We start from the raw sequence: 55150 nt of genomic DNA, 5'->3' as shown, positions 1-55150 counted from the left end.
CTAATTCCGGGGGCCTGAACGGATCCTGAACGGCAGGAAGGGTCTTCGGGAGGGATGGCTCTCACGAACGAACGACTGCCAAAACGCGGGTTTTCCGGGACCGCGGGAACAAAACGGTCCATCACCCGTTACTGCGGCAGTTCGAACAGGAGCCCCGGACAATGATCGATAAGAAATTCGCCACCGTTTCCAGCACTGAAGCCGAAGTTGAAGCCAGCGTTGCAAAGAGCGATCTCGACAGCCAGATCTCCGATCTGCGCGCCGAAATTGCCCGCCTGACCGACTCGGTCTCGGCGATCGGCAGCGGCGCGAAGGCCGTCGTCCAGTCCGAAGCCGAGGTGCTGACGGAGCGCCTGCGCGACCGCGTTCGCGAGGAGCCTGTCACGACGCTTCTGACGATTGCAGGCGTATCCTTCGTGCTGGGCCTTCTCGCCCGCCGTTAAGGCATACGAACCGTCGTCAAGACGTTGAGTCAGTCAGCCGCAATGTCCTTCTTGGATGTTGCGGCTGTCGGCGAATGGAGCGCAGATCGCTCCGGTAGGCAACGCCGGTATTTGCATGCGATTCGTGGGTATCAACGGGCTGACGGCAGGTTTTCGTGATGTTTTCCATCGCTAGGTTTGGGGTTTCCAAAGTTAAGAGCTTGTTTACTAAGCTGTGGCCCAATCATCATGCGGGCCGGCACGCTCAGAACGAACCACCGGCATCGCAGTATGAGCCTAAATACATCCGGGATCATCCGGAAGAAGGAGCAACGAGAACGGCGCTCATGGCTGGCCTTGCGGGGTCGGTGAAGCGTCAGCCCGACGAGGGCAGGATGAAATCTGTTTCAAGTTCATCCGTCTCATCCAGTTCATTGGAGACGAGAATGGCAGATGTAATCAAACTTCAGGACCGCCAGCACCGCGGCGGCCGCAAAATGAACCCCGACGGGGCGCGGCAGGACGCAACGATCCTGCTTTTCACCGGCATTCGCTACGAGCGGATGGACGGCGTGACCCTCCCTAAGGTTTCCCCCGGGGTTTCCACAATCAAGCCGCTGAACGGCTCGACAAACAAGCACTGACATTTCCGAAGTTTAAAGCTGCATGGCAGGTGTGAAATGCATCTGCGCGCAATACTTTATCGAGATACGGGGCTTTATCGGGACATGGGCTCACAACCAGCATCGCTGAGGAACTTGGCTGCGGCCGCCTCGTAGCTGCCGAGGGGAGCAAGCGCTCTCAGAACGGCATAGCCTTCGTCCTCCGGCATCTCGACCGTGATGGTCTGTCCGATGGTTTCCGCCGGCTGCTTGCGAAGCTCCACCAGTTGCAGCGGCGTCGCCGCGACGACATCGACCCGCTCGTTGACCGCGGTCGCATCGCTCATGCTGAAGATTTCGTTCGAGCCGGAATCATAGATCGCAAGCGACCAGAAGGGTACATCGCCCGACGCCGTGAACCGGACAGGGCCCCCGAGCACCGAGAAGCCGCAGACCGCGACACGCAGATAGGGGTCGTCATTGGAAAGCCCCGTCGGCCCCGGCACTGTCGTCAGCGGGAAGAAGCTGTCCATCTCGTAAAGCCCGAGCACCCGGCTGTAGGCATCCTCCGCCGTGAAGCGCGGCAGAGCGAGGATGATGACGATGTGCAGCAGGGCCGCGCCGATGAGCCCGACAAGAACGGCATAGAGAAGGCTACGCATCGCCGCATCCCCGCGCCGTGATCTTCGGCATGACCAGCTCGATGGCGCCGGAGGAATTTGCCGTTGGCGCATCGAGAAGTGTCAGGACCAGACGAAATCTCTCAGGCTGCGTGATCGCCAGCCAGTTGTCCGGCTGGGCGTCCGGCGCCACGTGGATGACGAAGGACGTATCCGCCTCGCGCAGGACGCTCCAGGCATTGAGCGCGACCGGCAGCGTCTCGGATGCGGTCAGAGGCCGGTCCGCCGCGTCCGTGGCAAAAAGGGTCCAGAAGCGGGCAGGCGGGGTGTTGCCGACGATATCGTAGCGGCAGGCGCCCGAAAGGGGGCGACCTGTGTCGTCGGTTTCCGCCGTAAAGCGCATGCCCTCGGCGCGACCGTAGAGCAGCCGCCCGGCGCGCGCCCGGTGCGCCTTGGCGTAGGGGTCGGTATCGGCAGTCTGGGCGTTGGGATAGGCGACCCAGGGCCCAAGGCGAATGGAGCCGAAGCCGGTGGAGGCCTTGAGCGCGGAAATACTGACGGCAATGCCGCCGCCGAAGGCGACGCACAACGCGATTGCGACGAGGAAGGGCACGCGGAACATCAGGGCTGGCTGCTTTCCACCGTCATCGGACGTGCTCATTTCCGGGATTCCGAATGGCGTTCCATAGGGTCTCCGGCGTAAAATCATAGCCAAGGCGCATCCATTGCATCACATCGAACGGATGCGCGACGATGAGATCCGCACCGCCGATCTCGTACCGGAGAGCCTGCAGGGTTCGCTGGCCCGACGCCGTGGTGTTCACCACTTGCGTGTCGATCACAGAAGCATCCTTGGTTGCAAAATCCCGCAAATTGTCCGTCACGAGAATGTCGGCTCCGGTGCCGATGGCCGTCGCCAACACGCCGGCATCCTCGACATCCGGCGTGGCAAAGCGCTCTTCTCCGCCCAAAATGAAATAAGGATCAAGCGCTTCGGGACCATACTTCATGATGTCGACGATGGAGCCGGAATATGCCTTAATTCTGTCTTCCGCGAAATGCATCCGGCGGAGCACCGTTTCAAGAGTGTCGATCATATCGAACGAGATGATCAGCTGCGCTCTGTTATCCATGCCCCATGCCTGGCTGCTGACCATCGACAACAGGGTCTGCGTTGCCGTGCCTTTGCGACCACGGTCGTGCGCCATGATGTTGCCCACGAAAATGTTGACATCCAGCAGCACGCGGACGGGACGGTTCATGACTACGTCCGGCGCGCCACAGCGCGGCTGAAAGCCGTCGCTTCTTCCATCATGTCGATCTCGCTGGACGCGTTGTCCGATCCTCCGAAGCGGTGCTCGGATGCCAGGTCCATGGTCGCCTTCTCAAGCCGAACCCGCGCCGCAGCGGCCATCATCTCGCGGCCAAGCCTGACGATCGTGTCCTGATCGTTCTGAGCGTTCAGCTCGAGCAGGAAGTCTCGAACCCCCTTGGGAAGTCCGACGAAGACCGTAATCGCGCTGGAAACCGCGTTCGAGACAGATCTGTTCTCCATCGACGCCACCGTCTTTAATTTCGCGGCCGTTCTGCCATCGACATTTGCCGAAATCGTGGAGGACATCGCACGCTCCTATAGAAACACATCATTTCTATATACCCTGTTGGCCCGAAACAGCAATGTCCTGATGGCGGAACACGTCACCATCGCGTCAGTTGCTGGCGGCATCGCGCGCCGGGTCCGGGGTGGCGCTGGCGACTTTGCCGGGAACGGACGGAGTGCTTTCGAGGGACGGGGTGGTCTCGAAGCGGGTGCCGAGGGCTTTGAGGAGACGGGTGACGTCGCCGGACAGCATACGCGGGCGCACGAGAGGGGGGAGCGTATTTTCATCGGTCTTTGCGACGGAGGGTGGCTTGTCCTTCTTCGACGGGGCAGGCGGGGGAGCGATGCCGGGGATGGGGCGGTGGTCGATGCCGGTCTCGGCGTAATCCATCAGGCGCTTGAACGCGATGGCGGGCAGGGAGCCGCCGGTCATGTTGTTGGTCGAGGTATAGTCGTCATTTCCGAACCAGACGGCGGCCGTGTAATCTCCGGTAAAGCCAACGAACCAGGCATCGCGATAGGATTGCGTCGTGCCGGTCTTGCCGCCGGCGACGACCCCGTTATCGAGCGCGGCCTTGCGGGCCGTGCCGATGATCGGGATCTGCGTCAGCATGTAGTTCATCGAGGCCGTGGCCTTCTCGCTGAGCACGCGCTGGGCCGGTGGGGCATCGCGGTTGAAATCGTAAAGGACATCGCCGTCGTAATTGAGGATCTGGCTGAGACCGTGGCGGCGCGCCTGCATGCCGCCCGCCGGGAAGACGGCGTAACCCGTCGCCTGATCCATGACGGTCAGTTCTGACGTGCCGAGCGGAATGGTCTTGTCCGGACGAATCGGCGTTTCCACGCCGAAGGCCTTGGCAAGCTCCACGATGCGGGGAATGCCGAGCGTATCCTTGGCAAGCCGCACCGGAACCGTGTTGATGGAGCGGGCGATGGCGCTGAGAAGCGTGACCTTGCCGGAGTAGCTGCGACCGTAGTTCTGCGGCGACCAGCGGCCCCAGGTGATCGGCGCGTCACTGATCGTCGTCTCCGGCGTCATGCCCTTTTCCATGGCGGCGGCGTAGGTATAGGCCTTGAAGGAAGAGCCCGGCTGGCGGAGCGCCTTGGTGGCGCGGTTGAACTGGCTCTCGCCGTAATCGCGCCCGCCGACCATGGCGCGCACGGCGCCGCCGTTCTCGATCATGACCAGCGCGCCCTGCTTGACGCGGTAACTCTCGCCATACTGGCGCAGGCTGGATTCGATGGCGTCTTCGGCTGCCTGCTGCAGGCCCATGTCGATGGTGGTGCGCACGACGAGGGAGTGCTGGGCGAAGGGGGCGGCGATGCGCTGGACCTCGTCAAAGGCCCAGTCGAGGAAGAAGTCGGGCGCGGTCACCTCGGCGCGATCGACCACGGATGCCGGATGGAGCCGGGCGGCAACCACCTGTCCCTCGGTCATCAATCCGCCCTGAACGAGGTTGGTCAGCACCTCGTTGGCGCGGGCGCGGGCGGCGGGCAGGTTGACGTGCGGGGCGTAGCGGGCCGGCGCCTTGAACAGGCCGGCGAGCATGGCGCTTTCCGCCAGGTTGATATCGGTGATGGCCTTGCCGAAGTAGAACTGCGACGCCGCCGCCGCGCCGAAGGTGCCGCCGCCCATATAGGCGCGGTCGAGGTAGAGACGCAGGATCTCCTTCTTGGAGAGGTTGCATTCCAGCCAGACGGACAGGAAGGCTTCCTTGATCTTGCGCTCGAAGGTGCGCTCGTTGGAGAGGAACAGGTTCTTGGCGAGCTGCTGCGTCAGGGTGGAGCCGCCCTGCACGACACCGCCGGCGCGCGCATTGACGGTCATGGCGCGGGTGAGGCCGAGGAAGTCGATGCCCCAATGGTCGAAGAAGCGGCGATCTTCGGTGGCAAGCACCGCCTTGACCAGCGTATCCGGCAGCTCGTCCACGGGAACGCTGTCCTCGTGGATGATGCCGCGATGTCCAATCTCGTTGCCGTAGCGATCAAGGAACGTCACGGCGAAATCGCTCTGCGCCAGCCAGTTGCCCTTCGTTTCCTGGAAAGCGGGCAGCGCCAGCGCGAGCAGGAGCACGGCCCCGACGGTGCCCCAGGTCATGCCCTCGCCGAGCAATTCGAACACGACGCGCTTCCAGCCGCGAACGCGAAAACGGCGGAAGAAGATGGTGATGTCTTCCCACCATTCGGCAAGGCGGAAACCTGTATGCCAGACGGTCGAATCGATGAAGGCATCGATGCGCAGGAGGATGTGGCGCTTCTTCGGAAGCTCTGCCTGCCGGCTCACGGAGACCATGCCGTCCGGTGTCGCCGGGCGCGGTGCGGTATCGGGAATATCGTCGCTCGGGCTTGTCAACGTTTCGGACCGTCCTCAATCTCGCGCGGTGTTTCGATGTCGCACAGGCTGCTGGCGAAAGCAGGCTTTTTTCGCGCGTGATCATGCTATTGTGCCATGCGTCGGCATTCCCTTCCACGAGGATATGTCGAAACAGCCTTAAAATTCTGGAAACGCAGACTTACCTAGCGCGAGAACGCGGCCCGGTATAGACGGGGGCTGACGATGACGGCGGGGATCCATGGGCGACCTACCTTTCTGGAAGACCAAGACACTGGAGACGATGGACGGCGCGGAGTGGGAAAGCCTCTGCGACGGCTGCGGCCTGTGCTGCCTCAACAAGCTGGAAGACTGGGACTCGGGCGAGATCGCCTGGACGTCGATCCGCTGCACGCTGCTCGACGGCGAGAGCTGTCGCTGTCGCGACTATCCGAACCGGCAGGCGACGGTGCCCGACTGCATCCAGCTGACGCCTCAGGAAGTACGCGAACTGCCCTGGCTGCCGCCGACCTGCGGCTATCGCCTCGTGCGTGACGGCGAGGACCTCTACTGGTGGCATCCGCTGGTGTCCGGCGACCCGGAGACGGTGCATGCGGCCGGGATTTCCGCGCGCGGACGCACGGTCAGCGAGGACGATGTCGATATAGACGACTTCGAATACTACATCGTCGACTGGCCGACGGAAAAACCGCCGGAGTCGGAATACTGATTATTTTCCCGAGTTAGGAAAATAGTCCTTGACAGCGTGACGGTCCTCAGGTAGGTTTATTGCATGGTCGGAGATGTGCGGATGCGACGGGGTCGCGGGCGCACAGCCGGCCTTTTTCATTTCCAACCTTCCTTTTCCACGACAGGACGATGCGATGACCGACGGGCACAGCGATCCGGCGCTGTTCGGCACGTGGCCGAACCGGCGCGACTATGGCGTGGCGCCGCCCCGGGATGAGGCACTCTGCCCGGCCGAACTTTCGGCCGAACTGTCCGATGACGAGATCCGGCTGATCCTCGACCGCAAGTCGGCAGGCATGCCCGCCGGCGAAGAGCTTCTGGACATGCTGAACGGCATGACGCGGGAACTGCGCGAGCAGATGCAGATGTTTCAGCTACTGCGCCAGCAGACCGACCGCAGGCAGACGGATGCCGGCGAGGAGATCGACCGCAAGGCCGCCCAGGCCGATGCGAAGGCCTCGCTCGAGGCGATGTCGCTGATCGTGCGGACGCTGGAAAAGATCGACAGCCTGCAGCGGACGCTGGCGCAGGACCGGGAACGGCGGGACGCGGAGGCGCTGGACGATGCGGGATACCAAAATCTTCTCGACAAGCTGGAGGCTCTGGTCGAGCAGCGCGCTGTCGAACGGTGCCTGGAGCGGGAACTGGCGCCGGCCGGCGCGGGAAGGGCCACGGGAGGGAATGCGGAGGGACGAGACGGTGGCGGCGGATGTGCCGCGGGCGCTCTGCCTCTTGCTGCCGACGCTCCCGTGCCCGCCGTCTGCCGAACCGGAAATCCTCTTGCCCCCTACGGATGAGCCCCGAGCAGCGGAGGTTGCGCGGCATCGGCTGATCGATGCGGCGCTTTGGGCGCGGTTTGCGGTGATCGTTTCGGATTTCGAGGATGGCGTGGCGCGAATCGATGAACATATCTCACGCTCGGTGGCGCGATTGGATATTATGCGGCGGGAGATCGCGGCGGCTGGCGCTGCCGGAGGTCATGCCAGCGTTTCCGCCAAAGCCGCAGTGGCTGCAATGATTGCCGGCGGTGCCGTTGCCAGTCCTTCAGCGTCAGCGGCGATTTCCAAGGCTGGTGCTTCCGGACATCCGCTGAATGACAGGCCCGCAGGCTTTGCGGACTGGTTGGCGCAGGCGGCGGGAGATCTTTCTCCGGTGCTTCTCTCCCGGCTTGCCACGGACTGGCGGCTGACGGGGCGGCCCGAGCAGCGGCCGCCGCCCGGCGACTGGCGGGTGTGGCTGCTGATGGGCGGTCGCGGCTCCGGCAAGACGCGGGCGGGATCGCACTGGGTGCACGATCTGGCGACTGCCCCCGGTGCCCGGCCGGGCCTGCGCATCGCGCTGGTGGCGGAAACGCTGGGCGATGCGCGTGAGGTGATGATCGACGGCGTCTCCGGCATCTGCCGGGTGGCGACGCGGCATCGGCCGGAATTCGAGGTCTCGCGCCGCCGGCTGGTCTGGCCGAACGGAACGATCGCCCAGATCTTTTCCTCGGAGGATCCCGAAAGTCTGCGCGGGCCGCAATTCGACTATGCCTGGTGCGACGAGCTGGGGAAGTGGAAACATGCGCAGGCGACGTTCGACATGCTCCAGTTCGCGCTGCGGCTGGGCGCCGACCCGCGCATTCTGGTGACGACGACGCCCCGGCCGATCCCGATCCTGAAGGCGCTGGCAGCGGACCCGGCGACGGTGCTGCGCCGGATCCGCACCATGGACAATGCGGGCAATCTTGCGCCGGGTTTCCTGACGGCGATGGACGGCCGATACGGCGGCACCCGGCTCGGACGGCAGGAACTCGATGGCGAGATGATCGCCGATAGGGAGGACGCGCTCTGGAACCGGGACGCCATCGAGGCGCTGAAGCTTCGCGATACCGGTCCGCTCGGCCGCATCGTCGTGGCGGTCGATCCGCCGTCGGGCTCGGGCGCCGAAAGTTGCTGCGGCATCGTGGTGGCGGGCATCGACGGGCGGGGCCGCGCCGTGGTGCTGGCGGATTGCTCGGTGGAAGGCGCAAGCCCCGCCGGATGGGCCGCCGCCGTGGTGCGGGCGTTCAAGCGTTTCGACGCCGACCGGGTCGTCGTGGAGATCAACCAGGGTGGCGACATGGTGGCGGCGGTCCTGCGCGGTATCGACGAGCGCCTGCCGATCACCAATGTGCGGGCCAGCCGGGGCAAGTGGCTCCGCGCCGAACCGGTCGCCGCTTTGTACGAGCAGGGCCGGGTGGTGCACGCGGGAGCATTTCCGGCGCTGGAGGACCAGATGTGCGATTTCGGCGCGGACGGACTTTCGTCGGGACGCTCGCCGGACCGGCTGGATGCGCTGGTCTGGGCGCTGACGGCGCTGATGCTGGAGGGTGGGGCCGAGCCTCGCTTGCGGATGGTGTGAGGGGATGGGCGTTTATGGGTGCGGGTGCCCCTCATCCGGCTGCCGCCACCTTCTCCCCGCGTGCGGGGAGAAGGAAGTTGGGGCAAGCGCTCGCTTCTTTTTCCCAGGTGAGTGGCGAAGGTGAAACATCAACCACATGTCCCTTCGCCCCGCTGGCGGGGAGAAGGCGCCGGCAGGCGGATGAGGGGCTTATGTGCCACCGCCCACAAACGAAAAGAGGCGCAACCAGGTGCGCCTCTCGTCATTCTCGGATCGACCTCTGTCGCCTACTTCGCGCTGGCCTGAGCAGGCTTGGCGGGGGCTGTGGTGGAGGTGCGGATCTGGCGCCATTCGTTTTCGAAGCGTTCGAAAAGGCTCTGGGAAATCGTCTTGACGGTCATGGTCTCTCCTTAACGCGACGGTTGAGTGCGACAAAAACGCACATTGGGCAGAAAGGTTCCGCGGAAAGTTCCACGGAACGAATGATCAGTCACGCCCGGTTTTGGCGGGACGGACGTCCTCGCGTGCTTCAAGGCGCGGGGTGGCGACGGCAACGGTGCGCATCTGCTGCCACTCGTTTTCGATACGGCTGAAGAGATGCGGCGGAATGGTTTCGCGGGCAGTGGTCTGCGTCTTCTCCGTCGAGGTCATGCTGGCTCTCCCTGATGTTTTTTTAAATTCGACCTGAAGTGGCCGGTCCCGCCTGATGGATTCACGCTGGCAGAGCCTAAACAAAAAGTAAATCAGTGCCTTAAGAGGTTTAAACGATTTAGTTTTCTTAAATCGATTGTATTGCGCGTTTTTTGTGACAACCGGGCGTCTGCGGACGCCGGCGGACAGGAGATCATCGGATGGACAGGGCTGTATTCTTCGGCAACGTCCGCCGGACGCTTTTCGGCGGACGGCTGACGAGCGGGCAGGTGGCGGGGATGAGCGCCATACTCGACCGGGCAAGGGCGGAGCCGGGCGGCGCGAACAACGGTTATGAGGGGCGATGGCTCGCCTATATCCTTGCGACGGCCCATCACGAGACGGCACGAAAAATGCAGCCTGTGCGGGAGACGATGGCTTCGAGCGACGCGCTGGCGATCACGCGGCTGGACAAGGCCTTTGCGGCCGGACAGCTGCCGACGGTGCGCACGCCGTACTGGCGGCGCGACGCCGAGGGCAAGTCCTGGCTCGGCCGCGGCCTGGTGCAGCTGACGCACCGCCGCAATTACGAGGTTCTCTCAGGCCTTGTCGGCACCGACCTCGTCGCCGACCCCGCCCGAGCGATGGATACCGCCACGGCGGTCGAGATCCTTTTCATCGGCATGGAGACGGGCGCCTTTACCGGCGTGTCGCTGGCCGATGTCTTCAACGCCGACCGGACCGACTGGGTCGGCGCGCGGCGCATCATCAACGGGCGGGACCGCGCCGTCGATATCGCGGGATATGCCCGGGCCTATCATGCGGCGCTGAGCGCTGCGGGGCTGCCCTCCATCAGAAGGATCGTCCTGTCATGAAGATGCCGTTTCGTTTGAAGATGCCGGGATCCGGCGGGGAGCGCAAGATTGCCGGGAAGACGCCCGACGCCGCAGCCGCGCCGGGGCGCGAAAGCAAATCGGCGGGCTTCGTGGCCATCGCGCAGGAGGGGCGCGCCCGCTGGACGGGGCGATCCTATGCGGCGCTGGCGCGGGAGGGATTTTTGCGAAACCCTGTCGCCTATCGCACGGTGCGGATGATCGCGGAGGCCTCCGCGGCGGTGCCGCTGCTGGTCTATCGCGGCGAGACCGAGGTGACCGACCATCTTGTATTACGGCTGATGGCGCGCCCGAACGGACAGATGGCGGCGGCGGATTTTCTGGAAACGCTCTACGGCCATCTGCTGCTTTCGGGCAATGCCTTCGTGGAGGCGGTGACGATCGGCACGGAGACGCGGGAGATGCATCTGTTGCGGCCGGACCGGGTGCGGGTTCTGGAAGGGCGGGACGGATGGCCGGAGGGCTACGAATATCGTGCCGGCAGCGCCGTGCGGCGCTATGCGGCGGGAACGGCGCTGCTGCACCTGAAGCTGTTCCATCCGCTCGACGATCATCTGGGCTTTCCGCCGCTGGCGGCGGCCCAGACGGCGCTCGACCTCTCCAACGCCGCGGCGACCTGGAACAAGGCGCTGCTGGACAATTCCGCCCGGCCCTCGGGCGCGCTGGTCTACCAGCCGAAGGAGGGCGGTAATCTTTCGCCCGACCAGTACGACCGGCTGAAGAGCGAGCTGGACGAGGGCTATAGCGGGCCGATGCGCGCCGGACGTCCGCTGCTGCTGGAAGGCGGGCTCGACTGGAAGGCGATGGGCCTCTCGCCGAAGGACATGGATTTCGTGGAGGCGAAGAACGGCGCGGCGCGCGACATCGCGCTCGCCTTCGGCGTGCCGCCGATGCTGCTCGGCATTCCCGGCGACAACACCTTCGCGAACTATCAGGAGGCCCACCGGGCCTTCTACCGGCTGACCGTGCTGCCGCTGATCAACCGGACGGCAACGGCGCTTTCCGCCTGGCTCTCCGACCGGTTCGACGAGCCGCTGCAGCTCAAGGCGGACCTCGATCAGGTGAGCGGGCTTGCGGGCGAGCGGAGCGAACTCTGGGCACGCGTCGGTGCGGCGGGCTTCCTGACCGACGCGGAGAAGCGGGCGGCGGTGGGGTATTGAGGCTGGATCAGCGTCACTTCTCGGACCGCTCCTCCGGCATTTCGTCGCCCGCCTCGGGTCCGTGATCCGGCAGGGATTCAAGGAGAGCAAGTGCGCGCGCGGGATCGCCCTTTGCAGCCCGCGCCTGCAACGAGCGCAGGGCGCGGCGCTGGCCCATGCCGTCCGAGATGAAGGCGAGAAAGAGCTGATTGATCGACACATTCTCTTCCCTGGCCGCTTCGCGGGCCTGGTCGAGCAGATAGTCGGGAACGCGCAGAGGGTACTGGCTCATGAGGGTGACCTTTCCGATCCGTGGCGAATGATATCACAGGCAATGTCGGATGTTGCGTCTTGACGGCCGCATCCTCTCTTCCATCCATAAAGGACGAAACAAATGGCCGAACTTCAGCCGGACCCGGTGCTATGGGCAGCGCGCGGAATTGGTGCGGTGGCGGGGGCTGCCGTGTCGCTCATCTATCTCCTGCCGAAAAGCCGGCATGAGGCGGCGTCGCGGTTTTTGACGGGGACGGTCTGCGGGCTGGTGTTCGGTGGGCCGACCGGCGTGTGGGCCGTCGAGCGGCTGGGCATTGCCGGTCGCGTGTCCAGCGCGGAGGTGCTGCTGACCGGATCGGCGGCGGCGAGCCTCATGGCGTGGTGGGCGCTGGGCGCCGCGCTGCGGATTTCACGGCGGTACGGGCAGAAATAGGCAGCCGCCCCAGCCGCACTATAGCATTTCCAGCCGAAGCGGGATCGCTTCGGCGTCGGACAATGCGGAGAAAACAAGAGGATAGAGCCGGGCAGAGCGGCTTTCTCAACAGATCACATCACTGGAGATTTCCATGGCGACAGACCGATATGCGGTCCGGCGGACGACGGCGGTTGCCGGGCTGACGCTGGCGGGGGTGACGGGCGAGGGGCGTTTTTCGGGCTATGCCAGCGTGTTCGGCGAGATCGATCTCGGCAAGGACACGATCGAGCGCGGCGCCTTCCTGCACTCGCTGGCCAAGCGCGGCGCGGGCGGCGTGCGGATGCTGTTCCAGCACGATCCGAACGAGCCGATCGGGACCTGGACGACGATCCGGGAGGACGGACGGGGGCTGTTCGTCGAGGGGCGGCTTTCCCAAGGCGTGGCGCGGGCCCGCGAGGTGCATCAGCTCATGAAGGGCGGCGCGCTCGACGGGCTCTCCATCGGCTTTCAGACCGTGAAGGCGCGCACCGACGCCAAGAGCGGCATCCGCCGCGTGCTGGAAGCGGACCTTTGGGAAATTTCGGTCGTGACCTTTCCGATGCTGCCATCGGCGCGGGTCTCGAACGTCAAGCATGCGCGGTTCTTCCGCGACAGGGAAACGGAACTCGTTCGCACGATGCGGCGGGCGGCCCGGATGATGGTGGAACGAAAGGATTTCTGCAGATGACGAATGCACAGACAGCCGGAACATCGAAGACGGCTCCGGAGATCAAGACGATACCGGACACGATGGCCTCGGCCTTCGAGGACTTCATGGGCGCCTTCGAGGTGTTCAAGGAGGCGAACGATCAGCGGCTGGGCGAGATCGAGAGCAAGCTCTCCGCCGACGTGGTGACGCGCGACAAGGTGGACCGGATCTCGCGCGGGATGGACGAGCAGAAGCGGGCGCTGGACCAGATGCTCCTGAAGAAGGCGCGTCCGGCGCTGGGCGGCAAGGCCGACGCGATGAGCTTCGAGGCGGCCGAGCACAAGGCGGCCTTCGACAGTTACATCCGCCGTGGCGACGAAGGAGCGTTGCGGGCGCTGGAGGAAAAGGCGTTCTCCATCGGCTCGGCGAGCGACGGCGGCTATCTGGTGCCGGCGCAGACCGACACGGAGATCGGTCGCCGTTTGCAGGTGATCTCGCCGATCCGCGCGCTTTCGACCGTGCGGCAGGTTTCCGGCAGCGTGCTGAAGAAGCCGTTCGCGGTGTCGGGTCTCGCCTCCGGCTGGGTCTCGGAAACCGCGGCGCGACCGCAGACGGCGACGCCGCAGCTTTCCGAGCTGACCTTCCCGACGATGGAGCTCTATGCCATGCCGGCGGCGACGGCGGCGCTGCTGGACGATGCCGCCGTCGATGTGGAGAGCTGGATCGCCGACGAGGTGGACATCGCCTTCAGCGAGCAGGAGGGCACGGCGTTCGTCACCGGCGACGGCATCAACAAGCCGAAGGGGTTTCTGAGCTACGGTGCTGTCGCCGACGCCAGCTGGGCCTGGGGCAGTCTCGGCTACATCGCCACGGGTGCTGCCAACGGCTTTCGCCCGAGCGGGCCGTCCGACGTGCTGATCGACACGATCTATGCGCTGAAGGCGGGCCACCGGCAGAAGGCGAGCTTCGTGATGAACCGCAAGACGCAGGCCGACATCCGCAAGTTCAAGGATGCCGACGGCAACTACCTGTGGCAGCCGCCATCCACTGTCGGCCAGGCGGCTTCGCTGCTGGGCTTTCCGGTCGTGGAAGCCGAGGACATGCCGGATGTTGCCACCGGCGGCATGGCGATCGCCTTCGGCGACTTCCAGTCGGGCTATCTCGTGGTGGACCGGACGGGCGTGCGCATCCTGCGCGATCCCTACTCCGCCAAGCCCTACGTGCTGTTTTACACGACCAAGCGCGTTGGCGGCGGGGTGCAGAACTTCGAGGCGATCAAGACGGTGAAGTTCGCGCTCAACTGACCTTCCCGGCGTTTCGGGCCGGCGGGCGTTGCCTGCCGGTCATGCTTCCTCTGACCTTCCAGACCGGAGACATCCATGACCATTGCCGAACTGGCGCCGCCGGTGGGCGAGCCGTTGACGCTTGCCGAAGCGCGGGCGCATCTGCGCGTCGACGACACGGCCGACGATGCCGTGATCGCCGACCTCATCACCACGGTGCGCGAACATCTGGAACGGACGACCGGCCTCGTGCTGATCACCCGCGCCTTCCGCCTCTACCTCGACGCCTGGCCGGAGGGGCGCGTGCTGGAGATCGGGCGGGGGCCCATCGTCAGCATCGAGACGATCACCGGATACGATGCGCTGGGCGCGCCGTTCGAGGCCGATATGACGGGGTTCGTGCTGGATGGCGCGGCGCTTCCGGCCCGGCTCAGCTTGCCGGCGGGGCTGGAGACGGCGCGGGCGGTGAACGGCGTCGAGATCGACTTTACGGCCGGCTTCGGAACGACCGGGGCCGAGGTTCCGGCGTCGCTGAAGCGGGCGCTGCTCACGCATCTGACGCTGCTCTACGCCTATCGCGGTGCCGTCGCCCCCGGCGACCAGCCGGCGGACGTGCCGGCCGGTTACGACCGGCTGGTCGCACCCTTTCGGCGGATGAGGCTCTGACCATGCGCACCGACACGATAGACCCCGGCCGCATGACGGCGCGGATGGAGCTGGAAATGCCGGTGGACACGCCGGACGGGCAGGGCGGCATTTCGCGGATATTCGACAGCGCCGGCGCGCTCTGGACGCTGATCGAGCCGCGTGTGGCACTGACGGGCGAGCGGGGCAACGAGGCGTTTGGCGATGTCGAGCATGACGTCTGGATACGGCATCGCGCCGACGTGTCCGCCGGCATGCGGTTTCGCAAGGGAGCGCGGCTGTTTGTGATCCTGTCGGCGTTCGATCCGGACGAAACGCGGCGCTACCTCGTGTGCCGCTGCCGGGAGACGCTGACATGAGTGCGGGAAACGCGCTTCAGGCCGCGGTCTTTGCGAGGCTTTCGGGCGATGCGGCCCTTGTGGCGGCCCTCGGGGATGGCGGCATCCACGACCGGCTGCTGGAGGGCGCAAAGCACCCGTATCTGCGCCTTGCCGGCATCGAGAGCCGCGACTGGTCGACGGCGAGCGAGCCGGGCGAAGAGCATGCGATGACGATCGAGGCGCGTGGGCCCGAGGGCGGCAACCTTGCGGTGCAGGAGATTGCGGGCCGCGTGCGGGCGCTGCTGCACGATGCGGGCCTCCCGCTTGCCGGCCATCATCTGGTGAACCTGCGGCATGAGGCCACGCGAACGGCGCGTGACGGGGACGTGCGGGGGCATGTGGCGGTGATGCGGTTTCGGGCGGTGACGGAGCCGATGGGCTGAACCGGCGAACCGTGCCGGACCGGATGCAACCAACAGAACGAAGACAGGAAGGAAAAGCCGATGGTGGCGCAGAAGGGCAAGGACATTCTGCTGAAGATCGAGAACGGCAGCGGGTTTACGACCGTGGCCGGGCTTCGGTCCAAGCGACTGGCATTCAATGCGGAAACGGTCGATGTGACCGACGCGGAATCCGGTGGACGCTGGCGCGAGCTTCTGGGCGGGGCAGGCGTGCAGCGCGCATCGATTGCCGGCGCGGGACTGTTCAAGGATCAGGCCTCCGATGCGCTGGTGCGCTCGACCTTCTTCTCGGGCGCGATCCTCACCTGGCAGGTGATCATTCCGGATTTCGGCACGGTGAGCGGCCTCTTCCAGCTGACGACGCTGGACTATACCGGGCAGTACAACGGCGAAGTGCAGTTCGAGGCGGCGCTGGAATCGGCCGGCCCTCTCAGCTTCGTGGTGGCCTGATGCGACCGCGCGACAAAAGCGTGACCGGGCGCGCGAACCGGCACCGTGGCGAGGTGGAGGCCGTGATCGACGGCGAGCGACGCATCCTCTGCCTGACGCTCGGCAGTCTTGCCGAACTGGAAACCGCCTTTGCGGCAGATAGTCTTGCTGCCCTCGCACGACGGTTTCTGGCGGGCGGGCTGAAGGCGGAGGATCTGATCGCGATCCTCGCCGCGGGGCTGCGCGGCGGCGGCAACATCGTGTCCGACGAGGATGTCGCCGGCATGTGCGTCGAGGACGGACTGGCGGGCCTGGCGCGGCTGGTGGGCGAACTGCTGACGGCAGCCTTCGGCGGTGAACCGGGCGACGGGCAGACCGCGCCGGACCCCTGACGGCCGCAGACGGCGAGGATTGGGCGGCTCCGGCGCCCTTTCCCTGGGAGGCGGCCATGGAAGCCGGCCTCTCCCGTCTGCGGCTGCCGGCACGCGATTTCTGGCGGATGACCCCGCGCGAGTTGGCGGCGGCGCTGGGGCTCGTGACGAAACACGGTGCTGCGCCTGACAGGGCAGGGCTCTCCCGAATGATGATGCAATTTCCGGACGATGAGGGCGATGGAGGCTGATATGGCGGATGAGGCGGACACGGGCGGCACCTTCCCGGCGATGATCGCGGAGGGGAAGGCGCTGGATGCGGTGCTTTCCGATCTGGAGCGCAGCGCCGGGCGGTTCGGTTCGGCACTCACGGGCGCGCTTTCGAGCGCGGTGCGCGGAGGCCGGGGGCTTGACGATATTCTGAAGAGCACGGGGCTCCGGCTGGTCGATATCGCGCTGTCTGCCGGGCTGAAGCCGTTGCAGGATGTGGTTTCCACGGGGATCGGCACGGTGTTCGACGGACTGGCGCAAGGGCTGCCCAAGGACATGGGCGGCGCGTCCGGCGGACGTGCCGTGGCGCCGTTTTCAGAGGGGGGAAGCCTTGGCACCCCGCGCTTTCTTCAGGGGCTTTCCGGTGGAGGTGCAGCGGCCGGCGGGGGCTCGTCGGTCGCGGGGCAGGCGAGCGGCGGGACGGGGGTAAGTGCGGGCGGCTTGATGGGCGGCGCGCCGAACGTCGTGTTCAACGTGACCGCGAGCGATGCCGACAGCTTTCGACGCTCGGAAGGGCAGATTGCCGCCATGCTGACCCGCACCGTCGGGCGCGGGCGGCGCGGCGTTTGAAAGGGAAAGTCCATGGATCAGGGATTTCACGAGGTGCGGTTTCCGATGCGGCTGGCGCTGGGCACCAGCGGCGGGCCGGTGCGCCGCACCGATATCGTCAGCCTGTCGAACGGGCGGGAGAACCGCAACAACCGCTGGCGGGACGCGCGGCGGCACTATGATGCCGGGTCCGGCATCCGCGAGATCGACGACCTCTACGCGGTTCTCGCTTTCTTCGAGGCGCGATCCGGGCAGCTGCACGGGTTTCGCTTCCGCGATCCGGTGGATTTTCGTTCGGGCACGCCCGGTCGGGCGGTCACGGCGAGCGATCAGGTGATCGGCGCCGGCGATGGGGCGACGGCGCGCTTCCAGCTGACCAAGACCTATGCGGATGCCGGTGGCGGCACGGTGCGCGATATCGTGAAGCCGGCGGCGGGAACACTGCTGATCTCGGTGAATGGCGCTGAGGTGGCGGGAGAGCATGTGACGCTGGACGTGACCACGGGCATCGTGACGTTTGCGCCCGGCCATGTGCCGCCTGCGGGGGCTTTGGTGCGGGCGGGTTTCGAGTTCGATGTGCCCGTGCGGTTCGACACCGACCGGATCGACGTGGACCTCGCGCAGTTTCAGGCGGGTCGCATCCCGACCATTCCGCTGGTGGAGATCCGGCCATGAGGGAAATTCCGGACGCGCTGGCGGCACATCTGGCCGGCGATGCGACGACGGTATGCCATGGCTGGCGGGTGACGCGGCAAGATGGCGTTGTTATCGGCTTTACCGAGCATGACCGCGATCTCCGTTTTGCGGGGACCGATTTTCTGGCGGCGAGCGGATTTCGGGCAAGCGAGACGGAAGCGGCGGCAGGGCTGGCGGCGGATGCCGGCGAGGTGGCCGGCGGATTTTCGAACGCCGCCATCAGCGAGGTCGATGTAGCGGCGGGGCGTTACGACGGCGCGCGGGTGGAGCAGTTTCTGGTCAACTGGCAGGCGCCCGAGCAGCATGTGCTGTTGACCGTGCAGGATATCGGCGAGGTCACGCGGGCTGGCGGCGCCTTTCGCGCCGAGCTTCGCAGCCTGACGCACCGGCTGGGCGCGGTGCAGGGCCGCAGCTACGGGCGGCGGTGCGATGCGGCCTTCGGAGATGCACGATGCGGCGCGAGCCTTGCCGGGCGGACCGGGACGGGCGTGATCATGGAGGTTGCCGGGGATGTCGGGCTGCTCGTGTCCGGTCTTTCGGCGGCGGCTGGTGCCTATCGCTACGGGCTCGTCCGCATGACAAGCGGGGCGAACGCGGGATGGACCTGCGATGTCGAGGATCACACGGTTGAGAATGGCGTGAGCACCGCGCGGCTGGTGTTGTGGCTGCCGCCGCCGGTGCCGCTGTCTGCGGGGGACACGTTCATCGTGACCATGGGGTGCGACAAGAGCTTTGCCACCTGCCGCGACCGTTTCGACAACGCGCTCAACTTTCGCGGCTTCCCGCACATGCCGGGCAGCGACTTTTCCTATGGCTATGCGGATGGGGAGACAGTGCATGACGGACGGCCGTTGTTTCCATGAACGTTCCATGCGCGATCAGGTGTTGACTGCTGCGCGGGACTGGCTCGGCACGCCCTACCGGCATCAGGCGAGCCTGAAGGGTGTGGGCTGCGACTGCCTGGGGCTGGTGCGCGGCATCTGGCGCGACATTCACGGCGCGGAACCGGAGACGCCGCCGCCCTACCGGCCGGACTGGGCGGAACGGAGCGGGGAGGACCGGCTGTGGGACGCGGCAACGCGTGCGATGGGGCCGCCCGTCGACCTCTGTGCGATGCTGCCGGGCGACCTCATCCTTTTTCGCTGGCGGCTGGGAATGCCGGCCAAGCATGCGGGCATTCTAAGCGCGCTCGATGCTCCCGGCACGGCGCGCTTCATCCATGCTTACGAACAGGCAAGCGTCGTGGAGTCGGCGCTGGTGCCTTCGTGGCGGCGGCGCATTGCCGGCGTCTTCCGCTTTCCCGAGAAGGTTTAAGTTTCATGGCGACCATTCTTCTGCAGGCGGCGGGTGCAGCGCTGGGCAGCGTGTTCGGGCCGCTGGGCGCGATCGTCGGCCGTGCGGCCGGTGCGCTGGCAGGCTCGGTCATCGACCGCTCGATCATAAACGGCATGACGACCGTAACCGGGGCGCGGCTCGGCGACGCCCGCGTGCCCGGGGCGGAAGAGGGCACGGCGATCCCGCGCGTCTACGGCACGATGCGGATCGGGGGGACGCTGATCTGGGCGACGCGTTTCGAGGAGCAGGTGCATCGCGAGCGGCAGGGCGGCAAGGCGAGCGGGCCGAGGGTGGAGACCTTCCGCTATTTCGCGAACATCGCGCTCGGGCTCTGCGAAGGGCCGATCGCCGGGATCAGGCGCGTCTGGGCCGATGGGCGCGAACTCGATCTGTCCACCGTCGAGATGCGCCTTCACACCGGAGCCGAGAGCCAGGCGCCCGACCCGCTGATCGCGGCGAAGCAGGCGGCGGGCGAGACGCCGGCCTATCGCGGCCTTGCCTATGTCGTCTTCGAGCGGCTGCCGCTCGGACCTTACGGCAACCGGATTCCGCTGCTGCATGTCGAGGTCATCCGCCCCGTCGGCCGGCTGGAGCGACAGATCCGCGCCGTGACCATTATTCCCGGCGCGACGGAGCATGGCTACGACCCGGCGCCGGTGGAGGAAAAAACCGGGCCGGGGGAGGCCCGCATCGTCAACCGCAACGTCTTTCACGGCGAAACGGACTGGCAGGCCTCGCTGGACGAGCTGCAGGCGCTGTGCCCGAACCTCAAGCGCGTGGCGCTGGTCGTCTCCTGGTTCGGCACGGATCTGCGCGCCGGGGAGTGCCGGATACGTCCCGGCGTGGAGACGCGCGAGCGCGGGCGGGAGAGCAGTGCGTGGTCTGTCGCAGGTATCGAGCGCGGTGAGGCGCATCTCGTCAGCAGCGATGGCGGAGGCCCTGCCTATGGGGGCACGCCCTCCGACCGCAGCGTCGTGGCGGCGATCGCCGATCTCAAGGCGAGGGGGCTGGAGGTCTTCCTCTATCCCTTCGTGATGATGGACATTTCCGCCGCCAACACCCTGCCGGATCCCTATGGCGATGTGCGTCAGGCGGCGTATCCCTGGCGCGGGCGGATCACCACCGCCGTGGCGCCGGGTGGGCCGGGGAGCACCGAGGGGACGCCGGCTGTGCGCGGGGAAATATCTGCGTTTTGCGGTGCGGGCATCGTATCGGGCGATGGGGGCTCCGGTAGCGCGGACGGGCGGTATCGCGCCTTCGTGCTGCATTATGCGCGGCTGGCGCGGGATGCGGGCGGCGTGGATGGCTTCATCATCGGCTCGGAACTTCGCGGCCTGACGACGCTGCGCGACGGGGCGCGGCGGTTTCCCTTCGTGGAAGCGCTGACGGTGCTGGCGCAGGATGTGCGCGCGACCGTGGGGCCGGCAACGCGGCTGACCTATGCGGCCGACTGGAGCGAGTATTTTGGGTATCACCCGGACGACGGCTCGGGCGATGTCCACTTCCATCTCGATCCGCTCTGGGCATCGCCCGCGATCGACGCGGTCGGGATCGACAATTACATGCCGCTGTCGGACTGGCGGGACGGGGATGTCGCGGAGGGCAACCCGGACGGACAGCGGACGCCGGAGGACGGGGCCGTGTTGCGGGCAATGAACGCCGCGGGAGAAGGGTTCGACTGGTATTATGCCAGCCCGGCGGACCGGAGCGCCCGCCGGCGCAGCGCTATCTCCGACGGGCTTGCGGGCAAACCGTGGGTGTTTCGCGTCAAGGACATCGGCGCGTGGTGGGCGCATGCACATCACGAGCGTATCGGCGGCGTCGAGCAGGCGGTGCCGACGGCCTGGGTGCCGCGCATGAAGCCGGTCTGGTTTACCGAAACGGGCTGTCCGGCGATCGACAAGGGAGGCAACCAGCCCAACGTCTTTTCCGATCCGAAATCCTCCGAGAGTGCGGTTCCGTATTTCTCGGGCGGCGGGCGCAGCGATGCGGTGCAGCGCCGGTTTCTGGAGGCGCAACACGATTTCTGGCAGGGCGCGGACGCGCAAGATGGCGTCGATCCCGACCATATGTTCGTCTGGACCTGGGACGCGCGGCCGCAGCCGGCCTTTCCCGCTGCCCTCGATGTCTGGGCGGACGGGCGCAACTGGCAGGTGGGGCACTGGCTGAACGGCCGGCTGGGCACCGCGACGATGGCCGACACGATCGCCGCCATTCTTGCGGATCACCGGTTCGTGGATGGCGATACGGACCTCGTCTGCGGCGATATCGGTGGCTATGTGCAGGCCGAGCAGATGTCGGCGCGCGACCTGCTGGAGCCGCTGATGGCGGCAGCAGGCATCGATGCGGTCGAGCGGAACGGGCGGCTCGTCTTCCGCTCGCGGCTGTTGCAGGCGGGACCGCCGACCTCGCTTGAAACGCTTGCGGAGGTGAAGGACGCCGCCCTGACGCAGGATCTGCGTGGCGACGCCGGCGACTATGCCCGCGAGGCCATCCTCGACCATCTCGATCCCGGCAGCGACTATGGGCGGACGACCGCCCGCTCGCGCAGGGCCACGCCCGGTAACGAGCGCATCCTGCGCCTGTCGCTGGCGGCCGCGCTGCACGAGGCTGCGGCGACCGATGCCGTGGAAGCGGCGCTGCGCGACCATCAGGCCGCTCGCCGCCAGTTGAGCTTCGCGCTGCCGCCGAACGTGCTCGGCCCCATGCCGGGGGACGTGGTGACGGTGCCTGAAGGACCGTCCGGGACCTTCGTCATCGAGCGGATCGACGATGGCGACGTGCGCCGGGTGGAGGCGCGTGGCATCGTCATGGGCGGCGCCAGCCGCTTCGTGCCGCAGGCGCGGGTGGCGGCGAACGGCCACAGCGCATCCGCTGTCTTCGCGCCGCAGGTGCAGCTGATGGACCTGCCGCGCTACACGGATGGGGACGCGACGAGCTTTGCGCGGGCGGCGGTCTTCGCACGGCCGTGGACATCGGTGACGTTGTCGGCCTCGCCGACGCGCGAGGGCTATGCGGCGCGGCTGTCGCTGGAGCGGCCTGCCCGGATGGGAACGCTCGTCGCGGATCTGTCGCCCGGCGTTTCCGGTCGGTTCGACCGCGTGAATGCCGTCACGCTCGATCTTTATGCAGGCGAACTCTCCTCGATCGGCGACCTCGCGCTGTTTGGCGGCGAAAACCGCATCGCCGTGCTGTCGCGCAACGGCGTGTGGGAAATTCTCGGCTTCGGCCTGGCCGAAGAGATCGCGCCCGGACGCTGGCGGTTGTCGCGGCTGCTGCGCGGGCTCGGGGGGTCCACGGATGCACAGGCGGCGGGTGCGCAGACCGGTGCCGCCATCGTCATCCTCGACGCGGCCGTGCAGCCGCTGGGCCTGAGTGGCGGGGAGGCGGGGCAGGCTCTCAACTGGATCGTCGAGGCGCGGGGCATGCCTGCGGGGGCGACGGAGACACACAGTTTTGCCGGCGGTATGCGCGCGGAAACACCGCTTGCGCCGGTGCATCTGGGCGCGCGGCGGGATGCGGGGGGCAACCTCACGCTCCGGTGGATCCGCTGCGCACGCGTTTCGGCCGATGCCTGGCTGGACGGGGAAACGCCGCTTGACGAGCCGGTGGAAGCCTATCGCGTCGAGATCCTCTCGGGCAGCCAGGTATTGCGCGTGGGGGAGGCGACCACCAACGCGTTTGCCTATCCGCTGGCTGACGAAATCGCGGATTTCGGCGCGCGGCAGATCCAGTTGGCCGTGCGGGTGCGGCAGAGAGGGCAGGTGGTGGCGCTCGGGCTTCCGGGCGAGGCTCTGCTTGCGGTGTAGGATCGGAGAGTGTGACCGCAGCTGGAAATTGCATGAAGAGACGCGGTAACCTTCGGTCAAACAGCGGATCGGGGCTTGATCCCGAGCTGAGAAAGTGTCGTAAGTCGCGCATTCATTCGCCATTCAGGCAGGGACATCTAATAGACACGCAACACCTCGGAAATGCGAAAGTGCGTTCATGCCGTCACCGCTGATCATTGCGATGCTTGCCGGAAGCTTTATGGTGCTTCCGCTGCCGACGGCTGCGGCGCCCTTCTCGGCCAGCCCCGCCATCGCGGACGTTGAAGCCCTGGAGGCCGCGCCCGTTTCCGGCGATTGCAGTTCGGCGGCCTCGCAGGTGGTCGAGGAGACCGGCGGCGACCTCTTGTCGGTTCAGCTGACATCCGACGGGCAATGCGTGGTAACGGTGCTTATACCCGGCAATGGCGGACGACCGAAGAAGGTGACGATGCGGGTGCCGATGTAGATCGGCCCCCTATATCCACCATGACGGACGTGCCTCTTCCATCGGATGGCGGGCGCGGGCACTGAACGCAATACTGCCGGGCTTGCCCGGTAAGGTCCGTGACGACGGACAGACGGAGAGTGGTATCTGATGCGCATTCTGGTGGTCGAAGACGACGTGAACCTCAACCGGCAGCTGACCGACACGCTGAAGGAAGCCGGCTATGTCGTCGATCAGGCGTTCGACGGCGAGGAGGGGCACTATCTCGGCGAGGGCGAGCCCTATGACGCGATCATCCTCGACATCGGCCTGCCGGAAATGGACGGCATCACCGTGCTCGAGAAATGGCGCGCGGCGGGCCGTCGCATGCCCGTGCTGATTCTGACCGCCCGCGACCGCTGGAGCGACAAGGTTGCCGGGATCGATGCGGGCGCCGACGACTATGTGACGAAGCCGTTCCATGTCGAGGAGGTGCTCGCCCGTATCCGCGCGCTGATCCGCCGGGCAGCGGGCCACGCGACGTCCGAGATCGTCTGCGGCCCGGTGCGCTTGGACACCAAGGGCTCCAAGGCGACGGTGAACGGCGTCGCGCTGAAGCTCACCTCGCACGAGTTCCGGCTGCTCTCCTATCTGATGCACCATATGGGGCAGGTGGTGTCGCGCACCGAACTGGTCGAGCATATGTACGACCAGGATTTCGACCGGGACAGTAACACGATCGAGGTCTTCGTCGGCCGTCTGCGCAAGAAGATCGGCAACGACCTGATCGAGACCGTTCGCGGGCTCGGCTACCGCATGCAGGCGCCGGGTGTCGCGGAAAAAGGCATGGCGGAAAAATCTTGAAACGGCGGCTGCCCAAGACAAGCCGGCGCGACTGATGCTGCGGCTGCAATCCCTCACCGCACGCGTTCTTCTCGTGTCCACCATCTGGGCGGCGGCGGCCCTCGTGGTGATCGGCGTCGTCATCTCGACGCTCTACCGGCAGGGGTCCGAGCGCGGCTTTCAGGACCTGCTGCGGGCGCAGCTCTACAACGTCATCAACTCCATCGTCGTCAACGACAAGGGCGTGCTGGCCGGCAGCCCGCAGCTGGGCGACCTCCGGTTTTCGCAGCCCCAGACCGGCTGGTACTGGATCGTCGAGCCGATCGGCGAATTCAACACGCCGCCTCTGGTCTCGACCTCGCTCGGCTCGGGCAAGCTGCCGATCGTCAGCGTCGACGACGTGCCGTTCGATATTCGCTACGAGCGATTCTATACGACGCTCGACAGCTTCGGCAACGAGGTGGAGGTGGCGGAGACCGAAGTGGTTCTCGACATTCAGGGCCGCACCGCCCGATTCCGCATTGCCGGAAACCGCGATGTGCTCGAGGCCGATATCAACGATTTCAACCGCAATCTCTACCTCGCGCTCGCCATCTTCGGCTTCGGCGGGCTGGGCATGAATGCGCTGGCCATCCTCTTCGGCCTGCGCCCGCTCGATCAGGCGCGCCGCTCGCTGGAAAAGGTGAGGGCCGGCGAGAGCGAGCGGCTCGACGGGGTGTTTCCACGCGAGATCCAGCCGCTGGCCAGCGAGGTCAACGCGCTGATCGACAGCAACCGGCGCATCATCGAACGGGCGCGCATGCAGGTGGGTAACCTCGCGCATTCGCTGAAGACGCCGCTGGCTGTCCTGATCAACGAGGCACGCGTGCTGGAGGCGCCGCATGGCGAGCTCGTGCGCAGCCAGGCGGACGCCATGCAGGTGCAGGTGCAGTCCTACCTCAACCGGGCGCGGATCGCGGCCCAGCGCGAATCTGTGCTGGCGCGGACGGAAGTCGAGCAGGCGCTGGAGCGGCTGGTGCGCGTCATGCGCCGCCTGCATTCGGAAAAGACGTTTCTGCTGACGATCTCGCCGCCCAACCTCGTGCTGGCGATGGAGCAGCAGGATGTCGAGGAGACCGTCGGCAACCTGCTCGACAACGCCGCGCGATATGCGGTCGGCGAAGTCCGGATCACCGCGCATCTCTCGGGCGAAGGCGTGCAGGGGCTCGACCCCGGGCGGCGGGCCTGGATCACGGTCGATGTCGAGGATGACGGGCCGGGCATCGAGCCGGAGCAGATCGCGATGGCGATGAAGCGGGGGCGGCGACTGGACGAGAGCAAGCCGGGGACGGGCCTCGGCCTGTCGATCGTGCGGGAGATTGCGGGCGAATATCACGGAACGCTGGCCATGGACCGTGCCGAGATCGGCGGCCTGAAGGCGACGCTGGTGCTGCCGGCAGCTTCATAAGGCACGGCACGCGCTGCGGCGTGCTTTTTCAACACGGATCATCGGGAAATGCGCGGATGTTGTTGCTTATTTCGCGATGAGCTGTTGCCCGCTTTTTGCGGCAGTGCAAAATACGCGCTTGAACGCTTGCCTATGAAACCCGGATCCGCTTTGCGCATGACAGACACACATCGTTTTCCCCGCATGATCCGGACGCTGGCAGTGACAGGGCTTGTCGTCGCCCTGGGTGTTGCAAGCGGTTGCGCCTCCAAATCCGCCGGGCCGACGACGGCGGCACTCGGCGGTGTGGCGACGCGGGGCAGCGCATCCTCTTCCTTTATCGCGGCGCTCGGCAACGGTATCATCGGTCAGAATGCGAATGTGAAACTGTCGGGCGCGGATCGCCAGCGGGCTCTCGAGGCAGAGTATCGCGCGCTCGAAGCCGCACCGGGCGGGCAGCCGGTCGTCTGGCAGGGCAGCGGAATGCGGGGCTCGGTGGTTGCGGCTGCACCCTATCAGGTGGGCTCGCAGAACTGCCGGCAGTACAGCCATACGGTGACGGCGGGCACCGCCGACAATGTCGCGCGCGGCGTCGCCTGCCGCAACGCCAACGGCACATGGACGCCGCTGACCTGACAACGGCTGTCACGGCCGGCGTGACAGCGGCCGGCATTGCCGTCCAGCGAAGGCCTCAATTTTCCGTCATGCCAGCTTTGCCGATTGGAACCCGGCCGTCCGCATAGTATGGCTGCGAACTGAGCCTGACCCCTCGGCTGCCGCGGCGGCTCGGGTGGGCTCGATGCGCCATGCGGTGCTCGCTGGCAAAGGGGCTTGAAAGACTGGACATGGTGTTCTGGATCATCGTCGCCGTGATGACCGCAACTGTCGCGGCGCTGCTGCTTCTGCCGCTGTTGCGCGCAGCCGGGCCTGGCGCCGTTGCCGGACAGCACGATGCGGAGGTCTATCGCGACCAGCTGGAAGAGCTGAAACGGGATGCGCGGAACGGGCTGATCGCCCCTGATGAGGCCGAGCTTGCCCGCGCCGAAATTGCCCGGCGGCTGCTGGCCGCCAGCGCCAAGGCCGAACGAAAGACGGCCCCGGTCGGGATGTCGTCAGCAGGCAGGGCAAACCGGCTGGCGCAGGCGGCTGTCATCGTCGTTCTGCCTGTGGTGGGGCTCTGTCTTTACTTGACGACGGGCAGCCCGGAGTTACCCGATGCGCCGCTTTCCGTGCGTCTCGCCGACCCCGGCGACGATATCGAGATCCTCATCGCGCAAGCCGAACGGCAGCTGGCTGCCAACCCGGAAGACGGCGCCGGATACGATGTACTGGCGCCGATCTACTATCGCAGCGGCCGCTTCGACGATGCCATCTCCGCTTTCTCCAACGCGATCCGCATCAACGGCCCATCGCCGCAGCGGCTGGGCGGTTATGCCGAAAGCCTGATTGCGCGTTCTGGCGGGCTGGTGGCGACCGAGGCGCGCAAGGCGCTGGAACAATCGCTGGCGCTCCAGTCACAGGACCCGCGCGCACGCTTCTACCTCGCGCTGGGGCTGGAGCAGGACGGCAAGGCGGACGAGGCGCTGACGGCGTTTCGCGAGATCGTGAAGACATCGCCTGCCGGCGCGCCGTGGCTGCCGCTCGTCAACGAGCATATCGCTGCGCTGGCACCTGCGGGCAGCGCGCCCGCAGCCGGCGAGGCCAGGCTCGGCGGGCCGGATGCGGCTGCGATCGCCAATGCCGAAGCCATGAGCACGGATGACCGGCGACAGATGATCGAGGGCATGGTGTCGAGCCTTGCCGCGAAGCTGAAGAAGGACCCCGCGAACCTCGAGGGCTGGCAGCGGATCATTCGCTCCTATGCGGTGCTGGGCGAGACCGCCAAAGCGGAAGGCGCGTTGCGCGAGGGGCTTGCAGCCTTTCCGCGCGAGGGCGATGGTGGCCGGCAGCTTCTGGCGCTCGCCGCCGAACTCGGCATCGACACGGGGAGGGCGCCATGATGGTCAGGGGTGCCGCCAGGATGACGCGCAAGCAGAAGCGCCTGGCGCTGATTGCCGGCGGCGTCGGCTTTCTGAGCATGGCCGTGCTGCTCGTGCTCTTCGCTTTCAGCCAGGCGGTGGCCTATTTCTACGTCCCGGCGGATCTCGAAAAGGCGCAGGTCGCGCCGGGCACGCGCATCCGGCTGGGCGGGCTGGTCGCTGCCGGATCCGTGGAGCGAAGCGCGGGAACGACGGTGACCTTCACCGTGACGGATACGCTGGCCAAGGTGCCGGTGACCTATACCGGCATGCTGCCCGATCTGTTTCGCGAGGGGCAGGGCGTGGTGGCGGAAGGGGCGATGAACGACAAGGGCGTGTTCGTGGCCGATACGGTGCTGGCCAAGCACGACGAAACCTATATGCCGAAGGATGTGGCCGACCGGCTGAAGGCGCAGGGCGTCTCGCTCGGCGGGCAGGAGAAGATCCGATGATTGCGGAGCTCGGACATTACGCGCTGGTGCTGGCACTGGCGACCAGCCTGTTGCAGGCCGCGCTGCCGTCGATCGGCGCGTTTCGCCGCGACGCAGGCCTGATGGCCAGCGGCACCTCGGCGACTTACGCGACCTTCATTCTCGTCGCGCTGTCGTTTGCAGCGCTGACGCATGCGCACGTGACGTCCGATTTCTCGGTCGAGAACGTCTGGGCCAATTCGCATTCGGCGATCCCCCTGATCTATAAATTCTCGGGCGTCTGGGGCAATCACGAGGGCTCGATGCTCCTGTGGATGCTGATCCTCACCTTCTTCTCCGCGCTCGTCGCCTTCTTCGGCGGCAATCTTCCCGACACCCTCAAGGCGCATGTCCTCTCCATTCAGGCGCTGATCGCCACCGCCTTCGCGCTCTTCGTGCTTCTGACCTCCAACCCGTTCGCACGCCTCGTGCCGGCGCCGGGCGAGGGGCAGGACCTGAACCCCGTGCTGCAGGATATCGGGCTCGCGATCCATCCGCCTCTGCTCTATCTCGGCTATGTCGGTTTCTCGGTCTGCTTTTCCTTTGCCGTCGCCGCGCTGATCGAGGGGCGGCTCGATGCCGCCTGGGCGCGATGGGTACGGCCGTGGACGCTCGCCGCCTGGAGTTTTCTCACCGCCGGCATCTCCATGGGGTCCTACTGGGCCTATTATGAGCTCGGCTGGGGCGGCTGGTGGTTCTGGGATCCGGTCGAAAACGCCTCCTTCATGCCCTGGCTGGCGGGGACCGCGCTGCTGCACTCCGCGCTGGTCATGGAAAAGCGGGAGGCGCTGAAGATCTGGACGGTGCTGCTGGCTCTGCTGACCTTCTCGCTGTCGCTGCTCGGCACCTTCCTCGTCCGCTCCGGCGTTCTCACCTCCGTGCATGCCTTCGCGACCGATCCGCGGCGCGGCATCTTCATCCTCGTGATCCTCATCCTCTTCATCGGCGGGGCGCTGACCTTGTTTGCGGTGCGGGCGGCGCGGCTGAAGGCGGGCGGGCTGTTTGCGCCGATCTCTCGCGAGGGCGCGCTGGTCTTCAACAACCTCATCCTGACGACGGCTGCGGCGACCGTGCTGACCGGCACGCTTTATCCGCTGGCACTGGAGGCGCTGACCGGGGACAAGATTTCGGTCGGTCCGCCCTTCTTCAATATGACCTTTGGTCTTCTGATGCTGCCGCTGCTGTTTGCCGTGCCCTTCGGCCCGCTGCTCGCCTGGAAGCGGGGCGATGTGCTGGCGGCTGGCCAGCGGCTGTTCGCGGCCGTGGCATTCGGGCTGCTGGTCGGCGCGGGCGTGGCCTATGCGCAGGGCGGCGGTCCGGTTCTGGCCCTGCTCGGAATTGCGCTCGGCGCCTATATGATCGGCGGCGCCGTGACGGATCTCGTGCTCCGGTCCGGCTTGGGGAAAGTGCCCCTCGCCACCGCCTGGCGGCGGCTGTCCGGGCTCCCGCGCTCGAGCTTCGGCACAGCGCTTGCCCATGCCGGCGTCGGCGTGACCGTCATCGGCATCGTGGCCGTGACGGCGTTCCAGAGCGAGCATATCCTGGCGATGACGCCGGGTCAGTCGACGGAGGCGGGCGGTTATGCGCTGCGCTTCGACGGCGTGAAGGCAGGCAATGGACCGAATTACAGCGAGGAACGCGGGCACTTCACCGTGAGCCGCGCAGGGATTGTGGTCGCCGACGTCTGGTCGGCGCGCCGGCTCTACACGGCGCGGCGCATGCCGACCACGGAAGCGGGCATCCTGACCTTCGGGGCGAGCCAGCTCTACGTCTCGCTCGGCGACGACCAGACGAATGGCGGCGTCGTGGTGCGCATCTGGTGGAAGCCGCTGATCCTCTGCATCTGGGGCGGCACCGTGCTGATGATGCTCGGCGGTGCGATCTCCCTCAGCGACCGGCGCCTGCGCATCGGCGCGCCGGCGCGGGCGCGCAAAGCGGTTCGCGGCCTGCCCGAGGCTGCGGAATGACGGTGTTGGCGCTGGTTCGCAGGGGCGTGCAGGCGGTGGCAACGATGCTCGTCGTCCTCATGCTCGGGCTCGCGACGCTCGGCCCGGCGCTCGCGGTCAATCCGGACGAGGTGCTCTCCGACCCGGCGCTCGAGGCACGGGCGCGCACGCTTTCCGCCAAGCTGCGCTGCATGGTCTGCCAGAACCAGTCGATCGACGACAGTAATGCGGAGCTTGCCAAGGACCTGCGGCTGATCGTGCGCGAACGGCTGGCGCGCGGAGACACCGACACCGCCGTGATCGACTACGTCGTCTCTCGCTATGGCGAGTTCGTGCTGTTGAAGCCGCGTTTCGAGGGCAAGACCCTGATCCTCTGGGGAACGCCGGTCCTGCTGCTGGTGGCCGGCGGCGCGGCGATGCTGCTTGCGGGGCGCAACCGTCGGCAGACGCGGGTGACGCCCGCTCCGCTGTCTGCGGAGGAGGAAGCGCGGCTGCGCTCCGTGCTCGACGACTGAGGCGTTTCTCTCAACATTACCAAATGTTCATGCCCAAGACATTCCCTCGTAAGGTGGGGGGGCCTATCTCTCTTGTCATCAGCTGTTTCCCTCCAGTCACAGCCAGAGCAGAGAAGAAAAGGCACATCAGGATGACAACGACACGTTCTTTCCGTCCCTCCCTCAAGACCGTCCTGAAGACGTCCGGCGTCGCGGGTCTTGCAGCCGTCATGCTCTCGACGGGTATCCCGGCGGCTGTCACCAATTCCTTTGCAGAACCCGTCCGCATCACGGCGCCGCAGCAGGTGCCAAGCTTTGCCAACGTGGTCGATGCCGTTTCCCCGGCCGTCGTCTCCGTTCGCGTGCAGAGCCGCGCGAACCCCGTTTCCGAGGATGCCTCCAACGGCTTCTCCTTCGATTTCGGCGGCCGCGGTTTTGACGATCTTCCGGACGATCACCCGCTGAAGCGCCTCTTCCGCGAGTTCGGCGGCCCGAACGGCGGTCCGCAGCACGGTCCGAACGGCCCGCGTGCCGAGCGTGGCCCCCATGGCAAGGGTGGCGAAGGTCGCCTGCGTCCGACGTCGCAGGGCTCCGGCTTCTTCATCACGGAAGACGGCTATCTCGTCACGAACAACCACGTCGTCAGCGACGGCTCGGCCTTTACGGTCGTGCTCAATGACGGCACCGAACTCGATGCGAAGCTGGTTGGCAAGGACAGCCGCACGGATCTCGCGGTCCTCAAGGTCGATGACAAGCGCAAGTTCACCTATGTGAGCTTCGCCGACGACAGCAAGGTGCGCGTCGGCGACTGGGTCGTCGCGGTCGGCAACCCCTTCGGACTTGGCGGCACGGTGACCTCCGGTATTGTCTCCGCCCGTGGACGTGACATTGGCTCCGGCCCCTATGACGACTATCTGCAGGTGGATGCGGCGGTGAACCGCGGCAACTCCGGTGGCCCGACCTTCAACCTCGAAGGCCAGGTGGTCGGCATCAACACCGCGATCTTCTCGCCTTCCGGCGGCAATGTGGGCATCGCCTTCGCCATTCCCGCCTCCGTGGCCAAGGATGTGGTCGAGGACCTGATGAAGGATGGCAGCGTTTCGCGTGGCTGGCTCGGCGTGCAGATCCAGCCCGTCAACAAGGATATCGCCGACAGTCTCGGCCTTGCGGAGGCCAGCGGTGCGCTGGTGATCGAACCGCAGGCCGGTTCGCCGGGCGAAAAGGCCGGTATCAAGAAGGGCGATGTCGTGACCGCGGTCGATGGCGATCCGATCAAGGGGCCCCGCGAACTCGCCCGCAAGATCGGCGCGATGAAGCCGGGCAGCTCGGTCGATGTCTCGCTGTGGCGTGACGGCAAGTCGCAGAGCGTGAAGCTGGTCATCGGCACACTGCCGGACGACAAGCAGGAGGCCGCTGCCGAAACGACGCAGCCGGACGAGCCTTCGCAGCCTGCGAGCGAAAAGGCACTTGCGGACCTCGGCGTGACGGTTGCCCCGTCCGAGGACGGTCAGGGCGTGACGATCTCGCAGGTCGATCCGGATAGCGACGCGAGCGATCGCGGGCTGAAGGAAGGCGAGAAGATCGTCTCGGTCAACAATCAGGAAGTGAAGTCTGCGGACGACATCCTGAAGGTGATCAGCCAGGCCAAGAAGGACGGGCGCTCCAAGGCGCTGTTCCAGATCCAGGCCGATAATGCCAGCCGCTTCATCGCGCTGCCTATCGACCAGGGCTGATCTCGCCTCGGTAAGGTCATGGCGCGCCGCGAAATCGATGAGGTTTCGCGGCGTTGCTGTTTCCGCAGGTTGAATGTTCTCAAGGAAACACTGTGAAAGTGACGGGACCGGCTTTATGGTCAGCCACATGAAGATATTGATTGTCGAAGACGACCTCGAGGCCGCAGCCTATCTCTCCAAGGCGTTCCGCGAGGCGGGCATCGTCAGCGACCACGCCAGCGATGGCGAGAGCGGCTTGTTCATGGCGAGCGAGAACAGCTACGACGTGCTGGTGATCGACCGCATGCTGCCGCGCCGTGACGGTCTGTCCGTGATCACCGAGCTGCGGGCCCGCGGCATTCACACCCCGGTGCTCATCCTCTCCGCACTCGGGCAGGTGGACGACCGGGTGACGGGTCTGCGGGCTGGTGGCGACGACTACCTGCCGAAGCCCTATGCCTTCAACGAGCTTCTCGCCCGCATTGAAGTGCTCGGCCGCCGCAAGGGCGCGCCGGAACAGGACATGATCTACCGGGTCGGTGACCTCGAACTCGACCGGCTGTCGCACACTGTCAAGCGGCAGGGGCGCGAACTGCTGCTGCAGCCGCGCGAATTCCGTTTGCTCGAATATCTGATGAAGAATGCGGGGCAGGTGGTGACGCGCACCATGCTGCTCGAAAATGTCTGGGACTATCATTTCGATCCGCAGACCAACGTCATCGACGTGCATGTGTCGCGGTTGCGCGCCAAGATCGAGAAGGATTTCGACCAGCCACTGCTGCGGACGGTTCGAGGTGCAGGATACATGATCAAGGATGAGCCGAAAGGCGAGGGGCGTGCCGAGGCATGAGCCGGGTCAGCACGCTCATGCGCACGACGGCCGTGCGGCTGTCGGCGCTCTACCTCGTGCTTTTCTCGCTCTGCGCGGCGTTTCTCGTCTTCTACGTCACCGGCATGTCGCAACGGCTGCTCGACCAGCAGACGAAAGATGCGGTGAGTGCCGAGGTCTCGCAGATCGAGGCGATCTACGGACGGGCCGGCGTCAACGGGCTTTTGCGCACGCTGGAGCGGCGCGCGCGCCAGCCGGGTGCTGCCCTCTACGTGATTGCTGGCCCGACCGGTGAGATCCTCGCCGGCAACGTCGCCTCGTTGCAGCCGGGCCTTCTCGACAAGGAGGGCTGGACGGACGAGGCCTTCGCCTACCAGCGCTACACCGACGAAACCCGCAAGGACCGGCATGTCGCGCTTGCGCATGTGCTCTTCCTCGATAACGGCCTGCGCGTGCTCGTGGGCCGCGACCTTCAGGAGCCTGAGAAATTCCGCGTTCTCGTCCGTCAGGCGCTGATGGTCGCGCTCGGCGTCATGGGCATCGGCGCGCTGATCATCTGGTTTGCCATCGGCCGCAACGCGCTGAAGCGCATCGACCGGATGTCAGACGCCAGTACACGCATTATGGCCGGTGACCTCTCGCAGCGTCTGCCGATGAGCGGTTCGGGGGACGAGTTCGACCGGCTGTCGGAATCGCTGAACGCCATGCTCGTGCGCATCGAAAAACTGAACGAGGGCTTGCGTCAGGTCTCCGACAACATCGCCCACGACCTGAAGACCCCGCTGACGCGCCTGCGCAACAAGGCGGAGGCGGCATTGTCCCATAATACCTCCATCGATGGTTATCGCGGATCGATGGACGAGATCATCAACGAATCCGACCAGTTGATCCGCACCTTCAATGCTTTGCTGATGATCTCCCGCGTGGAGGCGGGTTCTTCCGCAGCAGAGATGAGCGATGTCGACCTGTCGCAAAGCGTGGCCGATTGCGTCGAACTCTACGAGCCGCTGGCCGACGAACATGCGCTGGCGCTGGAAGCCGAGATCGAGCCGGGCATCTCCGTCAGCGGCAACCGGGAACTGATCGGGCAGGCCCTCGGCAATCTGATCGACAATGCCATCAAATACTCCGAGGGTGCCGCGGACGCGCGGATTATGGTGCGGCTTGCGCGGCGTGATGGAGGGGCGGTCGTCTCGGTCGCGGATTTCGGACCTGGCGTCCCCGACGACAAGCGCGAGGTGGTGGTGCAGCGCTTCGTGCGGCTGGACCAGAGCCGGTCGAAGCCTGGCACGGGGCTGGGACTGTCGCTGGTGGAAGCCGTCATGGAACTGCACCATGGACGCTTGGCGCTCGGCAGCACCGTTCCCGATCCAGAGGGGGCGAAGGGTTTGACCGCCGAAATGGTTTTCCCGCCAGGCTGAAGCTTCCTTCGCAAGCCGTTCTTCCGAAACCGCTACACACTTACGGACGACATGCGGTAATAGACTTGGGAAAACGTCGTGATCGGGAGGTTTCATGACCGGGCAGGAGCAGCCGACGCGGCTGGCGGCGCTGGCGACATGCGCGCTGAAGCCGTTCAGCCAGACGGAGGCAAAGAGCGTCAAAGCCGATCTGAAGGCCATGGCAAGGGCTGAGCCTGCGCTTCAGCCGGTTCTGGAACAGGCACCCGTGCTGCACGATTTCCTTGTCGCAGCTTTTTCCCTGTCCCCCTACCTTCGCGATATCGCGGTTGCTCACCCCGCGTTGCTCCTGAGGGTTGTCACCGAGCCGATCGGACCCGTCATCGAGAAAACCATCGTCGAGGCCCGCGAAAGCTGGCGCGGGCCCGACGTGACCGACAATATGCTCATGGAGCGCCTGCGCCGGGCCAAGCGAACGGCGGCATTCGCGCTTGCGCTGTACGATCTTGCGCGGCTGACGAGGGCTCGCGACAGCGCGCGGCTGCTCAGCCAGTTCGCGGCGGCCGCCACCTCCGCCACCATCGACCATCTGCTCCTCGGCGCGCATCGTCAGGCCAAGATCCGGCTCGGCGATGAAGACCGGCCGAGCGCTGGCTCGGGCGTCATCGTTCTCGGCATGGGCAAGCTCGGTGCCGACGAACTGAACTATTCCTCCGATATCGATCTCGTGGTGTTCTATGAGCCGGAAGCCCTCGGCTTTGCCGACATCCTGGATGCCTCCGACATCTTCGCACGGCTGCTGCGCCGCCTGGTGCGGATTCTGCAGGAGCGCACGGGAGACGGCTATGTCTTTCGCACGGACCTGCGGCTTCGGCCCGATCCCGGCGCGACGCCGCTCGCCATTCCGGTCGAGGCGGCGCTGATCTATTACGAGGGACGGGGACAGAACTGGGAGCGGGCGGCCTATATCAAGGCGCGCCCTGTCGCCGGTGATCTGGAGGCCGGCGAGCGGTTCCTGAAGGCGCTTCGCCCTTTCGTTTTCAGAAAATATCTCGATTACGCCGCCATCGCCGATATCCACTCGATCAAGCGGCAGATTCATGCGCACAAGGGGCATGGCGAAATCGCGGTCAAGGGGCACAACGTCAAGCTCGGCCGGGGCGGCATTCGCGAGATCGAGTTCTTCGTGCAGACCCAGCAGTTGATCGCGGGAGGTCGTGCCGCAGCGCTGCGCGGACGCGAGACGGAGGGAATGCTGGCCGCGCTGGCAGAGGCCAGCTGGATCGACGGACGGACGCGGGACGAGCTGACGGAGGCCTACTGGTTTCTGCGCGATGTCGAGCACCGGATCCAGATGGTCCGCGACGAGCAGAGCCATACGCTTCCGTCCACGGAAGCCGAGCTGAAACGCATCGCGTTGATGGCTGGATTTGCCGATACCGGAACCTTCGCGGATGCGCTTTCGCGCGTCATGCATACGGTCGAGCGGCGCTATGTGCAGCTGTTCGAGCGGGAGGCCGAGCTTTCCTCGGAACTGGGCAACCTCGTCTTCACCGGCCAGAAGGACGATCCCGACACGCTGGAGACCATCCATGGTCTCGGCTTCGAGCGGCCGCAGGACATCGCCCGCGTGATGCGCACATGGCACAATGGCCGCTACCGGGCGACCCAATCCGTCGAGGCGCGCGAGCGGCTGACGGAACTGACGCCACGGCTCTTGAAAGTGTTCGGCGAAAGCCGGCGGGCCGACGAGGCGCTGCTTCGCTTCGATGCCTTCCTCGCCAAACTGCCGGCCGGCATCCAGCTTTTCTCGCTGCTCGGCAACAATCCGGCCCTTCTCTCCCTGATCGTCACCATCATGTCGGCGGCACCCCGGCTCGCCGATATCGTCGCGGGCAAGCCCCATGTCTTCGACGGCATGCTCGACCGGCGCGTTCTGAACGAGATGCCGGAGCGGGAAGACCTCGCGCGTCGCCTGGAGGACTTCCTCTCCACGGCCCGCCACTACGAGGACCGGCTCGACCGCTTGCGGATCTTCGCCTCCGAGCAACGTTTCCTCATCGGCATCCGGCTCCTGACCGGCGTGATCGACGGGCCGGCCACCGGCTGCGCCTTGACCGATCTTGCCGAAATTCTGGTTGCCGCGACCTTCAAGGCCGTCCGCGAGGAGATTGTCATGGCGCACGGCGAGATCGAAGGCGGGCGTGTGGCGCTGGTTGCGATGGGCAAGGCCGGCAGCCGCGAACTGACGGCTGGCTCCGACATCGACCTGATCCTCATCTACGACCATGAGGGAGATGCGGCGGATTCCGAGGGTCCGCGCCCGCTCGACGTCGCCCGCTACTACGCCCGCTTGACGCAGAGGCTGATCGCAGCCCTGTCCGCGCCGACGGCCGAAGGTGTGCTTTACGAGGTCGACATGCGGCTGCGCCCTTCGGGCAACAAAGGCCCGGTTGCCACCCGTCTGCCGGCCTTCGTCAAGTACCAGCATGAAGAGGCCTGGACCTGGGAGCATATGGCGCTGACGCGCGCGCGGCCGATCGCGGGCGACAGGGATATGATGCAGAGAACGGCGGATGCGATCCACGCTGTTATCGGCGAGCCCGGTGACGCCAAGGTGCTGCGGAAGGACGTGCGCGAGATGCGTGCGCTCGTGGAGGCGGAGAAGCCGCCGGAAAACAGCTGGGACTTCAAGTTGATCCCCGGCGGTCTCGTGGATATCGAATTCTCGGCGCAACTGATGTTTCTGCTGGCGTCCGCAGAAGGGAGAGCCCTGCCGGCTTGCGGCCTGCCGACCGGTGATGTGCTGAGGCAACTGGGTCCGGGCTTCCTGCCGGATGCGGATCTTCAGCTGATGATGCGGTCGCTGGCCGTGATGACGGATCTATCGCAGATCATCCGCCTGTGCATCGACGGCCCGTTCGATCCGAAGCAGGCTCCGGCCGGTCTCATCGAGCGGCTTTGCCGGGCAGGCGACGCGCCCGACATCAAGGTTCTGGAAGCCGAACTGCGGCGGCTGACGAAGGCGGTGCGCCGCATGTTCCTCGCGCTTGCGTCTGAACCGGCCTAAACCGAGTCGGGTATGCGCACCGAGATGATCGTGCCGACGTTTTCGGCCGAGTGGATCTTCATTCGCCCGCCATGCAGAGTGGTCAGAGAGCGGGAGATGGCAAGCCCGAGGCCGGAGCCGCCCTTGCTCTTGGCGTACTGGCTCTGAACCTGTTCGAAGGGAAGACCGATCTTGCGCATGGCGGAGCGTGGAATGCCGATGCCGGTATCGGCAATCGTGAGCATGACCGCGCCGGAGACCTTGCGCGCCCGCAGCGAGATACGCCCGCCTTCATTGGTGAACTTCACGGCATTCGACAACAGGTTGAGCAGCACCTGTTTCATCGCCCTGCGATCCGCGACCATCGTCAGGCCGGAGGATACCTGGTGCACGACGCTGATGTTCTTCTGCGTGGCGGGCACGGTGGTGAGGCGCAGCGTCTCTTCGATCAGGGGTGCGAGATCGATCCGTTCCGGGTCGATCCGCATCTGCCCCGCCTCGATCTTCGACATGTCGAGGATATCGTTGATGACGTTGAGGAGGTGCTTGCCGCTGTCGTGGATGTCCAGCGCGTACTCGCCGTATTTGTCGGAGCCGAGCGGGCCGAACATGCGGTTCTTGAGGATCTCCGAGAAGCCGAGAATCGCGTTCAGAGGTGTGCGCAGCTCGTGTGACATGTTGGCAAGAAATTCGGATTTTGCCCGGTTGGCAGCTTCGGCGCGCTGCTTTTCGGCCAGATAGTTCGCATTGGCGATCGACAGCTCCGACTTCTGATGCTCCAGCGTCATGCGCGACGTCGAAAGGTCGCCGATGGTCGCCATCAGCCGGCGTTCGGATTCGCGCAGGCGCACCTGATGGCGCTTCAGAAGGGTGATGTCGGTGCCGACGGAAACGAGGCCGCCATCACGTGTGCGGCGATCGTTGATCTGCAGCCAGCGCTGGTCGGCAAGCTGGACTTCCGATGTCGAGGAATGATTGGCGCGATCCGGATCGGCGATGCGCCGCTCGATGATCGGACGGGCGGAGGCGGCATTGACGGCCGAGCGCTCGGTGCCGGGCACGAGCACGCTGTCAGGCAGCTGGTAGGCCTGCTGATAATGGGTGTTGCACATGACAAGCCGGTCGTTCTTGTCCCAGAGAACGAAGGCCTCCGACGTACATTCGATAGCATCGGCCAGCCGCTGGTCGGCCTCTGCATAGCGCTGGGCGAGACGGTGCTGCTCGGTCACGTCCATCGCGATGCCGATGAGGTGCACGCGGTCGCCGCTGGTGCGGATGACCTGGGCACGGGCACGCAGCCACACGTAATGGCCGTCGGCATGGCGCATGCGGAACACGTGATCGATGTGGCGGATGTCGCCACGGGCAATCGAGCGAGCGACCTTGTAGAGACCGGTATCGTCGGGATGCATCAGCCGTGCCGCGTCGCCAAAGGAGAGCACGCTGCCTTGCGGCGTCATGCCCAGCATCTCGTACATGGAGCGCGACCAGAACAGCCGCCGGTTCGGCAGGTCGAAATCCCAGAGCCCGCATCGCCCGCGCGACAGCGCTGTTTCGACGCGCAGATTGGACTCGGCGAAAATCTGATCAGCGTCGCGGGCACGCTTGGCCTGGATGTAGTAGGCGTAAAGCACGACGAGCAGGATGGCGGAAATTCCGGCAAACAGCGTAACGTTCAGCGACACCTCGTCGCGCCACAGCCTGTCCATGTGCGCGAGCGGCGTTGCGACCATCAGCGTGCCCGCCTTCTCCCCCACCTGCACCAGCGCGACGATGTACTCGTCGCCCCCGATGAAGGCGCTCATGACGGTGGAGCGCTCGCCGAAATACTGGAAGGCGGCAATTTCCGGTGAGATCGCCGACAGCGCCCGTCCTGTAAAGGGCTTGCCCTCCGCCGAGGCGGCGAAGATGCGCCCGTCATTGCGGACGGCGAGCGCGAAGGCGCCGGGCTCCAGCATGTCAGGGGAGAGGAGGTCGTTCAGCGTCTGCTCGACAGGTGCGCGTTCGGCCTGATCGAAGAGGAGATGCGCCTGCGGGGCAAGCGTGGCCTCCGCCGCGGTTGCCGCCATCACCGTCGTCTGGCGAGCGCTGTTCTCCATGCGGGCATATTCGTTGACGATGCCGCTGATGCGGGAAATGGCAACGACGATGAGGAAAGCCGTGATGAGAACGGGAATGGAGCGCTTCAGGAGCGGCTCCGCCCTGTTCAGCCGGATCGAGGCCGGCGCGGCAAGGCTGCGCACATGCCGCAGGAAAACCTGCTCAAGGCCCGCAAGGCCCGGGAATCGTGGACGCAGCCGATCCCCGGCCGCGCGCATCTGCTGCGCTTCCGCCATCTTCGTCAAATCTTTGAACCTCGTTTGATTCGACGCGCCGCTCGCCCGAATCTGGCTCAATGAATCAATTCGGATTCTTCTTGTCCAGCGAAAAGGGTAACGAGGCGTTAACCATTTCTCACCGGTGCGAATTCGCAGCTTGTCGTGCCGCGAACGCTGTTTTTCCCGTAACGGTCTGAAAAGAATCGGATCTTTTCAGACCGTTACGAGTTGTATCAGCCCTTCAGCGTGCGCTCCACGATGTCACTGACGTCAGGCGAAAGTTTCGCGCCAGCTGCAATTTCGCTCAGCGCGGCACGGGCATGCTCTGCCCGGCCGGCTTCCAGCGAGCGCCAGGACCGCATCGAGGTCAGGATGCGGGCGGCGAGCTGCGGGTTGCGCGGGTCGATGTCGAGAATCTGACGGGCGAGGAACTGGTAGCCTTTTCCGTCCGCCCTGTTGAAGCCTGTCGGGTTGGAGAAGGCGAAGGTGCCGACAAGGGCGCGGACGCGGTTCGGGTTGAGCCCGTTAAAGAGCGGGTGCGTCATCAATGCCTCGACGCGCTCCAGCGTTGCTGCGCCCGGAATGGTCGCCTGCACGGTGAACCACTTGTCGAGAACGAGGGCATTGTCGGCAAACCGCGTCTGGAAGCTGTCGAGCGCCGTTCTCGCCTCCGCCGTCTCCGGAAAGCGGTGAACGAGAATGGTGAGCGCCTGGCTGAGATCCGTCATGTTGTCGGCGGCAGAGAACGCCTCGACAGCGCGGGCGGGGGTGTTTTCGGCCAGCACCAGATAGGCCAGCGCATTGTTGCGCAGGGCGCGGCGGCCAGCGCTGGCGGCATCCGGCGAAAACGCCTCTGTCGAGCGCATTGTCTCGAACAGTCCCGCAAAGGTCTCCCGACCGGCCGTCGCGATCGCCGTCATAATCTCGCGACGGGCTGCGAAGATGGCGTCCGGGTCGTTGTCCCGGCCGATTTCCCGAGCGATATCCGACTCGCTCGGCAAGGCCAACGCCTGCGCACGGAAAGCTGGCTCCAGTGCGTCGTCCGCTATGGTTGCCATCAGCGCGTCGATCAGAGCCGCATCGCAGGTGACCGTCGTGCCGGCACGGACACTCGCCGTTGCCGAGACCAGCGCATCGAGGGCCATGTCGTTCAGTGCCTGCCAGCGCGCAAAGAGATCCGTCTCGAAACGGGCAATCTGGGAACTGTCGGCGGACGATTTCTCGAAATGCAGGTTGATCGGAGCGGAAAAACCCCGGTTGAGCGAGACGACAGGCCGCGAGGCGATGCCTTCGAATATCGCGCTCTGGCTGCGCTCGACGAGATGCAGAACGTCGCCGGTCACTTCCGCGCCGGATACGCCAGATGCTTCGGCAATCGCGCCATCTTCGGAGATGAGCGCAAAACGAAGCGGAATGTGCATCGGCTGCTTGGTGCTCTGGCCCGGGGTGGGCGGCACGGTCTGCTCAAGCGCCAGCGTGAAGGTCTGGCGGCTTGCATCATAGGTGCCCGACGCGCTGACGAGCGGTGTGCCGGCCTGATGATACCAAAGCGAAAACTGCGTCAGGTCCCGGCCGCTCGCTTCCTCGAAGCAGCGGATGAAATCCTCGATGGTTACGGCCTGTCCGTCGTGGCGGTCGAAATAGAGATCCATGCCGGCCTTGAAGAGATCGGGCCCGAGCAGGGTCGCGATCATGCCGGTCACTTCCGATCCCTTCTCGTAGACGGTGGTCGTGTAGAAATTGTTGATCTCGCGGTAACGCGTCGGGCGGACGGGATGGGCCAGCGGACCGCCGTCTTCGGGAAACTGCTCTGCCTTGAGATGGCGAACTTCCGCAATCCGCTTGACGGCGCGCGAGCGCTGGTCGGCGGAAAACTGGTGGTCGCGATAGACCGTCAGCCCTTCCTTGAGGCAGAGCTGGAACCAGTCGCGGCAGGTGATGCGGTTGCCGGTCCAGTTGTGAAAATATTCGTGCGCGATGATCGCCTCGATATTCGCGTAGTCCTGATCCGTCGCAGTCTCGGGGTCCGCCAGCACATATTTGTCGTTGAAGACGTTGAGCCCCTTGTTCTCCATGGCGCCCATGTTGAAATCGGAAACGGCGACGATCATGAAGATGTCGAGATCGTATTCGCGCCCAAAGACCTCTTCGTCCCACCGCATGGAGCGCTTCAGCGCGTCCATGGCGTAGGCCGCGCGCGGCTCCTTGCCGTGCTCGACATAGATCTTCAGAACGACCTCGCGGCCGGACATGGTGGTGAAGCTGTCCTCGATCACGCCGAGATCGCCGGCCACCAGCGCAAAGAGATAGCTGGGCTTGGGATGCGGATCGAACCAGGCGGCGAAGTGGCGTCCGTCGCCCATGCCGGCGCCGCCGAGGAAGTTGCCGTTGGACAGCAGGAGCGGAACGGTCGCCTTGTCCGCGATGATGTTGACCGTGTAGACGGCGAGCACATCCGGCCTGTCCGGAAAGAAGGTGATGCGGCGGAAACCTTCGGCCTCGCACTGGGTACAGTAGACGTCGTTCGTCCGGTAGAGGCCCATCAGCTTGGTGTTGGTCTGCGGCGAAAGCTCCGTCGTGACCGTGATTTCGAAGGGCGTGCTTTCCGGCAGGCCGCGAATGGTCAGCGTCTCCCCGGTCTCGGTGTAGTCGTCGGCAGAAATCGGCTCCTGATCGAGCAGCAGACCCGTCATCTTCAGCTCGTCGCCATCCAGCACGAGCGGGCGATCTGCGGCCACGCCTTCACGGCGATGGAAGATCAGCCGGGCTTCGACCTTGGTTTCCAGCGGATCCAGTTCAAAGGTCAGATCGACGCGTTCCAGCACGAAATCCGTCGGCTGATAGTCTTCTAGGTGGATGATCTCGCCCGTGTCCGTCCGCATGTGTCGTTTCGCTCCCCGGGGCACTCTGGAAAGCCGCTCGCGACGATGCGGCGGTCAGTGCCGATAAAAGACCTGAACAATTACGCGCTTCGGCCTAACAAGATTTTAAGCAATAAGCCATTTTGGAGCGGACTTCATCCTTTTAGAATCACTATTACCAAACCCTGCGACGCAATCCGTCACCGGCCGCCGGGAATGCGGAGGCCGGGGATAGCAACGTAGCCGCTGAAATCATGGGCGCGGCGGATATTCGCAAATTTCAGTCCAGATCGATTCCGGTTTGCGGATTTATGCAGTAGGCTCGCGATTCTCCACGCCGCCTCAGGCTTCCTTCCCTCCTCGTGCATGCAGGACCGATCTTATGGATCGCGACGAGCCCAACCCGCTTCTGGGCATTGCTCTCAAAGTATCTTCCGTTCTCGTTTTCGTGGCCATGTCGACATTCATCAAGTCGGCCGGCGATGGTATCGCGACGGGCCAGATCACCTTCTATCGCTCGGCCTTCGCCATGGTGCCGATCCTTGGCTACCTCGCGATCAGGGGCGATCTCGCCACCGCTTTCAAGACACGGGATCCTTTCGGCCACCTCGTTCGCGGCTTTATCGGCATTCTCGCCATGAGCTGTGGCTTTTACGGCCTGACGCATCTTCCGCTGCCGGAAGCCATCGCCATCGGCTATGCCATGCCGCTTCTGGCCGTCGTCTTCGCCGCCGTGTTTCTGAAAGAGGTGGTGCGTATCTATCGCTGGTCGGCCGTCATCGTTGGCCTGGTCGGCGTGATGATCATCACCTATCCGCGCCTGACGCTGTTTGCCGGCGGCGGCGGGGAGGCGGGGGCGGCCTATGGCGCCCTGGCGGTGCTGCTCTCGGCGGCGCTGGGTGCAACGGCTATGGTGCTCGTCCGCAAGCTTGTGATGAACGAGCGGACGCACACCATCGTCCTCTACTTCTCCCTGTCCGCCTCGCTGTTCTCGCTGCTGACGCTGCCTTTCGGGTGGGAGCCGCTGACGTGGCGCGCCTTCCTCCTGCTCATGGCGGCGGGGTTTTGTGGCGGTGTTGCCCAACTGCTTCTCACGCAAAGCTATCGCTATGCCGATATGTCGACCATCGCGCCGTTCGAATACACCTCGATCGTTCTGGGACTGGTGATCGGTTACTGGCTCTTCGATGACGTTCCCACCGTCACGATGCTGGTCGGGACAGCCATCGTCATCGGCGCCGGGATCTTCATCATCCTGCGGGAGCACAGGCTGGGCCTGGAGCGGAAGGCCGCGCGCAAGCATGTGACGCCGCAGGGGTAACGCTGAAGAAAGGGAATGTGGAAGAGGGAAAGGGCTGTCGGAGCGTGTGACCGACCATCCGTGACAGCAAATTGCGTGAACCGGAAGCGGTTTCAGCGAAGAAGTGGCTTAACGCGTCATGTGCGACGCAGGGTGCTCTTATATGGCGGTTGAAGCCGCTATCGGGGATCTGCTCGGTACAGCGTGGAGGATGACGCCAACCCTAAACCACTGAAAACCTGTTTCGATCTTTCAGGCTTGTTGGAGACACGTCCGGTGCTTGCTTTCACGCAAGTCGTTGCTGCAAAACTCCTGTGCCCTTTCGGGCGATGCGCGTTAGCGCGGCAGCAGGCCGTAAGGGCCACGGTTCATGTCGGAGGAGGCGCGGGCGTCGCGGCTCAAGTCCGAAAAGGTTTGGGAAGCACGCACGGCGATCCGGATGTCGGAAACAAGAGCGTTCAAAGCGCGAATTGCCATGGGTTAATCCTTTCAGTCTCTTCCGCGCGCGTGCCCGAACAGAGGTTCATGACGTCTTTTCTGCCGAAAATCATACGGGCTTCAGCGGCCAAGACTCACAATCGAGAATTCGATCAGCGCTGGATGAATTCGGCGTAGATGCTGGCAGGGCGTGCGGCACGGGCGTAGCCGGCAGCCGTCATCTGTTCGTTTGCTGCAGAACCGAAGCCGCTGAAAGGCGTACGGAGGGCAGAGCCACTGCGACGGAGCGTTTCAAAGCCGCAATGCAGAGGGCGCGGACGGGTGCTCATTGTCAGTTCCTTAAATCCGTTCCTCCCGTGATCATATATTGCGCTGCACCATCGATTTCACAAGCCGCGATGTCGGGTTGCTGCCATGCGCGACTTGCATGGCTTTTTCCGTTCGTCATTCATAGTTTCTTCGCAAATGGAAAAAGGCCGGTGACGCACGGGCGTCAGGAATCATCGCCAGCGGCAAACATCTGCAAATCCTGCCAGGCGAGGCGTTTACAGATCGGCGCGGACATCAGGTCCTGCGGATGCAATGTCGCCAGCGCCCGGAAAGTCTCGCCGCCTGTGCTGATCGTCCGCCAGTCCCCGCGCATTTCGTGGATCGTGTCGGTGCCGCCGAAGAAGAACCGCGCTGCGAAGTTCCCGAGGACCAGAACGCGCCGGGGCTTGGCGAGAGCGAATTGCCGGTCGAGGAACGGCCGGCAGATCTCAAGCTCGCGTGCGGACGGCATGCGATTGCCGGGCGGGCGCCAGGGAATGACGTTGGTGATCAAGACACCGGCCCGATCGAGCCCGATGGCTGTCAGCATCCTGTCCAGAAGATCGCCCTGCCGCCCGGCAAAGGGCCGACCCTCGCGGTCGTCGTCACCGTTCGGTCCCGGACCGACGATCATCAGGCCAGAGGACGGATCGCCCTCGGCAAAGACGAGGTTGCGGGCGCTGTTGCGCAGATTGCAGCCTGTAAAGCCTTCAAGCGCAAGCTTGAGGTCGGTCAGCGTCTGGGCCGATCCCGCAGCGATGCGCGCCTCGGCCACGGCCTGCTCATCGGGTATGGCAACGCGTGTGGAAACCGGGCGTGGAGGGGGTTCGGATTTCCCTCTTGTCTGCGTCTTTTCCGCAGCCGGAGGGCGAGGACCCGTGTTCGCTTCATTTTTAGGCGTTGCAGCCCTTGAGCTTTGCGCGGTCTGCAGGGCTCCCGCGTTGCTCCCGCTGACAGCGCCCGAACCGGCGCCGCCGCGCGTCGTCTGGCTGGCGGCAAAGGCGGCGATCCGGTCGATCGGATCGTCCTCCAGCAGCCACTCCACGCCCGAATCCGCATGGAAATGCAGCAGCGCCGCCAGTTCGTGCGGCGTCATCGCATCCAGGGTCGGTCCATCGGAAAACCGTGTCTCGTCGGGGGAGGTCATGGCACAAGGTTTACAGAAGCGCCGTCGCGCATGAAAGCGGCAATTGGCGCAAGGGCGCTCGCATCACGCATGGAGCGTCAGTTCGCCTCCGCCGTCCACAGGTCGATATCGTCCCGCGCGCCAATCAGCGCCAGTCCGTGGGCAATGGAGAGGAGTTCGCCGCCGCTCTCGATGCGTGCCGTATCGAACCGCCGCTCGAACATCTGCCGCACGGCCGGAACAAAGGACGTGCCGCCGGTGAGGAACACCTTGTCCACAGCGCCGGCAGCCGTGTTCGTCTGTTCCAGCACGTCATCCAGCGCACCCTCGATCCTGCCGAGTTCCGGCGCGATCCACTGTTCGAAGTCTGCGCGGCGCACGATCTTGCGGCTACGCTCGCCGAGCGGCGCGAAGTAGAACTCGGTTTCTTCCTCGGCCGAGAGGCGCATCTTGGTGGCCGAAACAGCCTGATACAGCGGGTAGCCCTCGTCATGCTCGATGAGGTCGATGAAAGCCTCCAGCTTTTCCGGCTCCAGCGACGAGCGGACGAGCTGTTTCAGGTCGGCAAAATCCTTCAGCGTCTTGAAGATCGACAGCTGGTTCCAGCGGCCGAAATTTGCGTAGTAGCCGGAGGGGACATCCAGCACCTTGTCGAACGAGCGGAACTGGGTGCCCTTGCCGATCAGCGGCGACACGAGGTTGTCGATGATCCGGAAGTCGAAATGATCGCCCGCCACGCCGACGCCGGAATGGCCGATCGGCGTTGCCGACAGCACGCCGGCATGAGTCTCGAAGCGGATCAGCGAATAGTCGGTGGTGCCGCCACCGAAGTCCGCGACGAGCACGGTCGCGTCCTGTTTCAGTGTCTGAGCGAAGTAGAAGGCAGCCGCCACAGGCTCGTAGACATAGCGGATATCCGAGAAGCCGAATGTGCCGAGCGCCGTCTGGTAGCGCTCCAGCGCCAGATTGTCGTCCGGATTTGCGCCGGCATAGCGCACCGGCCGGCCGACGACGATGCGGGTGCCCTCGACCGGCCACGCATCGCCTGCATAGTCCCTGAGACGTGCGACGAAAGCGCGCATCAGGTCTTCGAAGCCGTTGCGCCGTGCAAAGATCAGCGTTCCCTGGAAAAGCGGGCTGGCGGCAAAGGTCTTGATCGATTGCAGGAAGCGCGCGTCGCCCGGATTGTCGATGAAGGTGCGGATCGCGGCCTGTCCCGCCTCGATCTGCAGAGCCTGCGCGCCAAGGTTGGGGTGCTTCATGAACGACAGCGCCGTGCGCATCGTGTCATAGCGCCCGGCGGGGCTGTCGAAGTCGATGGCACGTGTTTTTCCGTGTTCGACGGCGGCGAGAACGGAGTTGGTGGTGCCGAAGTCAAAGCCGAGCGACTGGGTCATGGTGTCTCTCCTCGTGCGGATGGCTGCGCGACGGCAGATCGAGCGCCGGGGTGTCCGGTCGCCGCAATAGCTGTCGATCGCGAGCATGGGTCGGCCCTTCGCGGCGGGCCTGCGGGTCTGGAAATGGTCGCCGTTATCGGCTGTGGGGATGCCGCTCCCTCGCATGGCCCGCTGTCAAAAACAAGAGCGTCCGGTGCCATAAACAGGACGGATAGTCTGATCGCCCCGCTTCGTGACGCACATCGGCTCGACAACCTTGCTCTTATTTGACATGACGGCCCATCGAGACGGGCGCGGCGTATGCCGTTGAAGCGGAGGCTGGTCATGAGCGAAATACAGGAAATGCCTGAGCGCGAGAGCATGGATTTCGATGTGGTCGTGGTGGGAGCCGGACCGGCTGGCCTGTCGGCCGCGATCCGTCTGAAGCAGATCAACCCGGATCTCACGGTTGTGGTTCTCGAGAAGGGCGGCGAGGTCGGCGCGCATATCCTGTCGGGCGCCGTGGTCGATCCCTGCGGCATGGATGCCCTTCTGCCCGGCTGGCGCGAGGAGGCGGACCATCCCTTCAATACGGAGGTGACGGAGGACCAGTTCCTGCTTCTCGGGCCTGCCGGCTCGCTGCGCCTGCCGAACTTCGCCATGCCGCCCCTCATGAACAATCACGGCAACTACATCGTCTCGCTCGGCAACGTCTGTCGGTGGCTGGCCGGCAAGGCGGAGGAGCTCGGGGTGGAGATCTATCCCGGCTTTGCCGCCACCGAAGTGCTTTACAACGAGGACGGCGCGGTCGTGGGCGTCGCCACAGGCGACATGGGCATCGAGAAGAACGGCGAGCCGGGCCCGAGCTTTGCACGGGGCATGGAGCTTCGCGGCAAGTATGTGCTCATCGGCGAAGGCGTGCGCGGCTCGCTCGCCAAGCAGCTGATTGCCAGATACGATCTCCAGAAGGATCGCGAGCCGCAGAAATACGGCATCGGCATCAAGGAACTCTGGCAGGTCAAGCCCGAGAACCACAAACAGGGCCTCGTTCAGCACTCCTTCGGCTGGCCGCTGGGCCTCAGCACCGGCGGCGGCTCGTTCCTCTATCACCTCGAGGACAACACGGTCGCCGTCGGCTTCGTGGTGCATCTCAACTACAAGAACCCCTATCTCTACCCGTTCGAGGAGTTCCAGCGCTTCAAGACACACCCGGCCATCCGCGGCACCTTCGAGGGGGGCAAGCGCCTTTCCTACGGGGCGCGCGCCATCACCGAAGGCGGCTACCAGTCGGTGCCGAAGCTGACGTTCCCGGGTGGCGCACTGATCGGCTGTTCCGCCGGTCTCGTCAACGTTCCCCGCATCAAGGGCAGCCACAACGCCGTTCTCTCGGGCAAGATGGCGGCCGAGAAGATCGCAGCCGCCATCGCCGCCGGTCGGGCGAATGACGAAGTGGTCGAGATCGAGACCGAATGGCGCGCCGGCCCGATCGGGCGGGATCTCAAGCGCGTGCGCAACGTCAAGCCGCTCTGGTCGAAGCTCGGCACGGTGGCCGGCGTGGCGCTGGGTGGTCTCGACATGTGGACCAACCAGCTCCTCGGCTTCTCGTTCTTCGGCACGCTGAAGCACGGCAAGACGGATGCCCAAAGCCTGGAGCCGGCGGCAAAGCACAAGAAGATCACCTATCCCAAGCCCGATGGCGTCCTGACCTTCGATCGCCTGTCCTCGGTATTCCTGTCGAACACCAACCACGAGGAAGACCAGCCGGTCCACCTGAAGGTAAAGGACATGGAGCTGCAGAAGCGCTCCGAGCACGACATCTATGCTGGCCCGTCCACGCGCTATTGCCCGGCCGGTGTTTATGAATGGGTGGAGAAGGATGGGGATGAGGTCTTCGTGATCAACGCGCAGAACTGCGTGCACTGCAAGACCTGCGACATCAAGGACCCGAACGGCAACATCACCTGGGTTCCGCCGCAGGGCGGCGAGGGGCCGGTATACCCGAACATGTAAAGTCTACCCGAACAGGTAAGTCTACCCGGGTATGGTAGCCCTTGCGGTGCCGGAAACGCACTGTCTCGGCGTTTAAAAACGAAAACCCTCCACGACCCGGCCAGCGGGAAGGGAGGGTTTTTCTTTATGCGGATCGATCAATGCACGGTCATCCATTCGCGGGCCGAGCGCAGGGCGATGGCAAGATCGCCCTTCGACATGGTGGCGGCAAGTTCGGCGCGCAGTTCCGCTGCCCGTTCGGAGCCCTTGATGGCGGCGATGTTTAGCCATTTGTGGGCGGCGACGACATCGATGTCGCAGCCGCGGCCCGTGGCGTACATCAGGCCCATGTTGCAGAAGGCTTCCGCGCGGTTTTCGCCGGCGATCGTTGCGTAGGTGAAATTCTGGAGGTCGAAGCGTGCCATTGTCGTTGTCCCTGTTTCGTTCAATCGTTTCTTCGTGCAGTCCCTGTTTCGACCCTCTGAAGCCCGGCCATCTGCGTGGCTCTTGATCTTCCGGGGGCTGTCGGCGGAGTGTTTGTCTCCGCTCGTCTTATGGACTGGAGTATGCGGCACGGCCTTCAATTCCCGCTTAAAATGCATGATTAATTCGCGGCAAACGAAGTTCAAACGATTGGTAAACTTGGGTTTTTGTTAAACATCAGAGACCCTGCATTGCCGGGCTTTCGACTCGAATTTTACGCATCTTTTACATCTCGATTTCAACCCTTCGTTCACCATGAAACAGACGGGAAATTCTGCGAGCCGGAAAAATCGAGCGATAGGAACTTTCCAGATCTGCCTTTTGACATTCCTTTTACGTTCACGTAATTTGGGAGCGAGACGCTCGGGAGGCGTCTTTTTGGAGGGAGATTTCATGAAGATCACAGGCAACGTTCTGGCGGCTGTTCTAGGCTCGGCACTTTTTGCACTGCCTGCATTGGCAGCGGAGCCCATCCTCGGCAACTGGAAGACGGCGAGCGGCGAAACAGCCGCGATCGCCAACTGCGGCGGCAACTTCTGCATCATGGTGAAAACCGGCAAGCATGCGGGAAAGAAGATCGGGACCCTGTCGGGCTCAGGCGAGAGCTACTCGGGCGAAGTAACCGATCCCGACAATGACAAGACCTACAGTGGCTCCGCCGCCGTTGCCGGCAATCAGCTGAAGCTGAAGGGCTGCGTGATGAAGGTTTTTTGCAAGAGCCAGACCTGGAGCCGGCTCTGATCTGTTGAAGGTCTCGGTTTGATCTTCCTGACAGGCCGTGATCGGCCCGAGGAGTAAGAAAGGCTGAGAACGATTTTTCGAAGAGGCCGGAGCCCGACAGGGGCTCCGGTTCGCTTTCTTTACTGCGCGCGCTGGCCGAACAGGATCTTCTGCGCATCTTTGTCTTCCGACAGATGCTTTTGCCGTTCGCGCTCTTCCCGCCCGACATCGAAGCCGGCGATCACCGCGGGGCGGGCCGAAAGGGTTTCGAACCAGCGCTTCAGGTGCGGGAAGTCGTTGAGATCCTGCCCGCCGCTTTCATACTGGCGCACCCAGCCGAGGCAGGCCATATCGGCAATGGAATACTCGCCGGCCAGAAAGTCGCGGTCCGCGAGGCGCCGGTTCATGACGCCGTAGAGGCGATTGACCTCGTTCGTATAGCGATCGATGCCGTAGGCGATCTTTTCCGGGGCGTAATGGCGGAAATGATTGGCCTGTCCCGCCATCGGGCCAAGCCCGCCCATCTGCCAGAACAGCCACTGATCCACATCGACGCGCGCCCGCTCGTCGCTCGGGTAGAAGCGACCGGTCTTGCGACCGAGATACTGAAGGATGGCCCCGGACTCGAACACGGAGATGGGAGCGCCACCCGGACCATCGGGATCGACGATGGCCGGCATGCGGTTGTTGGGTGCGATCTTCAGGAAGTCCGGAGCGAACTGTTCGCCCTTGGAAATGTTGATATATTTGACCGCGTAGGGAAGGCCGATTTCTTCCAGCATGATGGTGATCTTCCAGCCGTTGGGGGTCGGCCAGTAGTAAAGGTCTATCGGTGCGGACATGGCGGTCTCCGGTCTCTCGAATGCATCGGGTTCTCTGCCAACCTAGCGCAGAAACTCGAGAACCGAAACCGCCTACGCAGCAACAGCGGTCCTGCCCGCGCCGGTGAAGCAGGTCGGATGGAAGGCATCGAAAGATTCGCGGAGGTGAATCGCTGCATTGCAGCATTCAACCTGAACGGCACATGAACCGCCCTCTCAGCTATAATTCAGTTTGCCTGTGCGAAAAGACGGTCATCGAACCAACACCAACTCAAATTGCTTCGAACGGATCGACTGTCATGGATATTCTTGCACGCCGCCTCACGATCATCAGCGCTCTCATGGTCGTCTTCGCCATGAGCCTGGCCGCCGCCGTCAGCGCCGACACCGAGCGCCGCCGCCAGCACGATTACACCACGACTCTGGCCGACTGCACCGCCCACACCGCCCAGTTCTGCCAGGCAAAGCTCTGACCACGGGGTACGCGCCGGCGGGGCGGGCTCTCAAGAACGCCTGATCCGGTACAACGCAAGAAAGAGATCCGTCATCGATGAGGCGGGTCCTATGGCGGAACGGCTCGATTGCCAGATCGCTGCACCTCGCTGATAAAGCAGCTTGTGTCCGCTCCCGTCTTTCGGTCATCTGGCGATATGTTCGCGCTCCCTCTCTCGACCATTCTTATCTATGCCCTTGCGGCCCTGTTCGAGATCGCCGGCTGCTTCAGCGTCTGGGCGTGGATGCGTCTCGGGCGGTCCGCTTTCTGGCTCATTCCGGGCATCGCAAGTCTCGTCGCCTTCGCCTTGCTTCTGACGTTCAGCCCGCAACCGGCGGCGGGACGCAGCTTTGCGGCCTATGGCGGCATCTATATCGCGGCATCGGTCCTGTGGATGTGGCTGACGGAAGGGGTTCGTCCGGATCGCTTCGATCTCGCGGGCGTGGTGCTGGCGCTTGCGGGAACGCTCGTCATCCTCATGCCGGGCAGGGATGGGACGTGAGAGGTCGGCTCCTTCAGAAATTGGTGCCAGGAATTGCTGCCTGGCACGTCCACTTGTCGTTTGCTTGTCAATTGCGCCGTCCTATAATGCCGCATGAGCGCACGAATCTCTTCCATCCAAGCCCTTCCCACCGCAATGCCGGAGGCCTTCGAGCCGCAGACATTCGATGATCCGGTCCAGGCCGTCGATGCGCTGACGGCGCTTTACGAGCGCAACACGAATTTCCTCGTGGATGGCTTCACGGCACTTGGCAAGGGTGTGGCCGCCAGCCGGTTTCGCGCCTGCTATCCGCAGGTCAGCATGGAGACCTCCAGCTTCGGCCATGTCGATTCGCGCCTGTCCTACGGCCATGTCACGGCGCCCGGCGTCTACACGACGACGGTCACGCGTCCGAAGCTCTTCCGGCATTATCTCAAGGAGCAGCTGGGCCTGTTGATCCGCAATCACGGCACCGGCATCACCGTATCGGAATCCTCGACGCCCATCCCGCTGCACTTCGCCTTCGGCGAAGGCGCGCATGTCGAGGCATCGCTGGCCGAAAACATCGACGTGCCCCTGCGCGATCTTTTCGATACGCCCGATCTTTCGACCACGGACGACGAGATCGCCAATGGTGCCTATGAGCCCGGCCCCGGCGAGCCTTTTCCGCTGGCCCCGTTCACCGCGCAGCGCATCGATTATTCGCTGGCGCGCCTCAGCCACTATACCGCGACCAGTGCGGCGCATTTCCAGAATTTCGTGCTCTTCACCAACTACCAGTTCTATATCGACGAGTTCTGTGTCTGGGCCCGCAAGCAGATGGCCGAGGGCGGTAATGGCTATACGGCCTTCGTGGAGCCGGGAAACATCGTCACACAGGCCGGATCGGATGAGCCGGACAGCGATCTGACGCTCGCCCGCCTGCCGCAGATGCCCGCCTACCACATGAAGAAGAAGGGCCATGGCGGCATCACCGTCGTCAATATCGGCGTCGGCCCTTCCAATGCCAAGACGATCACCGACCATATCGCCGTGCTGCGCCCGCACGCCTGGCTGATGCTCGGACACTGCGCCGGCCTTCGCAACAGTCAGGCACTGGGTGATTATGTTCTGGCGCATGCCTATGTGCGCGAGGACCATGTGCTGGATGACGATCTGCCTGTCTGGGTGCCGATTCCCGCCCTGGCGGAGGTGCAGATGGCGCTGCAGGAAGCCGTTGCGGAAACCACGGGCTATGAGGGCTACGACCTCAAGCGAATCATGCGCACGGGCACCGTCGCGACCATCGACAACCGCAACTGGGAGCTTCGCGACCAGCGCGGCCCGGTGAAACGACTGTCGCAGTCGCGAGCCATCGCGCTCGACATGGAATCCGCCACCATCGCGGCCAACGGGTTCCGTTTCCGCGTACCCTACGGAACGCTGCTCTGCGTCTCCGACAAGCCGCTTCATGGCGAACTGAAACTGCCGGGCATGGCCACGGCATTCTACAAGAATCAGGTCAGCCAGCACCTTCAGATCGGCATTCGCGCGCTGGAGAAACTGGCTGCCATGCCACCGGAAAAGCTGCATTCGCGCAAGCTTCGCAGTTTCTTCGAAACGGCATTCCAGTAACGCGTAACGACGATAGCGAGGTGCTGAAAGCGTGTCTGAGGCGGATCACGCCGATGCTCAGGCCGTCACGCCCGGTGCAGGCTCTACAGCTGCGGCCTGAGGCTCCACCGGTCTGCCGACGAGCAGTTTCAGCTCGCCCGCATGGATCTTGATTTCCACGTCGCCGCGAAGCGGCAGCAACTCGCCGTCGATCACGCAATTGATCTTGTGCTTGCGCGCATCGGGAAAATAAAGCTCGACCTGCTTGACGCTCATTTCGGTAATCAGCGTGCTCTCGCGGAATTTCCCGCGCAGAATGTCGAAAACGAGACGCCCAACGCCGGGCGGGGTGAGGGGCGGCGCTGTGTAGAAGCCGAGATGGCCGCCCGTCAGATCATCGGCATACATCAGCGAATTGGCGCCAAAATGATTGTTGGAGACGGACAGCGCCGAAACCTTGCGCCTCTCCGTCACGCCATCCGCTCGAAATTCAATCTTGAACTGAGGCGGGTTGAACACGACGCCGATTGCTGCGCGGGTGCTGGCGGATATCTTGCCGAGGCGCGAGGCGAAACTGTAGGATTCTCGGTAACGCACCATGCGCGCATGCAGGCCCATCGAGAACTGGTGGACGAAGGCGCGACCATTGGCACTGCCAATATCGCCGTCGATGATCTCGCTATGCGCCAGCACATCGAGAACCTTCCAGATATCCAGCGGCAGCTTCAGCGAGCGGGCAAAGAGGTTCATGGTGCCTGCGGGCACGACGCCAAGCGGAAGGCCGCTTTTCCACGCGACGCCGGCTGCTGCCGAAATGGTACCGTCACCGCCGCCGGCGATCATCCCGTCGAGATCGTCCCGGTTCGCAGCCTTCTTCAGCTCGGCTTCCATGTCGCTGCCGGACACGACGGCGATCTCTATCTCATGACCGGCAGAGCGGAACGTCTCGTCCATCGCCTTCGTGTAAAGGTCCATGTCCGTGGTGCGAAAGGTGCCGCCGTCGCTATTCAATATGGCTTTGAGCTTCATGCGGATCCCGGCTTTGTCTGAACACAAGGCTGGGCAAAACCGGGCAACCCCCGGCCTGTCCCTCTTGCCGGATCGTATATGCGGCGTCCTTGAGCGGGTTCAAGATGAACGCGTGCCGGGAGCCATGCTTATTTCGCGTACGCGAAATATGCCGGGATCTCAGGCCGAGGCCTGCAGCACGACGACCTGGTCTCCAGCCTTCACGCGGTCATAGAGATCGACCACGTCATGATTGAGCATGCGCACGCAACCGCTCGACATCGCATGTCCGATGGATCGTGGCTGGTTGGTGCCGTGGATGCGGAACATCGTGTCGTTGCCGTTGCGATA

The 55150-nt window shown here is 64.6% G+C and carries 56 protein-coding genes (1 of these 56 cut by a window edge); 39 read left to right on the top strand and 17 right to left on the bottom strand.

Features of this window, described 5'->3' with window-relative positions; all coding sequences use genetic code 11:
• Positions 1-161 precede the first annotated feature (161 nt).
• Both BSG19_RS12945 and BSG19_RS12940 read left to right on the top strand, forming a co-directional pair.
• Positions 162-443, top strand: coding sequence for a hypothetical protein (locus tag BSG19_RS12945; RefSeq protein ID WP_092932722.1), 282 nt, complete (start codon positions 162-164; stop codon positions 441-443).
• A 425-nt stretch (positions 444-868) separates the two neighbouring features.
• Complete coding sequence (locus BSG19_RS12940; RefSeq protein ID WP_139274764.1) at positions 869-1066, top strand: hypothetical protein; 198 nt, start codon at positions 869-871, stop codon at positions 1064-1066.
• A gap of 74 nt (positions 1067-1140) precedes the next feature.
• Here the strand turns inward: BSG19_RS12940 and BSG19_RS12935 are convergent, their stop codons facing one another.
• From BSG19_RS12935 to BSG19_RS12915, 5 genes are all read right to left on the bottom strand, one after another.
• A complete protein-coding gene (locus tag BSG19_RS12935) occupies positions 1141-1686 on the bottom strand; it encodes a DUF1254 domain-containing protein (protein ID WP_092988376.1) in 546 nt (181 codons plus the stop codon).
• On the bottom strand, positions 1679-2266 hold the full coding sequence (locus BSG19_RS12930; protein ID WP_092988505.1) for a DUF1214 domain-containing protein: 588 nt from the start codon (positions 2264-2266) through the stop codon (positions 1679-1681). Before BSG19_RS12930 ends, BSG19_RS12935 begins: the two co-directional genes overlap by 8 nt.
• Positions 2267-2288: 22 nt before the next feature.
• Entirely contained in the window at positions 2289-2888 is a 600-nt protein-coding gene (locus tag BSG19_RS12925; RefSeq protein ID WP_170865953.1) for a PIN domain-containing protein, read from the bottom strand.
• Between the two features lie 20 nt (positions 2889-2908).
• On the bottom strand, positions 2909-3265 hold the full coding sequence (locus BSG19_RS12920) for a hypothetical protein (RefSeq protein WP_092988372.1): 357 nt from the start codon (positions 3263-3265) through the stop codon (positions 2909-2911).
• Positions 3266-3353: 88 nt separating this feature from the next.
• Positions 3354-5537 carry a transglycosylase domain-containing protein gene (locus tag BSG19_RS12915; RefSeq protein WP_092988504.1) on the bottom strand — a complete coding sequence of 728 codons (2184 nt, stop codon included), beginning with the start codon at positions 5535-5537 and terminating at the stop codon, positions 3354-3356.
• Positions 5538-5817: 280 nt separating this feature from the next.
• On the opposite strand from BSG19_RS12915, the gene BSG19_RS12910 reads away from it, so the two are divergent.
• The 3 genes from BSG19_RS12910 to BSG19_RS12900 all read left to right on the top strand — a co-directional run bounded on the left by BSG19_RS12910 (position 5818) and on the right by BSG19_RS12900 (position 8687).
• Positions 5818-6285: a YcgN family cysteine cluster protein gene (locus BSG19_RS12910; protein ID WP_092988370.1), complete on the top strand. Its 468-nt coding sequence runs from the start codon at positions 5818-5820 to the stop codon at positions 6283-6285.
• Between the two features lie 154 nt (positions 6286-6439).
• Positions 6440-7102 (top strand): hypothetical protein, encoded by a 663-nt coding sequence (locus BSG19_RS12905; RefSeq protein WP_139274763.1) that lies wholly within the window; start codon positions 6440-6442, stop codon positions 7100-7102.
• Between the two features lie 142 nt (positions 7103-7244).
• Complete coding sequence (locus tag BSG19_RS12900; RefSeq protein WP_244529243.1) at positions 7245-8687, top strand: DNA-packaging protein; 1443 nt, start codon at positions 7245-7247, stop codon at positions 8685-8687.
• A 465-nt stretch (positions 8688-9152) separates the two neighbouring features.
• Here the strand turns inward: BSG19_RS12900 and BSG19_RS26080 are convergent, their stop codons facing one another.
• Positions 9153-9317 carry a hypothetical protein gene (locus BSG19_RS26080; RefSeq protein ID WP_170865952.1) on the bottom strand — a complete coding sequence of 55 codons (165 nt, stop codon included), beginning with the start codon at positions 9315-9317 and terminating at the stop codon, positions 9153-9155.
• A 200-nt stretch (positions 9318-9517) separates the two neighbouring features.
• Between BSG19_RS26080 and BSG19_RS12895 the strand changes: the two genes are divergently transcribed.
• Positions 9518-10171 carry a lysozyme family protein gene (locus tag BSG19_RS12895; RefSeq protein WP_092988366.1) on the top strand — a complete coding sequence of 218 codons (654 nt, stop codon included), beginning with the start codon at positions 9518-9520 and terminating at the stop codon, positions 10169-10171.
• 20 nt (positions 10172-10191) lie between these two features.
• A complete protein-coding gene (locus BSG19_RS12890) occupies positions 10192-11349 on the top strand; it encodes a phage portal protein (RefSeq protein WP_092988502.1) in 1158 nt (385 codons plus the stop codon).
• Positions 11350-11362: 13 nt separating this feature from the next.
• Here the strand turns inward: BSG19_RS12890 and BSG19_RS12885 are convergent, their stop codons facing one another.
• Positions 11363-11620, bottom strand: coding sequence for a hypothetical protein (locus BSG19_RS12885; RefSeq protein WP_092988364.1), 258 nt, complete (start codon positions 11618-11620; stop codon positions 11363-11365).
• A 102-nt stretch (positions 11621-11722) separates the two neighbouring features.
• Here BSG19_RS12885 and BSG19_RS12880 point away from each other — a divergent pair, with 102 nt between their 5' ends.
• The 26 genes from BSG19_RS12880 (at position 11723) to BSG19_RS12755 (ending at position 37504) form a co-directional block, all read left to right on the top strand.
• Complete coding sequence (locus BSG19_RS12880) at positions 11723-12034, top strand: DUF6107 family protein (protein ID WP_092988362.1); 312 nt, start codon at positions 11723-11725, stop codon at positions 12032-12034.
• 133 nt (positions 12035-12167) lie between these two features.
• Positions 12168-12743 carry an HK97 family phage prohead protease gene (locus BSG19_RS12875; RefSeq protein WP_092988360.1) on the top strand — a complete coding sequence of 192 codons (576 nt, stop codon included), beginning with the start codon at positions 12168-12170 and terminating at the stop codon, positions 12741-12743.
• On the top strand, positions 12740-14008 hold the full coding sequence (locus tag BSG19_RS12870) for a phage major capsid protein (RefSeq protein WP_092988358.1): 1269 nt from the start codon (positions 12740-12742) through the stop codon (positions 14006-14008). The genes BSG19_RS12875 and BSG19_RS12870 overlap by 4 nt, the downstream gene beginning before the upstream one ends.
• A 75-nt stretch (positions 14009-14083) precedes the next feature.
• Positions 14084-14653, top strand: a complete 570-nt coding sequence (locus tag BSG19_RS12865) for a head-tail connector protein (RefSeq protein WP_092988356.1) — start codon at positions 14084-14086, stop codon at positions 14651-14653.
• A 2-nt stretch (positions 14654-14655) separates the two neighbouring features.
• Entirely contained in the window at positions 14656-14991 is a 336-nt protein-coding gene (locus BSG19_RS12860) for a phage head closure protein (RefSeq protein ID WP_092988354.1), read from the top strand.
• The gene (locus BSG19_RS12855) at positions 14988-15395 is read left to right on the top strand and encodes a DUF3168 domain-containing protein (protein ID WP_092988352.1); all 408 of its coding nucleotides are present in this window, start codon (positions 14988-14990) and stop codon (positions 15393-15395) included. Before BSG19_RS12860 ends, BSG19_RS12855 begins: the two co-directional genes overlap by 4 nt.
• A gap of 60 nt (positions 15396-15455) precedes the next feature.
• On the top strand, positions 15456-15863 hold the full coding sequence (locus BSG19_RS12850) for a phage major tail protein, TP901-1 family (protein ID WP_092988350.1): 408 nt from the start codon (positions 15456-15458) through the stop codon (positions 15861-15863).
• Between the two features lie 20 nt (positions 15864-15883).
• Complete coding sequence (locus BSG19_RS12845) at positions 15884-16234, top strand: gene transfer agent family protein (protein WP_244529224.1); 351 nt, start codon at positions 15884-15886, stop codon at positions 16232-16234.
• Complete coding sequence (locus tag BSG19_RS12840) at positions 16231-16464, top strand: rcc01693 family protein (RefSeq protein WP_092988346.1); 234 nt, start codon at positions 16231-16233, stop codon at positions 16462-16464. The genes BSG19_RS12845 and BSG19_RS12840 overlap by 4 nt, the downstream gene beginning before the upstream one ends.
• 1 nt (position 16465) lies before the next feature.
• Positions 16466-17053, top strand: a complete 588-nt coding sequence (locus BSG19_RS12835) for a phage tail tape measure protein (protein ID WP_170865951.1) — start codon at positions 16466-16468, stop codon at positions 17051-17053.
• A gap of 12 nt (positions 17054-17065) precedes the next feature.
• Positions 17066-17707, top strand: coding sequence for a DUF2460 domain-containing protein (locus BSG19_RS12830; RefSeq protein ID WP_092988344.1), 642 nt, complete (start codon positions 17066-17068; stop codon positions 17705-17707).
• A complete protein-coding gene (locus BSG19_RS12825; protein WP_092988342.1) occupies positions 17704-18591 on the top strand; it encodes a DUF2163 domain-containing protein in 888 nt (295 codons plus the stop codon). Before BSG19_RS12830 ends, BSG19_RS12825 begins: the two co-directional genes overlap by 4 nt.
• A gap of 7 nt (positions 18592-18598) precedes the next feature.
• Positions 18599-19042 (top strand): NlpC/P60 family protein, encoded by a 444-nt coding sequence (locus tag BSG19_RS12820; RefSeq protein WP_092988340.1) that lies wholly within the window; start codon positions 18599-18601, stop codon positions 19040-19042.
• A 5-nt stretch (positions 19043-19047) separates the two neighbouring features.
• A complete protein-coding gene (locus BSG19_RS12815) occupies positions 19048-22872 on the top strand; it encodes a baseplate multidomain protein megatron (RefSeq protein ID WP_092988338.1) in 3825 nt (1274 codons plus the stop codon).
• Between the two features lie 178 nt (positions 22873-23050).
• On the top strand, positions 23051-23338 hold the full coding sequence (locus tag BSG19_RS12810; protein ID WP_092988336.1) for a hypothetical protein: 288 nt from the start codon (positions 23051-23053) through the stop codon (positions 23336-23338).
• A gap of 129 nt (positions 23339-23467) precedes the next feature.
• A complete protein-coding gene (locus BSG19_RS12805; RefSeq protein ID WP_092988334.1) occupies positions 23468-24160 on the top strand; it encodes a response regulator transcription factor in 693 nt (230 codons plus the stop codon).
• A gap of 37 nt (positions 24161-24197) precedes the next feature.
• Positions 24198-25586, top strand: a complete 1389-nt coding sequence (locus BSG19_RS12800; protein ID WP_092988500.1) for an ATP-binding protein — start codon at positions 24198-24200, stop codon at positions 25584-25586.
• Between the two features lie 183 nt (positions 25587-25769).
• A complete protein-coding gene (locus tag BSG19_RS12795; RefSeq protein ID WP_092988499.1) occupies positions 25770-26201 on the top strand; it encodes a hypothetical protein in 432 nt (143 codons plus the stop codon).
• Between the two features lie 209 nt (positions 26202-26410).
• Entirely contained in the window at positions 26411-27565 is a 1155-nt protein-coding gene (gene ccmI / locus BSG19_RS12790; RefSeq protein WP_092988332.1) for a c-type cytochrome biogenesis protein CcmI, read from the top strand.
• 20 nt (positions 27566-27585) lie between these two features.
• Positions 27586-28035: a cytochrome c maturation protein CcmE gene (gene ccmE / locus BSG19_RS12785; protein WP_092988497.1), complete on the top strand. Its 450-nt coding sequence runs from the start codon at positions 27586-27588 to the stop codon at positions 28033-28035.
• Positions 28032-30020, top strand: coding sequence for a heme lyase CcmF/NrfE family subunit (locus BSG19_RS12780; protein ID WP_092988330.1), 1989 nt, complete (start codon positions 28032-28034; stop codon positions 30018-30020). The genes ccmE and BSG19_RS12780 overlap by 4 nt, the downstream gene beginning before the upstream one ends.
• Positions 30021-30055: 35 nt before the next feature.
• Positions 30056-30514, top strand: coding sequence for a cytochrome c-type biogenesis protein (locus BSG19_RS12775; protein WP_092988498.1), 459 nt, complete (start codon positions 30056-30058; stop codon positions 30512-30514).
• Between the two features lie 131 nt (positions 30515-30645).
• Positions 30646-32226, top strand: a complete 1581-nt coding sequence (locus BSG19_RS12770; protein WP_092988328.1) for a Do family serine endopeptidase — start codon at positions 30646-30648, stop codon at positions 32224-32226.
• A 115-nt stretch (positions 32227-32341) separates the two neighbouring features.
• Positions 32342-33055, top strand: coding sequence for a response regulator transcription factor (locus BSG19_RS12765; RefSeq protein WP_092988326.1), 714 nt, complete (start codon positions 32342-32344; stop codon positions 33053-33055).
• Complete coding sequence (locus BSG19_RS12760; protein ID WP_092988324.1) at positions 33052-34455, top strand: sensor histidine kinase; 1404 nt, start codon at positions 33052-33054, stop codon at positions 34453-34455. The genes BSG19_RS12765 and BSG19_RS12760 overlap by 4 nt, the downstream gene beginning before the upstream one ends.
• Before the next feature lie 94 nt (positions 34456-34549).
• Complete coding sequence (locus tag BSG19_RS12755) at positions 34550-37504, top strand: bifunctional [glutamine synthetase] adenylyltransferase/[glutamine synthetase]-adenylyl-L-tyrosine phosphorylase (RefSeq protein ID WP_092988322.1); 2955 nt, start codon at positions 34550-34552, stop codon at positions 37502-37504.
• Here BSG19_RS12755 and BSG19_RS12750 read toward each other — a convergent pair.
• Together BSG19_RS12750 and pepN are read right to left on the bottom strand one after the other, a co-directional pair.
• The gene (locus tag BSG19_RS12750) at positions 37501-39828 is read right to left on the bottom strand and encodes an ATP-binding protein (protein ID WP_170865950.1); all 2328 of its coding nucleotides are present in this window, start codon (positions 39826-39828) and stop codon (positions 37501-37503) included. The two genes, BSG19_RS12755 and BSG19_RS12750, sit on opposite strands and share 4 nt — an antisense overlap.
• Before the next feature lie 206 nt (positions 39829-40034).
• Complete coding sequence (gene pepN / locus BSG19_RS12745) at positions 40035-42683, bottom strand: aminopeptidase N (RefSeq protein ID WP_092988320.1); 2649 nt, start codon at positions 42681-42683, stop codon at positions 40035-40037.
• Positions 42684-43044: 361 nt separating this feature from the next.
• On the opposite strand from pepN, the gene BSG19_RS12740 reads away from it, so the two are divergent.
• Positions 43045-43983 (top strand): DMT family transporter, encoded by a 939-nt coding sequence (locus BSG19_RS12740; protein ID WP_092988318.1) that lies wholly within the window; start codon positions 43045-43047, stop codon positions 43981-43983.
• Positions 43984-44298: 315 nt separating this feature from the next.
• Here the strand turns inward: BSG19_RS12740 and BSG19_RS26075 are convergent, their stop codons facing one another.
• From BSG19_RS26075 to BSG19_RS12725, 4 genes are all read right to left on the bottom strand, one after another.
• Positions 44299-44439: a hypothetical protein gene (locus BSG19_RS26075; protein WP_170865949.1), complete on the bottom strand. Its 141-nt coding sequence runs from the start codon at positions 44437-44439 to the stop codon at positions 44299-44301.
• Positions 44440-44552: 113 nt separating this feature from the next.
• The gene (locus BSG19_RS26070) at positions 44553-44729 is read right to left on the bottom strand and encodes a hypothetical protein (protein WP_092988316.1); all 177 of its coding nucleotides are present in this window, start codon (positions 44727-44729) and stop codon (positions 44553-44555) included.
• A 164-nt stretch (positions 44730-44893) separates the two neighbouring features.
• Positions 44894-45856 (bottom strand): uracil-DNA glycosylase, encoded by a 963-nt coding sequence (locus BSG19_RS12730; protein WP_092988314.1) that lies wholly within the window; start codon positions 45854-45856, stop codon positions 44894-44896.
• A 77-nt stretch (positions 45857-45933) separates the two neighbouring features.
• On the bottom strand, positions 45934-47232 hold the full coding sequence (locus tag BSG19_RS12725; protein WP_092988312.1) for an Hsp70 family protein: 1299 nt from the start codon (positions 47230-47232) through the stop codon (positions 45934-45936).
• A 324-nt stretch (positions 47233-47556) separates the two neighbouring features.
• Here BSG19_RS12725 and BSG19_RS12720 point away from each other — a divergent pair, with 324 nt between their 5' ends.
• Complete coding sequence (locus BSG19_RS12720; protein ID WP_092988310.1) at positions 47557-49221, top strand: electron transfer flavoprotein-ubiquinone oxidoreductase; 1665 nt, start codon at positions 47557-47559, stop codon at positions 49219-49221.
• A 137-nt stretch (positions 49222-49358) separates the two neighbouring features.
• Here the strand turns inward: BSG19_RS12720 and BSG19_RS12715 are convergent, their stop codons facing one another.
• Positions 49359-49625, bottom strand: a complete 267-nt coding sequence (locus BSG19_RS12715) for a sel1 repeat family protein (protein ID WP_092988308.1) — start codon at positions 49623-49625, stop codon at positions 49359-49361.
• Positions 49626-50076: 451 nt separating this feature from the next.
• Between BSG19_RS12715 and BSG19_RS12710 the strand changes: the two genes are divergently transcribed.
• Complete coding sequence (locus BSG19_RS12710; protein ID WP_092988306.1) at positions 50077-50424, top strand: DUF2147 domain-containing protein; 348 nt, start codon at positions 50077-50079, stop codon at positions 50422-50424.
• Between the two features lie 119 nt (positions 50425-50543).
• Here the strand turns inward: BSG19_RS12710 and BSG19_RS12705 are convergent, their stop codons facing one another.
• Positions 50544-51245, bottom strand: coding sequence for a glutathione S-transferase N-terminal domain-containing protein (locus BSG19_RS12705; RefSeq protein ID WP_092988304.1), 702 nt, complete (start codon positions 51243-51245; stop codon positions 50544-50546).
• A 278-nt stretch (positions 51246-51523) separates the two neighbouring features.
• On the opposite strand from BSG19_RS12705, the gene BSG19_RS12700 reads away from it, so the two are divergent.
• The 3 genes from BSG19_RS12700 (at position 51524) to BSG19_RS12690 (ending at position 53812) form a co-directional block, all read left to right on the top strand.
• Positions 51524-51697: a hypothetical protein gene (locus tag BSG19_RS12700; RefSeq protein WP_092932804.1), complete on the top strand. Its 174-nt coding sequence runs from the start codon at positions 51524-51526 to the stop codon at positions 51695-51697.
• Positions 51698-51874: 177 nt separating this feature from the next.
• Positions 51875-52219, top strand: a complete 345-nt coding sequence (locus tag BSG19_RS12695; protein WP_092988495.1) for a YnfA family protein — start codon at positions 51875-51877, stop codon at positions 52217-52219.
• Positions 52220-52312: 93 nt separating this feature from the next.
• A complete protein-coding gene (locus tag BSG19_RS12690) occupies positions 52313-53812 on the top strand; it encodes an AMP nucleosidase (protein ID WP_092988302.1) in 1500 nt (499 codons plus the stop codon).
• A 57-nt stretch (positions 53813-53869) separates the two neighbouring features.
• On the opposite strand, the gene BSG19_RS12685 is transcribed toward BSG19_RS12690, so the two are convergent.
• Positions 53870-54820 carry a diacylglycerol/lipid kinase family protein gene (locus BSG19_RS12685; protein ID WP_092988300.1) on the bottom strand — a complete coding sequence of 317 codons (951 nt, stop codon included), beginning with the start codon at positions 54818-54820 and terminating at the stop codon, positions 53870-53872.
• Positions 54821-54979: 159 nt separating this feature from the next.
• Positions 54980-55150 carry the end of a L,D-transpeptidase gene (locus tag BSG19_RS12680; protein ID WP_092988298.1) on the bottom strand. It continues 453 nt past the right edge of the window, so 171 of the gene's 624 nt are visible here — the last part of the coding sequence; its start codon lies beyond the right edge, outside the window — the gene reads right to left on this strand; it ends in the stop codon at positions 54980-54982.

Source organism: Rhizobium sp. NFR03, assembly GCF_900111275.1.
Lineage (GTDB): Bacteria > Pseudomonadota > Alphaproteobacteria > Rhizobiales > Rhizobiaceae > Ferranicluibacter.
The sequence above is the reverse complement of the archived record's forward strand: the minus strand, read 5'-3'. Positions and strand labels throughout refer to the sequence as shown.

What these genes read in the sequence shown, in the direction of transcription:
- BSG19_RS12755 (WP_092988322.1), top strand. Translation starts at nt 34,550, where the DNA reads ATGACCGGGCAGGAGCAGCCGACGCGGCTGGCGGCGCTGGCGACATGC.
- BSG19_RS12730 (WP_092988314.1), bottom strand. Translation starts at nt 45,856, where the DNA reads ATGACCTCCCCCGACGAGACACGGTTTTCCGATGGACCGACCCTGGAT.
- BSG19_RS12875 (WP_092988360.1), top strand. Translation starts at nt 12,168, where the DNA reads ATGGCGACAGACCGATATGCGGTCCGGCGGACGACGGCGGTTGCCGGG.
- BSG19_RS12780 (WP_092988330.1), top strand. Translation starts at nt 28,032, where the DNA reads ATGATTGCGGAGCTCGGACATTACGCGCTGGTGCTGGCACTGGCGACC.
- ccmE (WP_092988497.1), top strand. Translation starts at nt 27,586, where the DNA reads ATGACGCGCAAGCAGAAGCGCCTGGCGCTGATTGCCGGCGGCGTCGGC.
- BSG19_RS26070 (WP_092988316.1), bottom strand. Translation starts at nt 44,729, where the DNA reads ATGAGCACCCGTCCGCGCCCTCTGCATTGCGGCTTTGAAACGCTCCGT.
- BSG19_RS12720 (WP_092988310.1), top strand. Translation starts at nt 47,557, where the DNA reads ATGAGCGAAATACAGGAAATGCCTGAGCGCGAGAGCATGGATTTCGAT.
- ccmI (WP_092988332.1), top strand. Translation starts at nt 26,411, where the DNA reads ATGGTGTTCTGGATCATCGTCGCCGTGATGACCGCAACTGTCGCGGCG.
- BSG19_RS12710 (WP_092988306.1), top strand. Translation starts at nt 50,077, where the DNA reads ATGAAGATCACAGGCAACGTTCTGGCGGCTGTTCTAGGCTCGGCACTT.
- BSG19_RS12900 (WP_244529243.1), top strand. Translation starts at nt 7,245, where the DNA reads ATGCGGCGGGAGATCGCGGCGGCTGGCGCTGCCGGAGGTCATGCCAGC.
- BSG19_RS12685 (WP_092988300.1), bottom strand. Translation starts at nt 54,820, where the DNA reads ATGAAGCTCAAAGCCATATTGAATAGCGACGGCGGCACCTTTCGCACC.
- BSG19_RS12850 (WP_092988350.1), top strand. Translation starts at nt 15,456, where the DNA reads ATGGTGGCGCAGAAGGGCAAGGACATTCTGCTGAAGATCGAGAACGGC.
- BSG19_RS12835 (WP_170865951.1), top strand. Translation starts at nt 16,466, where the DNA reads ATGGCGGATGAGGCGGACACGGGCGGCACCTTCCCGGCGATGATCGCG.
- BSG19_RS12905 (WP_139274763.1), top strand. Translation starts at nt 6,440, where the DNA reads ATGACCGACGGGCACAGCGATCCGGCGCTGTTCGGCACGTGGCCGAAC.
- BSG19_RS26075 (WP_170865949.1), bottom strand. Translation starts at nt 44,439, where the DNA reads ATGGCAATTCGCGCTTTGAACGCTCTTGTTTCCGACATCCGGATCGCC.
- BSG19_RS12865 (WP_092988356.1), top strand. Translation starts at nt 14,084, where the DNA reads ATGACCATTGCCGAACTGGCGCCGCCGGTGGGCGAGCCGTTGACGCTT.
- BSG19_RS12820 (WP_092988340.1), top strand. Translation starts at nt 18,599, where the DNA reads ATGCGCGATCAGGTGTTGACTGCTGCGCGGGACTGGCTCGGCACGCCC.
- pepN (WP_092988320.1), bottom strand. Translation starts at nt 42,683, where the DNA reads ATGCGGACGGACACGGGCGAGATCATCCACCTAGAAGACTATCAGCCG.
- BSG19_RS12825 (WP_092988342.1), top strand. Translation starts at nt 17,704, where the DNA reads ATGAGGGAAATTCCGGACGCGCTGGCGGCACATCTGGCCGGCGATGCG.
- BSG19_RS12705 (WP_092988304.1), bottom strand. Translation starts at nt 51,245, where the DNA reads ATGTCCGCACCGATAGACCTTTACTACTGGCCGACCCCCAACGGCTGG.
- BSG19_RS12725 (WP_092988312.1), bottom strand. Translation starts at nt 47,232, where the DNA reads ATGACCCAGTCGCTCGGCTTTGACTTCGGCACCACCAACTCCGTTCTC.
- BSG19_RS12855 (WP_092988352.1), top strand. Translation starts at nt 14,988, where the DNA reads ATGAGTGCGGGAAACGCGCTTCAGGCCGCGGTCTTTGCGAGGCTTTCG.
- BSG19_RS12765 (WP_092988326.1), top strand. Translation starts at nt 32,342, where the DNA reads ATGGTCAGCCACATGAAGATATTGATTGTCGAAGACGACCTCGAGGCC.
- BSG19_RS12795 (WP_092988499.1), top strand. Translation starts at nt 25,770, where the DNA reads ATGATCCGGACGCTGGCAGTGACAGGGCTTGTCGTCGCCCTGGGTGTT.
- BSG19_RS12715 (WP_092988308.1), bottom strand. Translation starts at nt 49,625, where the DNA reads ATGGCACGCTTCGACCTCCAGAATTTCACCTACGCAACGATCGCCGGC.
- BSG19_RS12700 (WP_092932804.1), top strand. Translation starts at nt 51,524, where the DNA reads ATGGATATTCTTGCACGCCGCCTCACGATCATCAGCGCTCTCATGGTC.
- BSG19_RS12910 (WP_092988370.1), top strand. Translation starts at nt 5,818, where the DNA reads ATGGGCGACCTACCTTTCTGGAAGACCAAGACACTGGAGACGATGGAC.
- BSG19_RS12690 (WP_092988302.1), top strand. Translation starts at nt 52,313, where the DNA reads ATGAGCGCACGAATCTCTTCCATCCAAGCCCTTCCCACCGCAATGCCG.
- BSG19_RS12815 (WP_092988338.1), top strand. Translation starts at nt 19,048, where the DNA reads ATGGCGACCATTCTTCTGCAGGCGGCGGGTGCAGCGCTGGGCAGCGTG.
- BSG19_RS12760 (WP_092988324.1), top strand. Translation starts at nt 33,052, where the DNA reads ATGAGCCGGGTCAGCACGCTCATGCGCACGACGGCCGTGCGGCTGTCG.
- BSG19_RS12945 (WP_092932722.1), top strand. Translation starts at nt 162, where the DNA reads ATGATCGATAAGAAATTCGCCACCGTTTCCAGCACTGAAGCCGAAGTT.
- BSG19_RS12805 (WP_092988334.1), top strand. Translation starts at nt 23,468, where the DNA reads ATGCGCATTCTGGTGGTCGAAGACGACGTGAACCTCAACCGGCAGCTG.
- BSG19_RS12880 (WP_092988362.1), top strand. Translation starts at nt 11,723, where the DNA reads ATGGCCGAACTTCAGCCGGACCCGGTGCTATGGGCAGCGCGCGGAATT.
- BSG19_RS12810 (WP_092988336.1), top strand. Translation starts at nt 23,051, where the DNA reads ATGCCGTCACCGCTGATCATTGCGATGCTTGCCGGAAGCTTTATGGTG.
- BSG19_RS12915 (WP_092988504.1), bottom strand. Translation starts at nt 5,537, where the DNA reads ATGGTCTCCGTGAGCCGGCAGGCAGAGCTTCCGAAGAAGCGCCACATC.
- BSG19_RS12740 (WP_092988318.1), top strand. Translation starts at nt 43,045, where the DNA reads ATGGATCGCGACGAGCCCAACCCGCTTCTGGGCATTGCTCTCAAAGTA.
- BSG19_RS12695 (WP_092988495.1), top strand. Translation starts at nt 51,875, where the DNA reads ATGTTCGCGCTCCCTCTCTCGACCATTCTTATCTATGCCCTTGCGGCC.
- BSG19_RS26080 (WP_170865952.1), bottom strand. Translation starts at nt 9,317, where the DNA reads ATGACCTCGACGGAGAAGACGCAGACCACTGCCCGCGAAACCATTCCG.
- BSG19_RS12885 (WP_092988364.1), bottom strand. Translation starts at nt 11,620, where the DNA reads ATGAGCCAGTACCCTCTGCGCGTTCCCGACTATCTGCTCGACCAGGCC.
- BSG19_RS12860 (WP_092988354.1), top strand. Translation starts at nt 14,656, where the DNA reads ATGCGCACCGACACGATAGACCCCGGCCGCATGACGGCGCGGATGGAG.
- BSG19_RS12935 (WP_092988376.1), bottom strand. Translation starts at nt 1,686, where the DNA reads ATGCGTAGCCTTCTCTATGCCGTTCTTGTCGGGCTCATCGGCGCGGCC.
- BSG19_RS12895 (WP_092988366.1), top strand. Translation starts at nt 9,518, where the DNA reads ATGGACAGGGCTGTATTCTTCGGCAACGTCCGCCGGACGCTTTTCGGC.
- BSG19_RS12870 (WP_092988358.1), top strand. Translation starts at nt 12,740, where the DNA reads ATGACGAATGCACAGACAGCCGGAACATCGAAGACGGCTCCGGAGATC.
- BSG19_RS12830 (WP_092988344.1), top strand. Translation starts at nt 17,066, where the DNA reads ATGGATCAGGGATTTCACGAGGTGCGGTTTCCGATGCGGCTGGCGCTG.
- BSG19_RS12920 (WP_092988372.1), bottom strand. Translation starts at nt 3,265, where the DNA reads ATGTCCTCCACGATTTCGGCAAATGTCGATGGCAGAACGGCCGCGAAA.
- BSG19_RS12930 (WP_092988505.1), bottom strand. Translation starts at nt 2,266, where the DNA reads ATGTTCCGCGTGCCCTTCCTCGTCGCAATCGCGTTGTGCGTCGCCTTC.
- BSG19_RS12940 (WP_139274764.1), top strand. Translation starts at nt 869, where the DNA reads ATGGCAGATGTAATCAAACTTCAGGACCGCCAGCACCGCGGCGGCCGC.
- BSG19_RS12770 (WP_092988328.1), top strand. Translation starts at nt 30,646, where the DNA reads ATGACAACGACACGTTCTTTCCGTCCCTCCCTCAAGACCGTCCTGAAG.
- BSG19_RS12890 (WP_092988502.1), top strand. Translation starts at nt 10,192, where the DNA reads ATGCCGGGATCCGGCGGGGAGCGCAAGATTGCCGGGAAGACGCCCGAC.